Origin of the sequence: Xanthobacter versatilis (assembly GCF_043193975.1) — a bacterium.
GTDB classification, from domain to species: domain Bacteria; phylum Pseudomonadota; class Alphaproteobacteria; order Rhizobiales; family Xanthobacteraceae; genus Xanthobacter; species Xanthobacter autotrophicus_E.
The window spans coordinates 399741-455958 of record NZ_JBAFVB010000002.1; the positions used below are offsets into that span (position 1 = coordinate 399741).

General features: G+C 67.8%; 50 protein-coding genes and 3 tRNA genes (2 of these 53 only partly in view). 19 read left to right on the forward strand and 34 right to left on the reverse strand.

What is annotated here, in order from left to right:
• A protein-coding gene (gene secG, locus V5F66_RS05470; RefSeq protein ID WP_012116167.1) for a preprotein translocase subunit SecG crosses the window boundary here: on the reverse strand, positions 1 to 50 show its beginning. Its footprint begins 352 nt before the window's first position; the window shows 50 of its 402 coding nt (coding positions 1-50); it begins with the start codon at positions 48 to 50; its stop codon lies beyond the left edge, outside the window.
• 319 nt (positions 51 to 369) lie between these two features.
• Between secG and V5F66_RS05475 the strand changes: the two genes are divergently transcribed.
• Positions 370 to 1515 carry a M23 family metallopeptidase gene (locus tag V5F66_RS05475; RefSeq protein WP_394093421.1) on the forward strand — a complete coding sequence of 382 codons (1146 nt, stop codon included), beginning with the start codon at positions 370 to 372 and terminating at the stop codon, positions 1513 to 1515.
• Positions 1516 to 1554: 39 nt separating this feature from the next.
• Here the strand turns inward: V5F66_RS05475 and V5F66_RS05480 are convergent, their stop codons facing one another.
• Both V5F66_RS05480 and V5F66_RS05485 read right to left on the reverse strand, forming a co-directional pair.
• The gene (locus tag V5F66_RS05480; RefSeq protein WP_394093422.1) at positions 1555 to 3696 is read right to left on the reverse strand and encodes a sodium-translocating pyrophosphatase; all 2142 of its coding nucleotides are present in this window, start codon (positions 3694 to 3696) and stop codon (positions 1555 to 1557) included.
• Between the two features lie 111 nt (positions 3697 to 3807).
• A complete protein-coding gene (locus V5F66_RS05485; RefSeq protein ID WP_394051138.1) occupies positions 3808 to 7341 on the reverse strand; it encodes a YhdP family protein in 3534 nt (1177 codons plus the stop codon).
• A gap of 262 nt (positions 7342 to 7603) precedes the next feature.
• Between V5F66_RS05485 and V5F66_RS05490 the strand changes: the two genes are divergently transcribed.
• The gene (locus tag V5F66_RS05490; RefSeq protein WP_012116163.1) at positions 7604 to 8077 is read left to right on the forward strand and encodes a peroxiredoxin; all 474 of its coding nucleotides are present in this window, start codon (positions 7604 to 7606) and stop codon (positions 8075 to 8077) included.
• An 83-nt stretch (positions 8078 to 8160) separates the two neighbouring features.
• Here the strand turns inward: V5F66_RS05490 and V5F66_RS05495 are convergent, their stop codons facing one another.
• The 3 genes from V5F66_RS05495 to V5F66_RS05505 are packed head-to-tail and all read right to left on the reverse strand — an operon-like array spanning position 8161 to position 10903.
• Positions 8161 to 8937 (reverse strand): heme ABC transporter ATP-binding protein, encoded by a 777-nt coding sequence (locus tag V5F66_RS05495; RefSeq protein ID WP_012116162.1) that lies wholly within the window; start codon positions 8935 to 8937, stop codon positions 8161 to 8163.
• A gap of 11 nt (positions 8938 to 8948) precedes the next feature.
• The gene (locus tag V5F66_RS05500; protein WP_394093423.1) at positions 8949 to 10037 is read right to left on the reverse strand and encodes a FecCD family ABC transporter permease; all 1089 of its coding nucleotides are present in this window, start codon (positions 10035 to 10037) and stop codon (positions 8949 to 8951) included.
• On the reverse strand, positions 10034 to 10903 hold the full coding sequence (locus tag V5F66_RS05505; protein ID WP_394093424.1) for a heme/hemin ABC transporter substrate-binding protein: 870 nt from the start codon (positions 10901 to 10903) through the stop codon (positions 10034 to 10036). The genes V5F66_RS05500 and V5F66_RS05505 overlap by 4 nt, the downstream gene beginning before the upstream one ends.
• A 506-nt stretch (positions 10904 to 11409) precedes the next feature.
• Between V5F66_RS05505 and V5F66_RS05510 the strand changes: the two genes are divergently transcribed.
• The 6 genes from V5F66_RS05510 to V5F66_RS05535 all read left to right on the forward strand — a co-directional run bounded on the left by V5F66_RS05510 (position 11410) and on the right by V5F66_RS05535 (position 17833).
• A complete protein-coding gene (locus V5F66_RS05510) occupies positions 11410 to 13458 on the forward strand; it encodes a TonB-dependent hemoglobin/transferrin/lactoferrin family receptor (RefSeq protein WP_394093425.1) in 2049 nt (682 codons plus the stop codon).
• Positions 13459 to 13517: 59 nt separating this feature from the next.
• Positions 13518 to 13853: an antibiotic biosynthesis monooxygenase family protein gene (locus V5F66_RS05515; protein ID WP_012116158.1), complete on the forward strand. Its 336-nt coding sequence runs from the start codon at positions 13518 to 13520 to the stop codon at positions 13851 to 13853.
• A gap of 191 nt (positions 13854 to 14044) precedes the next feature.
• Positions 14045 to 15553: a carboxypeptidase M32 gene (locus tag V5F66_RS05520; protein WP_394093426.1), complete on the forward strand. Its 1509-nt coding sequence runs from the start codon at positions 14045 to 14047 to the stop codon at positions 15551 to 15553.
• A gap of 119 nt (positions 15554 to 15672) precedes the next feature.
• On the forward strand, positions 15673 to 16047 hold the full coding sequence (locus tag V5F66_RS05525; RefSeq protein ID WP_394002855.1) for a YciI family protein: 375 nt from the start codon (positions 15673 to 15675) through the stop codon (positions 16045 to 16047).
• Positions 16044 to 17303: an RNA polymerase sigma factor gene (locus V5F66_RS05530; protein WP_394093427.1), complete on the forward strand. Its 1260-nt coding sequence runs from the start codon at positions 16044 to 16046 to the stop codon at positions 17301 to 17303. The genes V5F66_RS05525 and V5F66_RS05530 overlap by 4 nt, the downstream gene beginning before the upstream one ends.
• A gap of 92 nt (positions 17304 to 17395) precedes the next feature.
• Positions 17396 to 17833, forward strand: a complete 438-nt coding sequence (locus V5F66_RS05535) for a VOC family protein (RefSeq protein WP_149574291.1) — start codon at positions 17396 to 17398, stop codon at positions 17831 to 17833.
• Between the two features lie 13 nt (positions 17834 to 17846).
• Here V5F66_RS05535 and V5F66_RS05540 read toward each other — a convergent pair whose 3' ends face one another.
• On the reverse strand, positions 17847 to 19814 hold the full coding sequence (locus V5F66_RS05540) for an ABCB family ABC transporter ATP-binding protein/permease (protein WP_394093428.1): 1968 nt from the start codon (positions 19812 to 19814) through the stop codon (positions 17847 to 17849).
• 6 nt (positions 19815 to 19820) lie between these two features.
• Positions 19821 to 20222 (reverse strand): ArsR/SmtB family transcription factor, encoded by a 402-nt coding sequence (locus V5F66_RS05545; RefSeq protein ID WP_394093429.1) that lies wholly within the window; start codon positions 20220 to 20222, stop codon positions 19821 to 19823.
• Between the two features lie 195 nt (positions 20223 to 20417).
• On the opposite strand from V5F66_RS05545, the gene V5F66_RS05550 reads away from it, so the two are divergent.
• Complete coding sequence (locus V5F66_RS05550; RefSeq protein ID WP_012116150.1) at positions 20418 to 21026, forward strand: LOG family protein; 609 nt, start codon at positions 20418 to 20420, stop codon at positions 21024 to 21026.
• A gap of 230 nt (positions 21027 to 21256) precedes the next feature.
• Here the strand turns inward: V5F66_RS05550 and V5F66_RS05555 are convergent.
• The 4 genes from V5F66_RS05555 to V5F66_RS05570 form a co-directional block, all read right to left on the reverse strand.
• A tRNA-Arg gene (locus tag V5F66_RS05555) sits at positions 21257 to 21333 on the reverse strand.
• 225 nt (positions 21334 to 21558) lie between these two features.
• On the reverse strand, positions 21559 to 21864 hold the full coding sequence (locus V5F66_RS05560; protein WP_012116149.1) for an ETC complex I subunit: 306 nt from the start codon (positions 21862 to 21864) through the stop codon (positions 21559 to 21561).
• Between the two features lie 123 nt (positions 21865 to 21987).
• Positions 21988 to 22293 (reverse strand): hypothetical protein, encoded by a 306-nt coding sequence (locus V5F66_RS05565; RefSeq protein ID WP_394093430.1) that lies wholly within the window; start codon positions 22291 to 22293, stop codon positions 21988 to 21990.
• Between the two features lie 150 nt (positions 22294 to 22443).
• Positions 22444 to 22520 (reverse strand) — tRNA-Pro (locus V5F66_RS05570).
• A 202-nt stretch (positions 22521 to 22722) separates the two neighbouring features.
• On the opposite strand from V5F66_RS05570, the gene V5F66_RS05575 reads away from it, so the two are divergent.
• Positions 22723 to 23007 carry a hypothetical protein gene (locus V5F66_RS05575; protein WP_012116147.1) on the forward strand — a complete coding sequence of 95 codons (285 nt, stop codon included), beginning with the start codon at positions 22723 to 22725 and terminating at the stop codon, positions 23005 to 23007.
• 63 nt (positions 23008 to 23070) lie between these two features.
• On the opposite strand, the gene V5F66_RS05580 is transcribed toward V5F66_RS05575, so the two are convergent.
• Positions 23071 to 23766, reverse strand: coding sequence for a transporter (locus tag V5F66_RS05580; protein ID WP_394051158.1), 696 nt, complete (start codon positions 23764 to 23766; stop codon positions 23071 to 23073).
• Positions 23767 to 24513: 747 nt separating this feature from the next.
• On the opposite strand from V5F66_RS05580, the gene V5F66_RS05585 reads away from it, so the two are divergent.
• From V5F66_RS05585 to V5F66_RS05595, 3 genes are all read left to right on the forward strand, one after another.
• Complete coding sequence (locus V5F66_RS05585; protein ID WP_012116145.1) at positions 24514 to 25350, forward strand: hypothetical protein; 837 nt, start codon at positions 24514 to 24516, stop codon at positions 25348 to 25350.
• A 100-nt stretch (positions 25351 to 25450) separates the two neighbouring features.
• Positions 25451 to 26077, forward strand: coding sequence for a chromate transporter (locus V5F66_RS05590; protein WP_012116144.1), 627 nt, complete (start codon positions 25451 to 25453; stop codon positions 26075 to 26077).
• Positions 26074 to 26607: a chromate transporter gene (locus tag V5F66_RS05595; RefSeq protein WP_394005516.1), complete on the forward strand. Its 534-nt coding sequence runs from the start codon at positions 26074 to 26076 to the stop codon at positions 26605 to 26607. Before V5F66_RS05590 ends, V5F66_RS05595 begins: the two co-directional genes overlap by 4 nt.
• A 31-nt stretch (positions 26608 to 26638) precedes the next feature.
• On the opposite strand, the gene V5F66_RS05600 is transcribed toward V5F66_RS05595, so the two are convergent.
• The 3 genes from V5F66_RS05600 to V5F66_RS05610 form a co-directional block, all read right to left on the reverse strand.
• Positions 26639 to 27097 carry a DUF192 domain-containing protein gene (locus V5F66_RS05600; RefSeq protein ID WP_049776029.1) on the reverse strand — a complete coding sequence of 153 codons (459 nt, stop codon included), beginning with the start codon at positions 27095 to 27097 and terminating at the stop codon, positions 26639 to 26641.
• 98 nt (positions 27098 to 27195) lie between these two features.
• Positions 27196 to 27774, reverse strand: a complete 579-nt coding sequence (locus V5F66_RS05605; protein WP_012116141.1) for a cold-shock protein — start codon at positions 27772 to 27774, stop codon at positions 27196 to 27198.
• A gap of 142 nt (positions 27775 to 27916) precedes the next feature.
• A complete protein-coding gene (locus V5F66_RS05610; protein WP_012116140.1) occupies positions 27917 to 28687 on the reverse strand; it encodes an SIR2 family NAD-dependent protein deacylase in 771 nt (256 codons plus the stop codon).
• 121 nt (positions 28688 to 28808) lie between these two features.
• Between V5F66_RS05610 and V5F66_RS05615 the strand changes: the two genes are divergently transcribed.
• The 4 genes from V5F66_RS05615 to V5F66_RS05630 all read left to right on the forward strand — a co-directional run bounded on the left by V5F66_RS05615 (position 28809) and on the right by V5F66_RS05630 (position 32081).
• Positions 28809 to 29231 (forward strand): VOC family protein, encoded by a 423-nt coding sequence (locus V5F66_RS05615; protein ID WP_012116139.1) that lies wholly within the window; start codon positions 28809 to 28811, stop codon positions 29229 to 29231.
• A 206-nt stretch (positions 29232 to 29437) separates the two neighbouring features.
• A tRNA-Glu gene (locus tag V5F66_RS05620) sits at positions 29438 to 29512 on the forward strand.
• Between the two features lie 259 nt (positions 29513 to 29771).
• On the forward strand, positions 29772 to 30299 hold the full coding sequence (locus V5F66_RS05625; protein WP_394002840.1) for a hypothetical protein: 528 nt from the start codon (positions 29772 to 29774) through the stop codon (positions 30297 to 30299).
• 171 nt (positions 30300 to 30470) lie between these two features.
• On the forward strand, positions 30471 to 32081 hold the full coding sequence (locus V5F66_RS05630) for a SulP family inorganic anion transporter (protein ID WP_394093431.1): 1611 nt from the start codon (positions 30471 to 30473) through the stop codon (positions 32079 to 32081).
• A gap of 3 nt (positions 32082 to 32084) precedes the next feature.
• Here the strand turns inward: V5F66_RS05630 and V5F66_RS05635 are convergent, their stop codons facing one another.
• The 7 genes from V5F66_RS05635 to V5F66_RS05665 all read right to left on the reverse strand — a co-directional run bounded on the left by V5F66_RS05635 (position 32085) and on the right by V5F66_RS05665 (position 44261).
• Entirely contained in the window at positions 32085 to 33497 is a 1413-nt protein-coding gene (locus tag V5F66_RS05635; RefSeq protein WP_012116136.1) for an efflux transporter outer membrane subunit, read from the reverse strand.
• The gene (locus V5F66_RS05640) at positions 33498 to 36773 is read right to left on the reverse strand and encodes an efflux RND transporter permease subunit (protein WP_394093432.1); all 3276 of its coding nucleotides are present in this window, start codon (positions 36771 to 36773) and stop codon (positions 33498 to 33500) included.
• Positions 36770 to 39877 carry a multidrug efflux RND transporter permease subunit gene (locus V5F66_RS05645; protein ID WP_394051166.1) on the reverse strand — a complete coding sequence of 1036 codons (3108 nt, stop codon included), beginning with the start codon at positions 39875 to 39877 and terminating at the stop codon, positions 36770 to 36772. Before V5F66_RS05645 ends, V5F66_RS05640 begins: the two co-directional genes overlap by 4 nt.
• Positions 39874 to 41088 (reverse strand): efflux RND transporter periplasmic adaptor subunit, encoded by a 1215-nt coding sequence (locus tag V5F66_RS05650; protein ID WP_394093433.1) that lies wholly within the window; start codon positions 41086 to 41088, stop codon positions 39874 to 39876. The genes V5F66_RS05645 and V5F66_RS05650 overlap by 4 nt, the downstream gene beginning before the upstream one ends.
• Before the next feature lie 306 nt (positions 41089 to 41394).
• Complete coding sequence (locus V5F66_RS05655; protein ID WP_394002828.1) at positions 41395 to 42174, reverse strand: queuosine precursor transporter; 780 nt, start codon at positions 42172 to 42174, stop codon at positions 41395 to 41397.
• A 132-nt stretch (positions 42175 to 42306) separates the two neighbouring features.
• Entirely contained in the window at positions 42307 to 43509 is a 1203-nt protein-coding gene (locus tag V5F66_RS05660) for a class I SAM-dependent RNA methyltransferase (RefSeq protein ID WP_394093565.1), read from the reverse strand.
• Positions 43510 to 43529: 20 nt separating this feature from the next.
• Positions 43530 to 44261, reverse strand: a complete 732-nt coding sequence (locus V5F66_RS05665) for a TlyA family RNA methyltransferase (protein WP_394093434.1) — start codon at positions 44259 to 44261, stop codon at positions 43530 to 43532.
• A 245-nt stretch (positions 44262 to 44506) separates the two neighbouring features.
• On the opposite strand from V5F66_RS05665, the gene V5F66_RS05670 reads away from it, so the two are divergent.
• Both V5F66_RS05670 and V5F66_RS05675 read left to right on the forward strand, forming a co-directional pair.
• A complete protein-coding gene (locus tag V5F66_RS05670) occupies positions 44507 to 45109 on the forward strand; it encodes a hypothetical protein (protein WP_394093435.1) in 603 nt (200 codons plus the stop codon).
• 208 nt (positions 45110 to 45317) lie between these two features.
• A complete protein-coding gene (locus V5F66_RS05675) occupies positions 45318 to 45788 on the forward strand; it encodes a hypothetical protein (protein WP_012116128.1) in 471 nt (156 codons plus the stop codon).
• Between the two features lie 37 nt (positions 45789 to 45825).
• Here the strand turns inward: V5F66_RS05675 and ureG are convergent, their stop codons facing one another.
• From ureG to urtB, 11 genes are all read right to left on the reverse strand, one after another.
• Positions 45826 to 46458, reverse strand: a complete 633-nt coding sequence (gene ureG, locus V5F66_RS05680; RefSeq protein WP_394005505.1) for an urease accessory protein UreG — start codon at positions 46456 to 46458, stop codon at positions 45826 to 45828.
• On the reverse strand, positions 46455 to 47273 hold the full coding sequence (locus V5F66_RS05685) for an urease accessory protein UreF (protein WP_394093436.1): 819 nt from the start codon (positions 47271 to 47273) through the stop codon (positions 46455 to 46457). Before V5F66_RS05685 ends, ureG begins: the two co-directional genes overlap by 4 nt.
• Positions 47227 to 48009 carry an urease accessory protein UreE gene (locus V5F66_RS05690; RefSeq protein ID WP_394093437.1) on the reverse strand — a complete coding sequence of 261 codons (783 nt, stop codon included), beginning with the start codon at positions 48007 to 48009 and terminating at the stop codon, positions 47227 to 47229. The genes V5F66_RS05685 and V5F66_RS05690 overlap by 47 nt, the downstream gene beginning before the upstream one ends.
• Before the next feature lie 64 nt (positions 48010 to 48073).
• A complete protein-coding gene (locus V5F66_RS05695; RefSeq protein WP_012116125.1) occupies positions 48074 to 48631 on the reverse strand; it encodes a Dps family protein in 558 nt (185 codons plus the stop codon).
• 96 nt (positions 48632 to 48727) lie between these two features.
• The gene (gene ureC / locus V5F66_RS05700) at positions 48728 to 50440 is read right to left on the reverse strand and encodes an urease subunit alpha (RefSeq protein WP_394093438.1); all 1713 of its coding nucleotides are present in this window, start codon (positions 50438 to 50440) and stop codon (positions 48728 to 48730) included.
• A 93-nt stretch (positions 50441 to 50533) separates the two neighbouring features.
• On the reverse strand, positions 50534 to 51154 hold the full coding sequence (locus V5F66_RS05705) for an urease subunit gamma (RefSeq protein WP_012116123.1): 621 nt from the start codon (positions 51152 to 51154) through the stop codon (positions 50534 to 50536).
• 22 nt (positions 51155 to 51176) lie between these two features.
• Positions 51177 to 52046 (reverse strand): urease accessory protein UreD, encoded by an 870-nt coding sequence (locus V5F66_RS05710; RefSeq protein ID WP_394093566.1) that lies wholly within the window; start codon positions 52044 to 52046, stop codon positions 51177 to 51179.
• Positions 52015 to 52710: an urea ABC transporter ATP-binding subunit UrtE gene (gene urtE, locus V5F66_RS05715; protein WP_012116121.1), complete on the reverse strand. Its 696-nt coding sequence runs from the start codon at positions 52708 to 52710 to the stop codon at positions 52015 to 52017. Before urtE ends, V5F66_RS05710 begins: the two co-directional genes overlap by 32 nt.
• Before the next feature lie 4 nt (positions 52711 to 52714).
• Positions 52715 to 53461: an urea ABC transporter ATP-binding protein UrtD gene (gene urtD / locus V5F66_RS05720; protein WP_041577571.1), complete on the reverse strand. Its 747-nt coding sequence runs from the start codon at positions 53459 to 53461 to the stop codon at positions 52715 to 52717.
• A 119-nt stretch (positions 53462 to 53580) separates the two neighbouring features.
• Positions 53581 to 54657: an urea ABC transporter permease subunit UrtC gene (gene urtC, locus V5F66_RS05725; RefSeq protein WP_049776180.1), complete on the reverse strand. Its 1077-nt coding sequence runs from the start codon at positions 54655 to 54657 to the stop codon at positions 53581 to 53583.
• Positions 54658 to 54704: 47 nt separating this feature from the next.
• Positions 54705 to 56218, reverse strand: partial view of an urea ABC transporter permease subunit UrtB gene (gene urtB, locus V5F66_RS05730; RefSeq protein ID WP_394005500.1) — the 3' portion only. The gene runs 124 nt beyond the window's last position; only the last 1514 of its 1638 coding nucleotides appear in the window; its start codon lies beyond the right edge, outside the window — the gene reads right to left on this strand; it ends in the stop codon at positions 54705 to 54707.

A 56218-nucleotide genomic window follows, 5' to 3' on the forward strand; every position in this document is an offset into this window, starting at 1 on the left:
ATGAGCGCGAGCACCACCATGAGGTGAATGACAATGAGAACCGTCTGCATGGAATCCATCATGTTCGCGCCACGGCCATAGCCCGGCGCGTCAGTTGCCGGTCTGTTACACGATCGGGCGCCGGGAGGGAAGAGCGGCGCCACACCGCGCTGCCTGCCCGGCGCGCATGGCAGGCCGGCGCGACGCCCCATCCGCCGGTTTCCCACCCCTGTGTCCCGCACTGGCGGTATCAGGCCGCAGATTGAACATGAGGTCGGCTTGAACGAGGCTGTGCGCCGTCTTCCTCTTCGTGCCGTCTCCTGATCCGGGGGTCCCGTCTTGCACCGACTTCTTGTCGCTCTGGCCGCGCTTTGTGCGGCGTCTCCCGCTGTGGCGCAGTCCCTGAAGATGGATGAGGTCTACAGTTCCATCGCGGCCCAGCCCATCACCGCGCCGAATCCGGTGTTGGGCGCCGATGGCCGGGTTCACCTCGCCTATGAGCTTTATGTCACCAATCCCAGCAAGCTGTTCGTCACCCTCGACAAGCTGGAAGCGGTGGACAGCGCTGGGCAGGTCCTCGCCAGCCTGGAAGGCGCGGGCCTGCGCGCGCTGCAGACGGTCTATGCCCGCGCCGACGGAGCCATCGCGCCCGGCGGCATCGCGGCGGTGTTCCTCGACGTGCCGTTTGCCCGCGACGCCAAGCTCCCCGAGCGTGTGCTGGCGCGCATCACGGCGACCCGCCAGGAGGCTGGCGCCGACGGCAAGCCGGCCCCCATGCCAGCGAATGGGCCCCTGCCGGGCACCTTCAGCTTCACCGGAGCGGAAACCGCCATCGGCCGCCCGGCGGTGGTGATCGCGCCGCCGCTGCGCGGCAAGGGCTGGGTAGCGATCAACGGCTGCTGCGATGCCCTCACCTCCCATCGCGGGGCGATCATGGCGGTGAACGGGCGGCTGCGGGTGCCGGAGCGCTTCGCCATCGACTTCGTCCAGCTCGACGCCAGCGACCGCCTCTTCACCGGCGACGTGCACAAGCTGGAAAGCTACGCGTTTTACGGCGCACCGGTGCATTCGGTGGCCGACGGCGTGGTGGTGAACCTTTATGACGCCACTGACGCCCAGGTACCCGGCGGCGACGCCAAGGGCATCACCCCGGAGAACATCGGCGGCAACATGCTTGTGATCGACATGGGCGGCGGCAACTTTGCCTTCTACGCCCACATGCAGCGCGGCAGCCTGAAGGTGAAGCTGGGCGACAAGGTGCGGACGGGCGATGTGATCGGCCTGCTCGGCAACACCGGCAACACCAACGCCCCGCACCTGCATTTCCACGTGATGGACGGCCCCTCGCCGCTGGATGCCAACGGCCTGCCCTATGCCTTCACGCGCTTCGAGGGCCAGGGCGTGGCCAACCCGGCCGGCGCGGACTTCTTTGAAAAGCCGGTTCCGGCCGATATCGACCGCAGCCGCCTCGCCGGCCCCAGGCAGGACGCGCTGCCCCTGAACAACGAGGTGGTGGATTTCGGCGACGGGAAATAGGGGTGCCGGCGGGCAGGTCTGGCCCGCCGGCGTCTTCCCTCAATGCCCCAGCACCGCCAGCAGCAGCAGCGCCACGATGTTGGTGATCTTGATCATGGGGTTCACGGCGGGGCCCGCCGTGTCCTTGTAGGGGTCACCCACGGTGTCACCGGTCACCGAGGCCTTGTGGGCCTCCGAGCCCTTCATGTGGCGCACGCCGTCCTTGTCCACGAAACCGTCCTCGAACGACTTCTTGGCATTGTCCCAAGCGCCGCCGCCCGAGGTCATGGAGATGGCGACGAAGAGGCCGGTCACGATCACGCCCAGCAGCATGGCGCCCACCGCCGAGAAGGCGGCGGATTTCCCCGCCGCGCCGCCGCCCGCCACGAAATAGATGACGAAGTAGCAGACGATGGGCGACAGCACCGGCAGCAGGGAGGGGATGATCATCTCCTTGATGGCCGCCTTGGTCAGCATGTCCACGGCGCGGGAATAATCCGGCTTCTCGGTGCCGGCCATGATGCCCGGCTTCTCGCGGAACTGCCGGCGCACCTCCTCCACGATGGCGCCAGCGGCCCGGCCCACCGCCGTCATGCCCATGGCGGCGAACAGGAACGGCAGCAGGCCGCCAAACAGCAGGCCCACCACCACATAGGGGTTCTCAAGCGAGAAGTTGGGGGTCACGCCATAGAAGTAGGTGCCCTGCCCCGCCTGGGCGATGAAGTACTTCAGGTCCTGGCTGTAGGCGGCGAACAGCACCAGCGCGCCGAGGCCCGCGGAGCCGATGGCGTAGCCCTTGGTGACAGCCTTGGTGGTGTTGCCTACCGCGTCCAGCGCGTCGGTGGACTGGCGCACCTCCTTGGGCAGGCCGGCCATCTCGGCGATGCCGCCGGCGTTGTCCGTGACCGGGCCGAAGGCATCCAGCGCCACGATCATGCCGGCCAGCGCCAGCATGGTGGTGGCGGCGATGGCGATGCCGAACAGGCCGGCGAGCCCGTAGGCGAACAGGATGCCGGCGATGATGACCAGCGTCGGCAGTGCCGTGGATTCCAACGAGACGGCAAGGCCCTGGATGATGTTGGTGCCGTGCCCGGTCACCGAGGCCTGGGCGATGGACACCACCGGGCGATAGCCGGTGCCGGTGTAATATTCGGTGATCACCACGATGGCGCCGGTCACCGCGAGGCCCACGAGGCCGCACAGGAACAGGCTGGTGCCGGAGAAGTTCGCCCCCGCGATGGGGCCGAAGCCGGGCAAAAGCCAAGTCACCGCCGCCAGTGCGATGATGGAGAAGCCCGCCGTCGCCATCAGGCCCTTGTAGAGCGCTCCCATGATCGAGGAATTGGCCCCGAGCCGCACGAAGAAGGTGCCGGCGATGGAGGTGATGATGCACGCCCCGCCGATGGCCAGCGGATAGACCATCATGGTGGCGAGCGACGCCGGCGCGGCAGCGAAGAAGATGGCGGCGAGCACCATGGTGGCCACCACGGTCACCGCATAGGTCTCGAACAGGTCGGCGGCCATGCCGGCGCAGTCGCCGACATTGTCGCCCACGTTGTCGGCGATGGTGGCCGGGTTGCGCGGGTCATCCTCCGGAATTCCGGCTTCCACCTTGCCCACGAGATCGCCGCCCACGTCTGCGCCCTTGGTGAAGATGCCACCGCCGAGACGGGCAAAGATGGAGATGAGCGAGGCGCCGAAGCCCAGCGCCACCAGCGCATCCACCACCGTGCGGCTGTTGCCGGCAAAGCCGAGGATCTGGGTGAGCACGAGGAAATAGACCGTGACCCCGAGGAGGGCGAGGCCCGCCACCAGCAGGCCGGTGACCGCCCCGGCCTTGAACGCGAGATCGAGGCCGCCGGCCAGCGACAGGGTCGCCGCCTGCGCGGTGCGCACGTTGGCGCGGACCGACACGTTCATGCCGATGAAGCCGGCCAGCGCCGACAGGATCGCACCGACGGCGAAGCCCACCGCCACCAGCCAGCCGAGGAACACCCCCACGAGAACGAAGATGACGACGCCCACCACGCCGATGGTGGTGTATTGGCGCTTCAGATAGGCCTGCGCCCCTTCCGCGATGGCGGCTGCGATTTCCTGCATCCGCGCGGTACCGGGATCCGCGGCCATGAGTTCGCGGATGGCCCATACGCCGTACGCCACGGCCAGCAGGCCGCAGGCGATGATCAACACCAGTGCCAGCATCACTCCCACCCTTTTTCGTTTCCTGCCTGTATTCTTTTATGGGGCGAGTGTGAGCGGTGCCGTGCGCCACGGCAAGGGGCGTCCGGGCAAACTGTCGCAGTGTCCGGAACGTCAGCGGGTGGGGGGGGCGTCGCTGGAATCGCGGAATTCGAAGATCTTGCGCAGGAAGCCCGGCGCCACCGCCGAGATAGGGTTGATGCGCAGGGTGGGCCCGCCGCTGAGGGGGCCGACGATCTCGAAGGTCACGCCCACCAGGCCCTCGTTAGGTCCGCCGCCGAGCAACAGGCCGATGACCGGCAGCTTGGAGAAGATGTTGTTGAGGGCGTAGGCCGGCACGAATGTGCCGCGCACGGAGATACGGTCGGCAGCGAAGTCCAGCGTGCCGTCGAAGGTGGCGCCAACCGACGAGCCCCAGATGGCGCCTTCCTTGAACACGATCTTGCCAGTGGTGCGGGAGAATTGGGCCTGCGCCTTCTGGAAGGCGGCGGTGCCGTCCTCGATCTTGCCGGACGAATCGCGCGCCGCGCTGGAGAGCTGCTGGAGGCCCGGCTCGCCCTTGATGGCGAAGTCGCGCACATGGATCACGCCTTCCTGGGGCGTGTTGTCGCTGCGCGGCGGGTCCACCACAAGCCAGGCCTCGCCGCCCTGCACCTTGGGATAGATGTCGAGGAAGCGCAGCATGGCGCCGGCGTCGGATGTGGTGACCAGCAACGCCTTCTGCCGGCCCTGCCAGTTGCGCATCTCGCCCGCCACCGTGCCATCGCGGCCGGCCTTGGCGGTGAGCGTGAAATCGCGTGTCTCCACGCCCCGGCGCGAGACCGAGAGCTCGAACTGGCGCAATACCTCGCCATTGTTGCCGGTGAGGGCGCCGATGCGCGCCTCCACGTCCACGTCCGGCATCTTCTGGGCGCGCCGCTGGCCGGTGGGGGCGGACACGAGGCTCTTCATGATGCCCCGGGCGTCCATGACATCCCCGGTGATGCGGACCTTCAGCACATCTCCCGCCCGCTCGGCCTTGGCGGAGGCCTTGTCGCCATCGGACAGCTGGAAGGTAGGGAAGTTGGCGCCGACCAGGTCGCCACTGTCGGACAGCTCCATGGAGCCCTTCAGCAGCGTGCCCGAGCCGTCGATGACCATGTCGTCGAGGCGGACGCTGTTGCCCTTGTCGTTGAGGGCGAACTTCGCCTTCAACGGCTTGCCCGCCGGCTTGCTGAGGCCGGGGATGAGGTCGGCGATGCGCGCATTGACGAGATCGGCCTCGATGGTCGCCCGCGTGTCCTTGTTGTTCGTCGTGCCGATGAGGCGCACCCCCACCGTCCCCGACACGCCGGGCAGGTCCACGCCCAGCTTGCCGCGGGCGGCATCGTCCAGGCTCGCGCTGACCCGGATGTCGGCATCGGCCACGTCCTTGCGTTTCTCATATTCGAACGCCATCGGCGCGCCGGCGATCTTGCCGTCGCCGCGCAGCACCACGCCGGCCGGGGAGGCGAAGGCCTTCACGGTCGCGCTTTCGAGCCTGAGGCCACGGAACACCTTGTCCACGCCGAAATCGGTCAGGGTGGCTTCGAGCGAATAGTCGAAGTCCTCCGGCCGCGGCACCTTGCGGAAGGTGATGTTCACCTGCAACAGGGCCGAGAACTTGCCCCGCGTGGTGGAGGGATCGAAGGCGGTGCCGGTGGGCCCCTTCAGCGGCTCCATGCCCAGCACCTCGATGGCGCCGTCGGCCGGGCCGTCGAACTTCACCTTGATCTGGGAGGTGGGCTCGCGGGGGAAATAGTCTGGCATCAGCATCACGCCGTCGCTCACCGCGATCTTGCGGTTCTGCGGCGTCACCGCGGTGCCCTCCGGCAGGGTGATGCGCACCGAGCGACCGGTGACGAGGATGGCAAGGCTCGCATTGGTAATGGGCGGCAGGCCCTTCACCGGCCGGAGCCAGACGCCCTTGCCGTTGATGGTGAAGCGCACCCCGTCGTCCGGCAGCGGCACCTGCTTCTGGCCGATCAGGTCGAGGGGCAGCTTGACCGCCACGGTGATGCCGTCGGCCGTGCCGCCGGAGACGTTCTCGATGGCGAACTGCCGCGCCGGCGGGGCGATGTTCACCGGCCAGAAGCGCTTGATGGTGGCCACCGGCATGGGCGAGGCGGTACCGTCGAACTTCAGGTAGGGCACGTCCACGCCAAAGTCGAACAAAGCGGTGAAGGTGAAGCTGCCCACGGCCGAGCCGAGGAAACCAGTATCGACGATGATCCGCCGGCTGGGCGGATCAAACCGGCCGGCCACCTCAACCTTGTCGACCACCAGGGCGGGCTCGGGCATCTCCTTGCCGGCGAGCAGCACCTGCTTCGGCCCCATCTGGAACGGCCAGGGCGCGCCCAGGGTCGCCGGCACCTTGATCTCGCCCGCCAGCGAGATGATGTTTTCGGTCTTCACCGCCTCGATGGGCGCGACCACGATGACCCGGCGGGCCACGTCGAGGGTGAGGCCGATGCGGGCGTGATCGATGACAAAGCGTTCTTCCGGGTCCTCGCCGTTGCCCAGCGCGCCGGCGCCGAAGTCGAGGCTCGCCTCACCGGCCTTCACCTCGCCCTCCACGGACAGGCGCGCGGTGAAGGACGCGTTTAGCGGCGTGTCCATGTAGAAGCGGCGCTGGTCCTGGATGAAGGCCTGCAGCAGGTCGCGGGTGGAGAGGTTGCGGATCGCAAGCTCGATGGTCCGCTCGCCGTCCTGCGCCGGGCCGATGCGCGCCGTGGCGGTGGCGATGCCCTGCGGCGACTGGATGGTGAAGGTGAGCTGGGCGCCGCCGGCCTGCGGCCGGGCAAGGCGCACGCTGATGTGCTGGAAGACGATGCGCCGGCCGGCGCTCTCGTTCTCCACGACGAGGGTGCCGTCCTTGAGGCCCACGTCTGCCAGAGCGCCGCCGTCGAAGCCGGCCGATTCCAGTTCATTGATCCAGCGGGCCAGGGCCACAGGCTTCAGCGGGTCGGTATCGAGGGCGCTGGAGCCGGCCGAAGCGGCAGCGGGGTCGGTAGCGGCCGGCTGTGGGGTCGCGGCGGGTGCGCCAGCCCCGGCGAGCGCGGGTGCGACTGGAGCAGGCTGCGATGGCGTACGGGCGGCCGTCGAAATCGGCGCCGAGATCGCCTTTGCCCCCTTGCCGGTGGCAACCGCCAGATGGCCGGAGGAGGCGATGCGCACGGTCATCTCCGCGCCGACGAGGTCGATGCGGCGCGCCTTGGGCATCAGGGAGAGCAGCGAACCTTCCAGCTCCACCTCGGCGCTGGGGGCACTGGCCACCAGCTGGCCGTCGGGACCGGTGACGCGGATGTCGTGCACCACCACAACGGTGGCGCCGCTTCGCACGGTCTCCATGGTGGTGGAGCCAATGGCCACCTTGTGCCCGCCGCCGATGCGCTCTTCCAGCGCCCGCTCGATATAGGGGGTCGCAAGGTTGGCTGTGACGAAGCCATTGGCAATGAGCACATAGAGGGTGAGCGCAGCCAGGCCGCCGAGGGCGATGAGCAGCAGGCACACCATGGTGAACACGCGCGCCGCGCGGCTGCGCGGCGTCAGCGCCCCCATGATGCCGTGGAAGCGGGAGCGCCGCGGCTGACGCCGCACCGGCTCCGGCTTGCGCACCCTATCCTCCATGCCCTTTCGACCCTTCCACGCTTCTTTCGTCTTCCGACACACCCATCATGGACGGCGTACGCAGGCTCTTCCCCCGCGCGCGGCGATTCGTCCATGACCGGCCGATTGACCCTAACCTGCCCGTGCCTCGTAAAGATGAGGTGGATCAATCCTTGCAGGTTACCATGTGCGCCGGGAAGGCGGCCAAGTTGTGGGTCGCCAGAGCCACGAGAACGTGCCGCTCACCCCCGTAATGGCGCTGAACACGTCGAAAGGAAGGCGGATGTCGCAGTTTCCCGAAGCCGGAGCCAAGGCGCCGGCGTTCTCGCTCGCCCGCGATGGCGGTGGCACGGTGGCGCTCAAGGACTTCAAAGGCCGCAAGCTGGTGCTCTATTTCTACCCCAAGGCCAACACCACCGGCTGCACCAAGGAAGCCATCGCCTTCAACGGCCTGAAAGCCGCCTTCGCCGCAGCCGACACCGACATTCTCGGCGTCTCGGCCGATGCGGTGAGCGCGCAGGACAAGTTCAAGGCCAAGTACGACCTCGCCTTTCCGTTGGGCTCGGACCCGGACAAGGCGATGCTGGAAGCCTACGGCGTCTGGGTCGAAAAGAGCATGTACGGCCGCAAGTACATGGGCATCGAGCGGGCGACCCTGCTGATCGGCCGCGACGGCAAGGTGGCCCGCACCTGGCCAAAGGTGAAAGTGGCCGGGCACGCCGAAGAGGTACTCAAGGCGGCGCAGGAGCTGGGCTGAGGCCAGTCCACGATGGTGGTCGATGCCTGATCGGCCGCCATCGCCCCGTGCCATCCCCCGCGCGTCCGGGGAACACTCCTCCCCTACCCCGCCCAATTCACGTTCTGCGGCAGCACGAACGGCCCCGGCGGCGCAATGCCGACTCGCACGCGCACCCCGAACGCCGCCTCCAGGACCTCCTCGCGGATCACCTCGCCTGCCGGCCCCGCCGCCCGGATGCGGCCCTGCGCCAAGACAACGATCTCGTCCGCCACCATGGCTGCGAGATTGAGGTCATGCAGCACCGCAAGCACGCCGCCGCCTTTGTCCGCATGGGCGCGGGCCAGGCGCAGCACGGTGAGTTGGTGGGCAAGGTCGAGACTCGCCGTGGGTTCGTCCAGGAAGAGGTAGGACGGGGCATCCGCCCGCGTCAGCTCCAGCTGGGCGAGAATGCGCGCCAGTTGCACCCGCTGTCGCTCGCCGCCTGAAAGGCTGTCGTAGCGCCGCTGGGCGAAGCCCGGCAGGTCGACCTCACCGAGCAGGCGGGCGATACGCGCGCCGTCCCGCCCGTCCGGCGCCATCAGGCCGGCGGCGATGACTTCTCCCGCGGTGAACGGAAACGCCACCTCCGCCGCCTGCGGCAGCACCGCCCGGCGCCGGGCCAGATCCAGCGGCGACAGGCGAGTGATGGCCACGCCATCCAGCGTCACACGGCCGGACGACAGCCGGTGCTCGCCGGACATGGCCTTCAGCAGGGTGGATTTTCCCGCCCCGTTCGGCCCCACCAGCACGGTCACGCGCCCCGGCTGGATGGCAAGGCTGGCACCGTGCACCAGCAGGCGTCCGCCAGCCGCAACGCTCACGCTCTCGGCCTGATACATGTTCATCCCCATCATCCGACGAACGCACGCCGGCGCAGCAGCAGCCACAGGAAGAAGGGCGCGCCCACCAGAGCGGTCACGACGCCCAGCGGCAGCTCGGCCGGTGCGGCGATCATCCGCGCCAGGATGTCGGCACCGAGCAGCACCGCGACGCCCAGCAACGCCGACGCCGGCAGCAGCACCCGATGGGACGGCCCCACCACCAGCCGCGCCAGATGCGGCACCACCAGCCCGATGAAGCCCACCACGCCCGCCGCCGCCACCGAGGCCCCGACACCGGCGGCCACCGCGATCACCGCGCCCCGCTTCAGCCGCTCCACCGACACGCCGGCGTGGAACGCCTCCGCCTCCCCCAGCGCCAGCGCGTCGAGCCCCCGGGCGAGGAAGACGGACGCCGCCAGCAGGCCCAGCACGAACGGCGCCGCCAGCGCCGCCTTCAGCCAGGTGGCGCCGCCGAGGCTGCCGAGGGTCCAGAACAGGAATTCGCGGGTCTGCTGCTCGGAGGCAAGGAACACCATCACCCCGGTTCCGGCACTGGCCAGCGCGCCGAGGGCGAGCCCGGCGAAGAGCAAAGTCGCCACCTGCGTGCGCCCGTCCTTCGCGGCGAGGTGGGCGATGACGAGGGTGGTGCCGAGCCCGCCGGCGAACGCCGCCAGCGGCAGGCCCAGCGCCTGGAGGGGCGTGGGCAGCAGCATCGCCAGCGGCGCGCCGAACACCACGAAGGCCACCGCCGCCAGCGCCGCGCCGGGGGCGACGCCCACGAGGCCGGGATCGGCCAGCGGATTGCGGAACACGCCCTGCATCACCGCCCCGGCCACCGCCGTGCCCGCCCCCGTCAGCGCGCCCAGCACGGCGCGGGGAAAGCGCACGTCGATCACCACGATGCGCTCGCGGAGGGCGATGGTGGGGGCGGCATCGCCCGTCAGTGCCGCCCACAGGATGGTCAGCACCCGCCCCGGCGCTATGGTGAAGGGGCCGATGGCCAGCGCCCCGATCAAGGCCACGCCGGCCAGCAGCGCGAACAGGATCAGCCCGGCCCTCACCGGACGGCCGGATGCGATTTCCGCCGGAGCGGCCATGGTGACGTGGTCCACGCTCATTGATCCTTCTCCGCACTCCACGGACGGGCCGGCAGTTCCGGCAGGCGCGCGCCCGGATGGAGCGCGGCGGCAAGATCCCGCGCCGCCCGTGGCGCACGCGGGCCGAAGCCAAGGAGATAGGAGCCGGGCATGTCCACAAGCCGGCGCTCGCGCGCGGCCGGCGTGCCGGCGAAGGCCGGCAGGGAGAACACGGTGGCGGCGTCCAGCACCTGCCCGCCGCCCTGCATCACCACCACGGCGTCGGGCTCGGCCGACATGGCCGCCTCGTCCAGCGCCGGCTTGAAGCCCTTGATGGCGGCCATGGCGTTGGTCACTCCAGCCAGGCGGAAGATGGCGTCGGCGCTCGTGTCAGCCCCGCCCACCACCGCCGCCCCGCCAGACGCCGAGAGCACGAACACCGCGCGGGGCCGGCCCGGCATGGCCTTCACCATGTCCTCCAGCGCCGCAAAATCCGCCGCCACCTCGGCGGCGAGAACACGCCCTTTCTCCTCCTCCCCCACCGCCTGCGACACGGCGGCGATCTTCGCGAGGACGCCGGCCTTGTCATGGGCCTCAGGAATGAGCACCACAGGCACCGAGGCCTGCTCCAGCACATCAAGGGTGGAGCGCGGCCCCGCGCCCACGGCTGCGAGAATCAGGCTCGGCCCGGTGGACAGCACGCCCTCCGGCGAGAGCGCGCGGGAATAGCCCACATCTGGCTTGCGCCGCGCGGCCGCGGGGTAGCGGCTCGTCTGGTCCACCGCTACCACGCGGTCGCCGAGACCGAGGGCGAACAGGATCTCCGTCACCGCCCCGCCGATGGAGACGATGCGGGATGTATCAGCCGCACCCCGCCCCCGGATCTCAGCCGCAGCAACGCCCGGCATGGCGCTGAGGAGGGTGAGCGAAGCACCAAGAATAGCGTCAAGCGCACGGAGTCTAAATGGCCTATTCATTGAATTAGAAAACTTCCATTTTATGCCACTCACGCATATATTGCACTGCATATTTCGACAGTTTTGATTTTTTCAAAGTTCAATCAGATCTCCATGCGTTGTTTATCTGCCACAATCAGTGACGTTATTTCTATTGATTGGCAACAAACATGTAAAAATCTTGACGCCACCATGCCCGAACGGTAGCTCAGGAGGGACAGGCGGGGATGCCCGCAGCGCGCCACGTCCCGGAATGCGGACGGTAGCCAGCCCGATCACGCACCGATTTCGGAGAGACGATCATGGCGCTCAGGCCGCAGACAGCGGGCGTTTGTATGTGGTCCAGCAGGCTTCTGCGTTCAGGCGTCGCCGCCTGCGCGTTGCTCGCCGGCATGGCGGGTGCGGCGTTCGCCCAGAGCGCGGCACCCGCGACGGCTCAGGCCGAGACAGAGGGCGAGATGTCCCTCGACACCATCACGGTGGCTGCCAGCCTCACGCCGGAGCGCACCATCGACGCCCTCGCCGCCATCAGCGTGGTGCGCCCGGAAGACCTTGAGCGGCTCATGCCGTCGCGCACGCAGGACGTGTTCTTCGGCATGCCCGGCACCACGGTGATCCAGAACGGCAACTCGCCCCAGGCCTCCATCAACATCCGCGGCATGCAGGATTACGGGCGCGTGGCGGTGTTCGTGGACGGGGCGCGGCAGAACTTCACCCAGCTCGGCCATGGCACCGGCGCCGGCTCCTTCTTCCTGGAGCCGGGCCTTTTGGCCGACGTGGATGTGGTGCGCGGCCCGGTCTCCAACATCTATGGCTCGGGCGCCATCGGCGGCGTGGTCACCATGCGTACCAAGGACGCCGACGACATCATCAAGAAGGGCCAGACCTGGGGCGTGGAATCCCTCGAAGAGTTCGGCTCCAACGGCCCCATGGGCTTTGGCTCCCTGTTCGCCGCAGCGCGTGTGGGCCAGAACGTGGACCTGTTCCTCGGCGGCACCTATCGCACCCAGAGCGACTACAAGGACGGCAACGGCGACGTGGTGCCCGGCACCGGCTACGACACCTGGACCGGCATCGCCAAGGCCACCTTCCGCCCGGCGGACTTTCACGAAGTGAAGTTCACCGGCCTCAACTACAATGCCGATTACACCACCTACAATGCGGCGCTGGTGAACGGTGCCATTCCTTCCACCGCCACCCAGTACGGCTCCACCGTGCTGAACCAGACCGCCACCGCGAGCTGGAACTACACCAATCCCAACGACAACGTGTTCGACTGGCGCAGCACCCTCTACTGGAACCGGGTGAAGCAGGACCAGATCAAGGTGGCCGGAACCGCAAGCTCGGTGACGGGCGCCGTTGGCAATCCGCGCTATTTCACCATCGACACCGTGGGCTTCGACGCCAACAACACGTCGCGCTTCGTCTGGAACGACATCCGCAACGCCATCACCATCGGCGGCGACTATTTCCACGACGACGTGAACAACGTGGACAATTACGGCTTCGGCGACGGCTACAACCCGTCGGGCGAGCGCGGCGTGGGCGGGGCCTTCGTGCAGTGGAAGGCCAATTATTCCAGCTGGCTGGAAGCGCAGGCGGCGGTGCGCTACGACACCTACAGCCTCAACGGCGACGGCGTCTCCACTGATGGCCAGCGCTTCTCGCCGAAGTTCACGCTGGGCATCACGCCCTGGAACTGGCTGACCTTCTACGGCACCTATGCGGAAGGCTACCGCGCCCCGGCCGTGACCGAGACACTGGTGAACGGCGCGCACCCGCCGAACATCCCCCTCGTCTTCTGCCCGGACGGCAGCTATGGCGTGTTCTGCTTCGTGCCCAATCCTTATCTCCAGCCGGAGGTGGGCAAGAACAAGGAGCTCGGCCTCAACGTCCGTTTCGACGATATCTTCGTGAACGGCGACAAGTTCCGTGCCAAGGCCAACATCTACCGCAACGACGTGGACGACTACATCGAGCTGGTCGGCGATCAGATGACGCGCTACGGCACCTATGCCAACTACCAGTACCAGAACATCGCCCAGGCCCGCCTCCAGGGCTTCGAACTGGAGAGCAATTACGACGCGGGGGCGTGGTTTGCCGGCTTCAACGTCACCGTGTCGGACGGCGAGAACACAGAAACCGGCGGGCCGCTGTCCAACACCATGCCCAACAACGTGGCCGGCACGCTCGGCGCCCGCTTCCTCGACAAGAAGCTCACCGTGTCTGTGCGCTGGCAGTGGGTGGCCGCCGTGACCGAGGCCGACATGCCGGCCGACGCGCCCTACGAGCCGACCCCGAGCTTCAACCTCGTGAACGCCTATGTGGGCTACCAGCCCAGCGAGAACGTGCTCGCCTCGCTCTCCGTTGAGAACCTGCTCAACGAGCAGTACACTCAATACCAACAGTTCCTGCCCAGCGCCGGTCTCACCGTGAAGGGCGGGCTGCGCATCCGGTTCGGGGCAGACACCATCGCCGCTGCGACCCCGTCTCCCCTCTACAAGTAGCCACGCCAACCCGGCGCAGCCATTCACCCCGTCCTTTTTGACACGTCGGAGTATGACAAATGTTCATTGCCACCAACAGGTTCAAGGTGAAGCACGGCTCGGAAGCGGAGTTCGAGCGCGTCTGGCGCGAGCGCGACACCTACATCGCCGCCGTTCCGGGCTTCGTCGCCTTCGACCTGTGCCGCGGCCCGGAGAAGGAGGAGTACACCCTCTACATCTCCCACACGGTGTGGGCGACCAAGGCGGATTTCGAAGCCTGGACCAAGTCCGAGGCTTTCCGCCTCGCCCATCGTGATGCAGGATCTTCGTCCAATCGCGTGAACTATATCGGCGGTCCGGAGTTTGAAGGGTATGAGTCCGTCCTTTCGTTGACCCCCGGCGAGAAGGCGGCTTGAGCATCCTTCGACGTTTCGACCCCTGAGTACCTCCACCCGGCCGGGCCCCGCCCGCGCCGGGTTTCTTTTTGCCTCGCCCGGGGCGGGCTGCGGGCGGCTGGCGTCGGGGGCTTTTCTTGGCGGGCGCGGTTCTCTACCGTCGCGCCATCGCTTTCGAACACGGCCATCCGGCCATCGGGATTTTCACGACCATGAGCGCATATTCCGAGCTTTCCGCCCATTTCACCCGCACCGCCGCCCTCGGCAATGGCATCGGCATCCTGCAGTGGGACAGCGACACCATGATGCCCAAGGGTGCCGCCGAAACCCGCGCCGAGAGTCTCGCGCTGCTGCGGGTGCTCCATCACGGAATGGTGACCGACCCGCGCATCGGCGACTGGCTCGCCGGCGCCTCTGGCGAGGACCTCGGCCCGTGGGAACAAGCGAACGTACGCGAGATCGAGCGGCAATACACCGTGCAGACCGCCCTGCCCGCCGATCTCGTGGACGCCGCGAGCCGGGCTTCGTCCAAGTGCGAGATGGCCTGGCGCAAGGCCCGCGCCGAGGCGGATTTCCCAGCGCTCCTGCCCTATCTGGAAGAGGTGCTGCGCCTGCAGCGGGAGATGGGACAGGCCAAGGGCGAGAAGCTCGGCCTCTCCACCTATGACGCGCTGTTGAACGACTACGAGCCGGGTGGCCGCTCCGCGCGCATCGACGCCTTGTTCGACGATCTCGCCCAGTTTCTGCCCGCCTTCACAGAGCAGGTGCTGGAGGTGCAGTCCCGCCGCCCGGCGACGCCGCCCTTGTCCGGCCCGTTCGCGGTGGAGGCCCAGCGCGCGTTGGGCGTCGAGATGATGAGGACGGTGGGCTTCGATTTCGACCGTGGCCGCCTCGATGTCTCCACCCACCCCTTCTGCGGCGGCGCCGACAACGACGTGCGCATCACCACGCGCTACGACGAGGCCAATTTCTCCAAGGCCCTGATGGGGGTGCTGCACGAAACCGGCCACGCCCTCTACGAGCAGGGCCGCCCGCGCGACTACATCTTCCAGCCGGTGGGACAGGCCCGCTCCATGAGCGTGCACGAGAGCCAGTCCCTGCTGATGGAGATGCAGGCCTGCCGCAGCCGCGAATTCCTCACCTTCGCCGCCCCCCGCATGCGCGCCACCTTCAACGGCGCCGGCCCCGCCTGGGAGGCCGAGGCCCTGTGGCAATCCTATACGCGGGTGGAGCGCGGCTTCATCCGCGTGGATGCGGACGAGGTGACTTATCCCGCCCACGTCATCCTGCGCTACCGGCTGGAAAAGGCGCTGATCGGCGACGAGATGAAGCTGTCCGACCTGCCCGGCGCCTGGGCCGAGGGCATGAAGACCCTGCTGGGCGTGGTGCCGCCGGACGACCGGCTCGGCTGCCTGCAGGATATCCATTGGCCGAGCGGCGGCTGGGGCTATTTCCCCACCTATACCCTCGGTGCCATGACGGCGGCGCAGCTGTTCGACGCCGCCTGCAAGGCCGACCCGTCCATCCTGCCCGGCATCACCCGCGGCGATTTCGCGCCGCTGCTCGCGTGGCTCCGCACCAACGTCCACAGCCAGGGATCGCTGCTGGAGACGGACGCTCTGCTGACCCGCGCCACCGGCCGGCCCCTCGACGCCTCGGTGTTCAAGGCCCACTTGGTGCGGCGCTATGGCGGTGAGATGGAGCAGCACCAGGCGGCGTGAGATCTTCCGTGGAAGGGCCGCCCAACCCCTTCCCCGGCAAAGCTTCGCGATTTTTGCATCCGCCTGTCGGCCATGGGCATACTCCCGCGTCCTAGGACAAGACCACGGGAGCCTTGCCCATGATGTACGCCATCCTCTGCTACCATGAAGAAGACGTGGTCTGCGCCTGGAGCAAGGCGGAGGACGACGCCGTCATGGCGAAGCTCGCGGTGGTGCAGGAGCGCCTCATCAAGGCGGGCAAGATGGGCGCCTCGCTGCGCCTGCTGCCCACCACCGCCGCCACCACCCTGCGCAAGAGCGAGGAGCCGCCCCTCGTCATCGACGGGCCGTTCGCCGAGACCAAGGAGCAGTTGCTCGGCTTCTATCTGGTGGACGCAGCCGACCTTGACGACGCGCTCGCCATCGCCCGCGACCTCGCCGCCGCCAATCCCGGCGGCGCCTATGAGATCCGGCCGGTGGGCATGTTCTTTCCGGACCAGCGAGTGGCGCCGTGACCACCTCGGCGCTCGGCGATGCGGCATGGATCAACACCGCGCTCACCGCCGCGCGGCCCCAGGCGGTGGCGGCCCTGCTGCGCTATTTCCGTGATCTCGACACCGCGGAGGAGGCCTTTCAGGAAGCCTGCCTGCGCGCGCTGAAAACCTGGCCGGTGAACGGCCCGCCACGCGACCCGGCTGCGTGGCTGATTCTGGTGGGCCGCAATGCCGCCCTCGACGGGGTGCGCAAACGGGCGCGCCATAATCCCCTGCCCCCGGACGAGCAATTGTCCGACCTCGATGATGCCGAAGCCGGCCTCGCCGAGCGCCTGGACAATTCCCACTATCGCGACGACGTGCTGCGCCTGCTGTTCATCTGCTGCCATCCCGAGCTGCCAGTGACCCAACAGATCGCGCTGGCCCTGCGCATCGTCTCCGGCCTGTCGGTGAAGCAGATCGCCCGCGCCTTCCTCGTCAGTGAGGCGGCCATGGAGCAGCGCATCACGCGGGCGAAGGGCCGCATCGCCAAAGCCGACGTGCCGTTCGAGGCGCCGGGACCGGTGGAGCGGGCGGAGCGGCTCGGCACCGTGGCGGCCATGGTCTATCTCGTGTTCAACGAAGGCTATTCGGCCGGTCCTGACCCGGATCGCGCCGCCCTGTGCGACGACGCCATCCGTCTCGCCCGGCTGCTGCTGCGCCTGTTCCCCACCGAGCCAGAGATCATGGGGCTCAACGCCCTCCTCCTGCTCCAGCACGCCCGCGCCGCCGCGCGCTTCGACGCGGACGGGCGCGTGATCCTGCTGGACGCGCAGGACCGCACCCGATGGGATCGCACCCGCATCACCGAAGGCCTCGCCCTGATCGACAAGGCCATGCGCCACCGCCGGCCCGGCGCCTATCAGGTGCAGGCGGCCATCGCCGCCCTCCATGCCCGCGCGCCCCGGCCGGAGGAGACGGACTGGGCGCAGATCGACGCGCTCTATGCGACGCTGGAATATCTCCAGCCCTCCCCCGTGGTCACCCTCAACCGCGCCGTGGCGGTGAACAAGGTGAGGGGCGCCGCGGCGGCCCTTGCCATGATCGAGCCGTTAGCGCCGCAGCTCTCGGGTTATTTCCACTATTTCGGCGCCCGTGGCGCCTTCCTGCTGGAGCTGGGCCGGAGGGTGGAGGCGCGGGAAGCCTTCGACCGTGCGATCGCCCTCGCCAACACACCCGCCGAGGCCGACCACATCCGCACCCATCTCGACCGGCTGATGGCCGAGGCCGGGACCTAAAAAAGTTCGCGGCCGGCTGTCGGGATGCCGGCCCGGGGGACGTTCTTGCAGCACGGGCGCCCCCTTTCCGGGGCTCCAGCAGGAGGAAAACCATGTCCGATACCGCCGAGACGACCACTCCCACGGCCGATTTCAGCGCCATGCCCCCGGTAAAGGGCGGCGTCACGGCCTACCTGACGGTGGACGGCGCCATGAAGGCAGTCGAGTTCTACAAGAGCGCCCTTGGCGCGGAACTCGCCTTCGCCATCCCTCCGGATGACAGCGGCCGCACCATGCACGTGCACCTCTACATCAACGGCAGCTCGGTGATGCTGGCCGATCCCTATCCCGAATATTGCGCCGGCCCGGTGGAGAAGCTGGGCGGCTTCAATCTCAGCCTGCACGTCACCGACACGGACGCGGCGTTCGAGCGGGCCGTGGCGGCGGGGGCGAGCGCGATGATGCCACCCTCCGACATGTTCTGGGGCGCCCGCTATGCGCAGGTGCGCGATCCCTTCGGCGTCGTCTGGGCCTTCAACCAGCCGCACTGATCTCGCGTCTGGCTCAGCTGACCGCGCTCACCTGCTCCTCGCTGATGCCTTCCTCGTCCGGATGGGGTTCGCCGGCCCCGGCCTCGCCGAGATCGGCCGCCTGCGCCCGGGCGAGCGCCATGGCCGCGTCGTCCGCCTCGCGCTGGCGGTTCCACAGGGCGGCGTAGAGTCCGCCGCGAGCCAGCAGTTCCGCATGGCAACCGCGCTCGGCCACGCGCCCCTCCGCGAGAACCAGAATCTCGTCCGCTGCCACCACGGTGGAGAGCCGGTGGGCGATGACCAGGGTGGTCCGCCCCTCCGAGACCCGCTCAAGGGCGTCCTGGATGTCCTTCTCCGTGTGGCTGTCGAGGGCGGAGGTCGCCTCATCCAGCACCAGTATGGGCGGCGCCTTCAGGATGGTGCGGGCGATGGCGACGCGTTGCTTCTCCCCGCCCGACAGCTTCAGCCCGCGCTCGCCCACTTCGGTCCGGTAGCCCTTGGGGGTGGCGCGGATGAATCCGTCGATCTGGGCAAGGCGCGCCGCCTCCTCCACCTCCGCCTCGGAGGCGTCGGGGCGGCCGTAGCGGATGTTGTAGGCGATGGTGTCGTTGAACAGCACCGTGTCCTGCGGCACCATGCCGATGGCGGCGCGCAGGCTTTCCTGCCGCACCGCGCGGATATCCTGCCCGTCGATGGTGATGCGGCCGGACGAGATGTCGTAGAAGCGGAACAGCAGGCGCGACAGCGTCGACTTTCCCGCCCCCGACGGCCCGACGATGGCCACCGTGCGTCCCGCAGGCACCTCGAAGGTGACGCCCTTCAGGATCTCCCGGCCGGCGTCGTAGGCAAAGCGCACATTCTCGAACCGCACCGTGCCGCCGGACACCACGAGGTCCTGCGCCGCCGGCTGGTCCTTCACCTCGGGCGCAACCGCCAGCACGGCGAACATCGCCTCGATGTCCACGATGGCCTGCTTGATCTCGCGATAGATGAAGCCGAGGAAGTTCAGCGGAATGTAGAACTGCACCATCATGGCATTGATCATGACGAAGGAGCCCACCGTCTGTCGTCCTGCGCGGATATCTAGCACGCACATGACCATCACCACCGCAAGGCCGATGGAGAAGATGACCGCCTGCCCCGCGTTCAGCCAGGCAAGCGAGGTATAGGTGTTCACCGTCGCCTTCTCGTAGCGCGCCATGGAGCGGTCGTAGCGCTGGGTCTCCCAGCGCTCGGCGCCGAAATACTTCACCGTCTCGTAGTTGAGCAGGCTGTCCACCGCCTTGGTGTTGGCGTCGGTGTCGCTCTCGTTCATCTCCTTGCGGATGGAGAGCCGCCACTCGCTGGCGAAATAGGTGAAGAAGCCATAGAGCAGCACCGTCACCGCCACTACCGCCGCATAGCGCCAGTCGAAGGCGAAGAACAGCACGCCGATGACCATGGCCAGCTCGACGATGGTGGGCGCCAGTTGCAACACCAGCATGCGCACGATGGTCTCGATGCCCGAGCGCGCCCGCTCCAGCACGCGGGTGAGCCCGCCGGTCTTGCGCTCCAGGTGGAAGCGCAGGGACAAGGCATGCATGTGCTCGAAGGTCTCGAGCGCCAGCCGCCGCACCGCGTTCAGCGCCACCTTGGCGAAGATGCCGTCGCGCAGCTGGGTGACCCCGGCCATCAGGATGCGCCCGAGGCCGTAGGCGAGCGTGAGCGCCACCGGCGTGCCCACCACCAGGGCCCAGAAGGCCGGCGTGGGGGCGCCGCTGGTGCTGCCCGAGGACACCTCGGCGGTGAGCGCATCCGTCGCCCATTTGAACAGGAACGGCACTGCCAGGGTCGCGCCCTTGGACGCGAACAGCAGCACGAAGGTGATGACCACGCGCGCCCGCAGGTCCGTGCGGCCCACGGGCCACAGATAGGGCCAGAGGCCGCGGATGGTGTCGAGCAGGGCGTCGGCGGAAACGACCGGCCGGCGCGGGCCGGTGGCGGGAGGAGGCGTCTTGGACATGATGGCCTATCGGTCTTCGGTGCGGCCCGCGGGCGGCGCGCCGCAGTCCCCGGGCGGCAACAGCGCCGAGAACAGAGCGTCGATCTCACCCTTGAGCGCGGAAATGGCATCCCGGTCGAGGCAGTAGGCGGTGCGCTGGCCCTCGATCCGGCTCCGGAGCAAGCCTGAGTCCGTGAGGACCTTCAGATGTTGCGAGACGGTGGACTGCGCAAGGGGCAGGCCCCGGACGATCTCGCCGCACACGCAGCGGTCCTGGCCGGCGAGCGTTTCCAGCACCCGCAGGCGCACGGGATGGGCCAGCGCCCGCAGGCGCTCGGCGAGGGCCGCACGGTTCTCGACCGGGCGTTCGGAGCCCGCCTGCGGCGGGTCCGCGGCGTCTGGCCCGCCGGGGTGGGGAAAGGGCGTCATATTCATCGTCTATCGGCGATAGCCGATGAATGAGGCGACTTCAAGCGCTGTCCGCTGCGGCCGGCGCATGCGCTACGCTGTCGTCATGCCCGCGTCGCAGCGACAAGCTAGAGCCCCGCTCCGACCGACCCATTCCCTCACGCCCCTGACCGTTCGTCACGTCCCACACGGCGTCGAGTTTGCTAAAGTGCGTCCATGGCTAGAATCGAAAGTGTGTGCGTCTATTGCGGCTCCGCATCCGGCTCGGATCCGCTGTTCGCCGAGGAAGCGCGCCGGTTCGGACAGATCCTCGCGGCCGAAGGGGTGCGCCTCGTCTATGGCGGCGGCGGCATCGGGCTGATGGGCGAGGTCGCGAGCGCCACTGCGCTGGCGGGCGGGGCGGTCACTGGCATCATCCCGCGCTTCCTCATGAACCGGGAGCGCGCCTTCGCCCATGAGGCGGAGATGATCGTGGTGGAGGACATGCACGCCCGCAAGCGGCTCATGTTCGAGCGGGCGGACGCCTTCGTGGCCCTGCCCGGCGGGGTCGGCACCCTGGAGGAGCTGGTGGAACAGCTGACCTGGGCGCAGCTGGGCCGTCACCGCAAGCCCATCCTCATCGCCAATACGTCAGGCTTCTGGGATCCGTTCCTGAGCCTGATCGAGCATATGCGGTCCACGGCCTTCATCCGCGACACGACGCCGGTGGAGATCCTGTCCGCCGACCGGGTGGAAGACATCCTGCCGCGGCTACGGGAAGCGGCGGCCGCCGTGCCCGAGCGCGCGCTTCACGCGGCGGACGGCGAACTGGCCGACCGCATGTGAGACAGCGTCCTGCCCCCGGCAGCGCTTCAGCTGCCCGGCTGGTCGAGCGCGGCGATGGCGACCATGAGAACCGAGCCGATCAACACGATCGTGACGACGTTCTGCATGTCCTTCCCCTCTTGCTGCAATGCGGCACGAGGGGATTAGAACAAAGAGCCGATTTTGGTGCAATGCACAAAAAGCCCAACAAGTGTCCGGCTTCGGGATGCGCGCGTTGCAATGGAAGGGATTGGCGACCCCGGCAGGGCTCGAACCTGCGACCTAGTGCTTAGAAGGCACTCGCTCTATCCAGCTGAGCTACGGGGCCGGCGTTTCGCAGTTGAGAGCGTTTTCCGGCCGAAAGGATACCGGTTCGCGCGATGACGATGCGTCGTCCCGGCTCTTTAGCGCGCACCTGCGCCGAGGTGAAGGCGCAAAAGTCCCGGCCATGCAGGGCCCTGCCATGAACGGCCTGGCAGATGCCTCCTTGCCGTTCGCGCACGGTCGATCCAAACGTCGACCGTCCTAAGTCAGCCGGCCAGAGCCACGCCCCTCAGTGGGTCCACTGGCCCACGCGGGTGAAGGCGAAATTGTCCGAATAGGCCATGCGCCGGCGGCCAGTCTCGTGGGGCTCGAACACCTGGAAGGGGATGCCGCGCTTCTGCGCATAGGCCACCGCCTCTTCCTTGGTCTCGAACTTCAGGCGAATCTGGCTGCGCATGTCCGCCGAGGAGGTGTAGCCCATGAGCGGCTCCACCATGCGCGCGTGCTCCGGCTCATATTCGAGCACCCAGAACCGGGTCTTCCCCACGCCCGACTGCATGGCGTTGCGCGACGGCTTGTAGATGCGTGCGACCATGATGCTGAACCCGTCATCCGGGGTCGCGCGCCCCTCGCCCGCGACCCATCCCGTCTATAGTTAAGCCGCGCGGCACTGACAACCGAGCGGCACATGTGAAGTGCGCCGCCGGTTGTGAGGACCTCAGCGCATCACGAGGCAGGTCGCCGCCGCCTTGGCCGATTCGGCGGCCGTGGCGTGGGCGATCTTGCCGGACAGCACGAGACCCCGCGTCTGCTCCGTCACCACGGCGCGGCCGTCAGCGCCGGGAACCAGCAGCGGCGCGCTCGACGCATAGATGGCCTTGGCGTCCGGCGGCAGCTTGGTGGCGCACCTGTCGGCCGCAGCCTTATCCGCGAGGGCCGCCGTGCCGGACAGGAGCGTGCCCAAAAGGCCCGCCGCGACGACACCGCCGAATCCAAAAGCCCTGGCAGTCTTCATGATCGTCATACACGCCACTCCCTCGCAGCCGCCCATGCTGGGCGGGGCTGGGAGCTTTGAGCCGCAGATGGGCGCGGAATGCAAGCCGGACATTGAGGAGAGGATTTCCGGGGGACGGCGGGAGCCCCGAGGGCGGCGCGCGGAAGCTGATCGGAGATATGGTCGGAGCAGCAGGATTTGAACCTGCGACCCTCTGCTCCCAAAGCAGATGCGCTACCAGGCTGCGCTATGCTCCGACGGCGCTGGCGCCTGCGTTGTTCGTATCGTCTCGGGACGGACGACGCAAGGTTGCCCCGGCAGGCGCGCGACCGCCGCGGCACGACCGCTTGATTTCCGCGGCCGGCGCGCCGAAAGCTGGGGCGATGCCGGCGCCTCCCCTTTTCGGGGTGTGCCGACAGATTTGAATGGATGTTTTTGCTCTTCGACGGGGATTTTCAGATGGCGTCCGATGCCGAGCTGTCCGAGTGGCTGAGCTCGATGATCAAGGCGCTGGGCACCGCCCAGGCCCACACCATGGTGCAGCATTTCATTCTGCGGGACATCGTGATCCAGCTCGCTGGCCAGCAGGAGCGGCCGGAGGCTTTCGTCGCCTCCATGTTCGAGCGGGTGAGCATGCTGGTGGACCAGTGCGAGCTCGCCGGCAAGCCGGAGATCGAGGCGGAGATGCGCTGGTACTCCGAATCCTTCTTCACCACCGCCGGCAAGGCGGTGGGCCAGCCGTAAGCTGAGTCAGGCTCTCGGAAAAGCGAACCCGGCCGGACGGGTAGCGGGCCGGCCGGGTCGTGCTCACTTGTGGAGCATGGCGGTCTGAGTCGGGGGGGGATTCCACAGCGGAATGATGACACGACCCCACACCCGGGTGTCGTTGCCGCCGTAGTTCTGCTCCCAGACATCGGTGGTCAGGTAAGCCTGCATGATCACCGGCCCGAAGTCGTAGCCGACAAGACCACCCACCGCGAACTGGCTCTGCTTCTGGTAGAAGGCGGTCGGATTGTTGAGATCCGTCGAGTAATAGGCCACCGGCCCGATCTCGAATTTGCCGAACTTCTTGGTGGCGGTGAGGTCCACGTTCAGGAAGTTCGGATTGATGGTGTCGGTCACGCCCTGCGCCTGGATGCCCCAGATGGCGTTGGCGGTGAGGTTCCAGCCGTCGGCGGTATAGCTCACGGCGAAGCGCTGGTTGAAGGAGGTGGAATCAAACGCCACCCCGGTATTCACCCCCAGATAAAATCCGGCCAGGTAGCTGAAGCCAAAGCCGTTCCCAAGATCCCAGGCAATCTGTGCGGCAAAGAAGGGATTGTAGAAACCGGACGTGGACGGCCCGTTGTCGACGTTCACCTCAGCCAGCGGCATGGCGGTGAGCAACTGGATACGCCCGCCGAACATGAATACCGGCGTCGCCCAGGCCAGAACCGGGATGGTCACGCCCACGCAGGTGGATTCCGGCGATGTATTGCGGCAGCCCCAATCGGCCGTATTCACGAAATATGCGCCCTCCGGCAGCGGGGCGCCGGCGGCGAGACCAACCGTTTCACCGGGCTGGGTAACGGATCCCGCATGCGCGGGTGCCAGTGCGGCAATCGACAACAGGGCTGCCGTCGCCATTCTTGCGAATGTCGTCATGATTTTCCTCCGAAAGGCGTGAGCCCTTCTCCGGGTCCCACCGGAGGGCTCTTCGCGGGCGCTTCCTCAGGCGCATTTGCGCCGGACTGTTATGGTCCGAAGGAGGTTCGAGCCCCCTTGCGGCTGCTGCAGCGGACGGCCCGCGATCCGGCGGACGCGCCTTTGCTTCTGCTCCCCGGTTGACGCCCGGGGGGCACGCGCTTGCGATGGGGAATGCTGCGGCAGCGTGTCACGACCTTGGCGGCGCGGGATTCCCCCCCGCTCAATGCCGCCCGAGACCTTCGAGGATATCCGGCCATCCCGGCGCCGGGTCCTTGAAGCCGAAGCAGGGACCTACATAGCTCACAATTTGGGCATCGGCCACAGGGTTCACGTTCCCGAGAGCATCATGCCGGCTAAAAGCAGAGCACTGTTGCGCAGCCGTCACAGTGACGGAGGGACAGAGCAAAACCATACCATGCGCCATCTGGTGACAGCCTTCCGGGGGAGTGGACTTCTCCCGCGACCAGACGGAAGCTGGCGTCGCCGGCTCCAGATTCCCTCCGCGCACGGGCCGGGATCGCTCATTTCGCCCGTTTTTTCACCAACCTACGCGGCACGGTTCCCATGCAGGACATCCACTATCGGGAATACAAAATTCTCCTGCGGCCCGAACAGTTCTACGCACCGAAAAGGTTCGAGGACTATTGGAACGAGGTGAAGGGCGTCGCGAAGAAGCATGGCGTTGGCGTAAAGACCAACGACGATGCCTTTCAACGCATGGTGCGTGAAGTTCTGTTTTACGACACGCCCAATTATGACCTGTACCGAAACTCGTTCATCCTGCGCAAGCGTACCTTTTACGACGACGGCTGGCCGCGCCCGGAGCACGAGCTTGCCGTAAAATACCGCAGCCCCGACCGGGAGATTTGCACCGCCGTGGACATGGTGCCGCGAATCGTCGGCGAGGTGGAAGTAAAGTTCAAGGAGGAGATCCTGCCGCTCAAGGACGGGCTTGGCGGCATGCGCTCGCTTTACTCCCACAATTGCATTGTGATCTCGCCGGGGGTCGTTCTCAATCAGGGGTTGAGGGATATTACCACCGTATTCCCGGCCATGGCCGCGGTGGACGTGGACGGCGACACCAAGATCGATCTCGTGAACAACATCGCGGTCGAAGAGATACAGGTGGACCCCGGCCACTTCGATTTCGGCCACGGCTTCGAGGCCAAGGCCACCATCGCCATCTGGCGCAACCGCGCCTCGGAAACCTCGCTGGTGGGCGAGTTCGCCTTCCAGGCCAAGTTCCAGCACTACGACGAGGTGCACCAGAAGGCGAAGCGGCTGTCCGAGGACTTCTTCCGCGACGTGCAGACGCTGGCGCCCGAATGGGTCCAGCTCGGCACCACCAAGACCGCGATGGTCTATGGCATCGGCGCGAAGCAGGTCGCGCACAGCGAGTGAATCGGGCAGGGGCGCCTGCGCCGCCCCTGCCCTTCCTGTCCTTCCCCGCCTGCCCCCAAAGATCTGACCCCAAGATCTGACCCATCGAGCCGGAGCCGCCATGAGCGCAACTGAGCCATCCGTCTCACCCGAAGCCACGCCATCCGTGGCTCCCGGCACTGCGCCGGTCTCCATCTTCGAGATCTTCCTGACCTTCCTCGTCATCGGCGCCACCAGCTTCGGCGGTGGCGTGGTGGCCTATCTGCGCAACGCCCTCGTGGTCTCCAAAGGCTGGCTCGACGATGAGCAGTTCATGACCGCGCTCGAAATCTCCCAGGCCCTGCCCGGCCTCAACGCCACCAACATGAGCGTTATCGTCGGCGACCGGCTGCGTGGCCCCGTCGGCGCCATTGCCGGCTTCCTGGGCATGACCCTGCCGGGGGGGCTGCTGGTGTTCGCGCTCGGCGTGTTCTACGCCTCCAATCACGGCAACCCGGCCATGCACAGCGTGCTCGCCGGCATCGGCGCGTCGTCGGTGGGGCTGCTCGCCGCCGTGACCCTGCAAATCGGCCACAAGCAGCTGGAGCATTTCACCGAGATCGCCCTGGTGGTGATCACTGTGGTGATGGTCAGCTTCCTCCACATCTCCCTGCTGGCGGTGCTGCTCACGGTGCTGCCGCTGGCCCTGTTCATCTATCGGCCGCGCAACGACGACCGTCCCAAGATCACCGAGGAGGAGGCACAATGAGCCAGTCCAATGCGGACCTGAGCCTGCTCGGCGTCTTCTCCCTCCTGTCCCTGCTGGCCATCGGCGGCGGCACGGCGGTGCTGCCGGAGATGAAGTCGCTCACAGTGGACGCCCACCAGTGGATCACCGACGGGCAGTTCCGCGACATCTACGCTCTCGGCCAGGTGGCGCCGGGGCCCAACATGCTGATGGTGATCGTCATCGGCTATCACGTGGCCGGCACGCCGGGGGCGCTCATCGCCTTCACCGGCTTCTTCCTGCCGGCCTCCACCCTCGCCCTGGGCGCGTCCCGCCTGTGGAACCACTTCGAGGGATCGCCGTGGCGACTGGCGCTGCAGAATGCGCTGGCGCCCATCGTGGTGGGCCTCATGGCGGCTGGCATGATCGCCATCGCCCGCACCGCCATTACCGGCACCGAGACCACGCTTTTGGCGGTGGCGGTGTTCGGCCTCGTCTATTTCGGGCCGAAGATCAACCCGGCGCTCCTCATCCTCGCCGGCGGGGCGGTGGGCTACCTGACGCTATCGTAGGGCCGAAGCCCCGCTGGTCGCTCCAGATGCACTACTTGCCGGAGAAGACCGGGTGCGCCACCCGGTCGCCGGCCTTGATGCCAAGCTTGCGGGCCTGGCCGCCCGCGATCTCCAGCACCGCCCGCACCGGCTCACCGGAGGAGATGGTCTCGGTGGACAAGGGGGTGGTCATGGCGGCGATGCGGGCGATGCTGCCGTCCGCCCGGATGAACAGCATGTCGAGGGGGATGTAGGTGTTCTTCATCCACATGTAGACGGGCTGGTCCACCTTGAAGTCGAACAGCATGCCCGCCCGCTCGCCCAGCGACTTGCGATACATGAGGCCGGTGGTGCGCTGCTCGTCGGTGCGCGCCACCTCCACCTCGAATGTGACGACGCCCTTGGAGGAGGCAATCTCCAGCGCCTCGAGGCTGTCGGCCTGCACCGCCGGGGCTGGCCCCGCCAGCGCCGGCGCGACGGGGGAAAGGGCCAGCGCAAGGCCGAGAATCATTCCAGCAGGGATGGTTCTGCCGCGACCAGCGCGGCCCAAAATTCCGCGACCCGTCGGCACGTAGGACGCGCCGGTCTTCACGATGTCAAATGGCATGATCAGGTGTTCCCGCTGGGTCCGGTATCGGCCTTCACTTCGGCGGCCATGAGGCCCTTGTCGCCGTCGCCGTAGCGCACCATCACCGTCTGGCCGGGCCGAAGTTCGGTGAGGCCGTGGCGGCGCAGCGTCTCCATATGGACGAAGATGTCCGGCGTGCCGTCCCCCTGGGTGAGGAAGCCGAAGCCGCGCAGCCGGTTGAACCATTTCACCGTGGCCGGCTCGAAACCGCTCCTGGGTTCCACCACCGTGCGGGTGCGCGGCTGCGGCGGAGCAGTATGCACCGCGGTCGAGAGGTCGAGGGAGAGCACCCGGAAGGCCTGCCGCCCCTTGGCCCGCTGGACCGCCTCGCAGACCACGCGGGCGCCTTCCATGGCGGTCTGGAAGCCGTCGCGCCGCAGGCAGGTGACATGGACCAGCACATCGGGGCCGCCGTCGTCCGGGACGATGAAGCCGTAGCCCTTGGAGGCATCGAACCATTTGATGGAGCCGGTAACCTCGACGAGCCCGGCGGGCTCCTCAAGTCCGTCCTCCGACGAGCCGGCGGTCCGTGGCCCCAGCCCCAGTGCGTCAGACCCCATGACCACCCCGACCTTACACGCGGCCGCGCACGCTTTGCCGCGCCGGTTTCAGGATAGCAACTCGCCGGGGCTTCGCCCACCCTCTTCGCACCCTCTCTTCGCGCCAGGCCTTGGTGGAAGACCTCGGCGAGAGCCTGCGGCATCATGCATCCTGTGCAAAGGGTTCCAACAGGTCGCCGATCTCGGTGCGCACCACAAGATCGGCCAATTCGTCGAAATCCGTGGGCTCGCGGTTGAGGATCACCAGCCGTGCACCCTTCTTCTTGGCCTTCAGCGGGAATCCCGCCGCCGGGAACACCACCAGCGACGAGCCGATGACAATGAACAGATCGCACTTGCGGGTCAGTTCATCCGCCCGCGCCATCTCCGTCTCGGGCATGGCCTGCCCGAAGGAGATGGTGGCTGCCTTGATGGGTCCCCCGCATTCGGGGCAATCGGGGGCTGATCCGCCGGAGGCATCGAATCGCGCCTTGACCCAATCCAGCTCATAGCGCGCGCCGCAGTCGAGGCAGGTGGCGTAGGTGCCGTTGCCGTGCAGTTCGATCAGCGCCGCGTCGGGCACGCCGGAGGCCTGATGCAGGCCGTCGATATTCTGGGTGATGATGCCCTTGAGCCGCCCGTGTCCGTGCAGCCGGGCAAGGGCCCTGTGGCCGCGGCCAGGGCGGGCGGAGGCAAAGGCCTCCTCCATGGCGAACTTGCGCCGCCACGCCTCGTTCCGCGCCGCCTTGTGGGACACGAAGACATCGAACGGGATCGGCTTGTTCTGGGTCCACAGCCCGCCGGGGGAGCGGAAATCGGGAATGCCGCATTCCGTCGAAAGGCCGGCGCCGGTAAAGGCGACGGCGCAGGACGCCTCATCGAGAAGTTCGGCGAGACGCGCCTGGGCGCCCTTGAGATCGGTGTCAAAGATCATACGTCAGCAGCGCCGGCCCACCGGCGCCCTCCACTTGCCCAAACGGCGCCGGCTACGCCGGCCGGCGCGGACCCTATCCCTATCCGGAGCGCCGCGCTCCCTCTGAACGACGAGAACGCCAATGCGCTTTCTGCACACCATGGTCCGCGTGACCGACATCGACCAGTCGCTGGATTTCTATTGCAACAAGCTGGGGCTGAAGGAGGTCCGCCGCAAGGAGGTGCCGCAGGGACGCTACACCCTCGTCTTCCTCGCCGCCCCCGGCCAGGCCGATGTGGCCGAGATCGAGCTGACCTACAACTGGGATCCCGAGCCCTATGGCGAGGGCCGCAATTTCGGCCATCTCGCCTTCGAGGTGGAGGACATCTACGCCACCTGCGAGCGCCTGATGGCGGGCGGCGTCACCATCAACCGGCCGCCGCGCGACGGCTACATGGCCTTCGTCCGCTCGCCCGACAACGTGTCGGTGGAGCTGCTGCAGAAAGGCGGCCCCAAAGCTCCGGCCGAGCCCTGGGCCTCCATGGCCAACACCGGCAAGTGGTGAGCTGAAGGGCGGAACCGAGCTCCGGCGCCGCTTGGCGGACAGGCCGCCCTTCTGTTTGGGCAGCCTCCTTTCGGCAAGCTTGCACATGGCCAGAGGAGACCGCCGCAAGCCGGCTTTGGAAATCTCCCATGCGACCCTTGCGGACGCATGGGGCTCCCCCTATAACGACGCGCACTTCGGCTCGCTTACCCGGACCGAAGCGGCGCGCGCCCTTCGTCTATCGGTTAGGACGCCACCCTTTCACGGTGGAGAGAGGGGTTCGACTCCCCTAGGGCGCGCCAGAATACCTTTCCAGGTCATTCGTCCTGAAATCCAAACTCGGTGTTAGCGGCGCCCGCCGAGCAGATTTCACGCTGGACTTTCACGCCCGATCCAGAAAAACGCGGCGATGCTGAAGAGGCTGGTCACACCTGCGCACCATCGAATGGTATAATTTAAACTTAAGCTATAGATGACTTTCGCACGCTACGACAACACACTGGATTTGTTGCGTGCTGGCTGAAAATATATCCCGTCTCCGAAAACCTATTGGAGGACGCAATGGGATCTGTTTTTACCTCTTCGTACGCAAGCGCAGCAGTGTTCGTCTTTGTGCTGCTTGGCGGTCCCGCGCACGCGGAAACGCCCGAGATCATGATGGCCATGTGCCGCAGCAAGGCTCATGAGGCACTCAAGGTCCGGATGCCCGAAATCGACACCAAATACGAAGGCCAGCGAACGGACGGCAGCCACGCGGTCAACGGCACCGCGTTCACCCCTTCCGGTGAGCGAACCTTTCAGTGCTCGTTCAACAAGGCCGGCAGCAAGATCACGAACTTCGTCGTCAACAAGACGGCTGCTCCGGCACAAAGCCAGGGCGCAACGCCGTCCAGGGATGAGCAGGCGTGCCTTCAGGCCGTCAGCACCACGACCAATAATGGAGACGTGGCAACGCTTCGGGTCGAGACGTCCGAGGCGAACACCACGGTCATCGTTGGCGTCGGCCCGAAACGGGCGCCCTGGAAGTGCCTGGCCTCCAAGGGCGTGGTTGCCGAAGTCATGTCGATCACGGACGAAGGACGCCTCTGACAGCGACTAGCGAAAGCCGCAAGCCGGATCCCGTATGACCCGTTTTCGCGCGGACTCTCCTGAAACCGATCCCCGGCGTACGCAGCCCGCTCTCGACGCGCTATGGTGGCCGACAGGATGGATGGGCGATCGGCGCACCGCAAGATCCGCCGCACGTCGACAGGTGAGGCTATGTCATCGATCCCAGGGCCACGGGCCGGCGATTTCATCGCCGGCCTCTGCCTCGCCGGCCTTTTGCTGCCGGAAGCGGTGGCCTATGCGAGCATTGCCGGCCTGCCGCCGCAGCACGGCATCTTCGCCGCCGTCGCCGGATGCTTCGTCTATGGATTGGCGGGGCGCAGCCGGTTCGCCATCGTCTCTCCGACCTCATCGTCCGCCGCGATCCTGGCCGCCACGCTGGCGACCCTGCCGGACGAGGGCGCGGTCAAGCTCGCCGCGACCACGGTGGTGGTGGCGCTGGTCGGCGGCTTCCTGCTGCTGGCGGCCGTGGCGCGGCTCGGAAACTTCACCGGGTTCGTTTCGCGGCCAGTGCTGCGCGGGTTCGCGTTCGGGCTGGCGGTGACCATCATCGCCCGCCAGTTGCCACATCTGGTGGGCGTGGAAGCGGCATCGACGGACATTTTCCATCTCGTCCCACAGCTCGTGCTGGAGCTGCCGCAATGGAACCCGTTCGCCGTGGCGGCCGGCGGCACGGCGCTGGCGGTGCTGCTGGCGCTCCGGCGGTTCCCGGCCATCCCCGGCGCCTTCGTCGTCCTTGCCGGCGGCGTGGCCGCCTCCACCGTGTTCGGGCTGGAGGCGCACGGGGTCTCCGTGGTCGGCACCATCGACATCGTGCCGGCGTGGCCCTCCTGGCCGAGCCTCGGCTGGGCGGATTATTCCCAGCTCGCCCGCTTCGCCCTGCCGCTCGTTCTGATCCTCTTCGCCGAATCCTGGGGCACGATCCGGGCGCTGTCGCTGCGCCATGGCGAGGCGGTCGACGCGGATCGGGAGCTGGCCGCCATCGGCCTTGCCAACATGGCCAGCGCGCTGGCCCAGGGCATGCCCGTGGGCGCCGGATTCTCGGCCGGCAACGCCAGCGAGGCCGCCGGAGCCGCCACCCGCGCCACCGCCTTCGTCACCGCGCTGGGCCTCGCGATCCTCGTGATCTTCGGCGGGAGTTTCGTGGCGCGCCTGCCCGAGCCGGTGCTGGCGGCGGTGGTGATCGCGGCCCTCGTCCATGCGCTGGATCCAGCGCCGCTCGCGCGCCTGTGGACGCTGGGGCGCGACCAGTATGTGGCCGTCGCCGCGGCCGTGGCGGTGCTGGCGCTCGGTGTCCTGAACGGGATGCTGGTGGCCATCGCCCTGTCCCTCACCGCCGTGGTGCAGCGGCTGGCGGCGCCGCAGGTGGCACAGCTGGGGCGGCTCGGCACGACGCACGATTATGTCGATCTTGCCCGCCATCCCGATGCCGTCGCCCCGCAGGGCATCGCCATCTGGCGGCCGGCGCAGCCGCTGTTCTTCGCCAATGCCGACCGGATCATGGGCATCATCGCCGCCAGCTCCCGCGCCGAGCCGGGCCTTCATGCGGTGGTGGTGAGCCTCGAGGAAAGCTTTGATCTGGACAGCACGGCCCTCGACGCCCTGGTGGAGTTCGATGCCGTCATGCGCCAGGCTGGGCTGCGCCTGCAGCTCGCCCGCGCCCATGATCGTGTCCGCGATCTGCTGGCGGCCGCCGGCGCCCGCGATCTGGTGGCGCGCTGCAGCTACAGCGTGGACGATGCGGTGGCCGCGGTGCAGCCATAACCCTCAGGGACCCCACCCGCCACCCAGCGCCTGGAACAGGCTGGTGGCGGCCAGCAGCCGCGACAGCCGCGCCTGCGCCAGGCCATTCTCGGCTGTGAAGTAGGTCTGCTGCGCCTGAAGCACGGCGACGAGGGTGGTGGTGCCGCCCGCCAGCTGGGATTCGGCCACGCGGAACGCGGTGCGTGAGCTTTCCACCACGTCGGCCTGCAGCTTCACCTGCTTGTTGGTCTGGTCCAGCGCCACCAAGGCCTTCTCCACATCGGCGAAGGCCGACAGGATGGCCTTGCGATAGACCTGCAGGTCCTGCACCTGCACGCCCTTGGCCTGGTCGAGCTGGCTCTGCAGCAGGTAGCCGTCGAAAATGGGCTGGGTCAGCCCCGCAACCAGAGTGTAGTACCACGCGCCGGGCGCGAACAGGGCCTGGAGCGCCGCGCTCTGCACTCCGCCGGTACCGGTCAGCTGGATCTGCGGCAGCATGGCCGCCCGCGCCGCCTCCACATTATAGCCCCCTGCCTGGAGCTGGGCCTCGGCGAGGGCAATATCGGGCCGGCGGGTGAGGAGGTCAGACGGTAATCCCGGCGTGATGCGCGGCACGGTGATCTGCGACAGGCTCCCCTGCGGCGGGGTGAGCGCGACGGGCGTGCGCGCCAGCAGCACGGCCAGCGCCGCCCAGTTCTGGCGCAGGGTGATCTCGATGGGCGGGATCGAGGCCCGCACCTGCGCCACCAGCGCCTCCTGCTGCGACACGTCGAGCTGCGAGACGGTGCCGCCGGCGAACTGCCGCTTCACGATGTCGAGGATGCGGGTTGCGGCGGCCAGGCTGTTCTGCGCGATGCGCAGCTGGTCGCGGGCGCCGAGGATCTGGAAATAGGTGTTGGCCACCGCCACCTGGGTGGACAGTGTCACCACGTCGCGATTGAAGCGGGCCGCCGCCGCATTCTCTTCCGCCGCCAGCAGGCCGGAGCGGTTCTTTCCCCAGAAGTCCACCATGTAGCCGGCGGACAGGCCGAGAATATACTGGCCGCTGGTGTTACCCGGATTGCCGCTGCTGCCGCTGGACCGGATCTGCGCGGCAGAGCCCGCGAAGGTGAGGTTGGGGTAGAGCGGCGCCCCCGATATACCCACCTGGGCGTCGGCCTGCACGATTTCAGCGGTGGCGACCGCGATGTCGAGGTTGTCGACGTTGGCTTCCGCCACGAAGCGGGTGAGGTCGCTGGAGCGAAAGCTCCGCCACCATTCGGGCGGCGGGAGATGGGCGTTGGGGTTGGCCGGCGCTTCCACATAATGGGTGGGGGTGGCGATCCCCACGTCCGGCGCCGGCTCCTGCGGCAGGCAGCCGGCGAGCAGCAGCGCGAGGGCGCCGGCGGCCAGAAGCGCCCCACGCGGGCGCCGCCCAAATGTGCTGAAAAACCTCATCTATGCGGCCGGCTCTGGCGGCGGCCGCAGGCGGGCACGCCGGTCCGTGTGGAGGCGCCCCCGGCGCAGACGGTCGATGTAGAGATAGACCACCGGCGTCGTATAGAGCGTGAGAAGCTGGCTGAACAGCAGGCCGCCGACCACGGCCACGCCCAGCGGACGGCGCAGCTCGCTGCCTTCCCCAAAGCCAACCATCAGCGGAATGGCGCCGAACAGGGCGGCCATGGTGGTCATCATGATAGGTCGGAAGCGCAGCAGGCAGGCGTGGAAGATGGCCTCGCGCGGCGCCATGCCGCCGTTGCGCTCGGCATCGAGGGCCACGTCGATCATCATGATGGCGTTCTTCTTCACGATGCCGATGAGCAGGATCACGCCGATCAGCGCCATAACGTTGAACTCGCCCCCGAAGGCCATCAGCGCCAGCAGCGCTCCCACCCCGGCCGACGGCAGGGTGGACAGGATCGTCAGAGGGTGGGCGAAACTCTCGTAGAGCATGCCGAGCACCAGATAGACCGCCACCAGTGCTGCGAGGATGAGCAGCGGCTGGCTGGACAGGGATTGCTGGAAAGCGCGGGCCGTGCCCTGGAAGCTGCCGTGGATCGAGGCCGGAAGGCCGATCTGCGCCTTGGCCGCATCGACCGCCACCACCGCGTCGCTGAGCGCCGCGCCGGGCGCCAGGTTGAAGGACAAGGTGGCCGCGACGAACAGCCCCTGGTGGTTCACCGCCAGCGGCGTGGAGCCGGTGCCGAACCGCGCCACGCTCGACAGCGGGATCATGGGCGCGGCGCTGGTGCTCACCGCCGAGCCGGTGGAGGCGGAGGCGCGCCCGGTGGCGCCGATGGCGTTGGTCAGCGCATTGCGGGCGGCGCTGGCAGCAGTGCTGGCGGTCGCCGATGATCCCGCGGCGGAGAAGGTGCCCGCCACGGCGCCGGTGCCCTGCGAACCGCCCACCGCACCACCGGACGTGCTGATGAAGACGTCGTCCAGCACCTCGGGATGCTGGGAGAAGCGCGGCGCCACCTCCATCACCACGTGATACTGGTTGCGCGCCACGTAGATGGTGGACACCTGCCGCTGGCCGAACGCGTCATAGAGCGTGTTGTCGATCTGCCCCACCGAGATGCCCAGCCGGGCGGCGGTGTCGCGGTCGATGACGATCTCGGTCTGGATGCCGCGGGACTGCTGGTCGCTGTTGGCCTGGGTGACGCGCGGGTCGCGCTGCAGGGCGGCCAATAGCTTGGGCACCCATTCGGCGAGTTCCTGGAAGCTGTCGCCCTCCAGGGTGTACTGGAACTGGGCGTTGGCCGGCCGTCCACCCACCTGGATGTCCTGCGCTGCCTGGAGGAACAGGTTGGCGCCGGGCACCACCGCCAGCGCGCGGCGCAGCCGGGTGATCACCTCGTCCGCCGAAACGCCCCGCTGTGCCAGGGGTTTCAGCGCGGCGAAGACGAAGCCGGAATTGCCCTGCCCGCCCCCGGTGAAGCCGACCACCGAGTCCACCGCCGGGTCGGCCCGCACAATGTCGATGAAGCTCTTGAGCTTCCCCGACATGGCCTGGAACGAGATGGACTGGTCGGCCTGGATCATGCCGGTGATGCGGCCAGTGTCCTGCTGCGGCAGAAAGCCCTTGGGGATGATGATGTAGAGATGGACCGTCAGCGCCAGCGTGGCGAAAAAGACGGCAAGCAGGATGCGCGGCCGATCCAGGCAGAAGGCAAGCGAGCGCCGGTAGGCGGAGAGCGCCGCCTCGAACACCCACTCGCTGGCGCGGAACAGGCGGCCGTGCTGTCGGCCCTCCTCGTTGCGCAGCAGCAGGGCGCACATCATCGGCGTGGTGGTGAGCGACACGAAAAGCGACACGAGGATGGTCGCGGTGATGGTCAGGGCGAACTCGCGGAAGATCTTCCCGATCAGCCCGCCCATGAGCAGGATGGGGATGAAGACGGCGATGAGCGACACGCTCATGGCCACCACGGTGAAGCTCACCTCCCCTGCCCCCTTCAGGGCCGCATCCACGCCCGAGAGCCCGGCGGCGCGATGGCGCGCGATGTTCTCCAGCACCACGATGGCATCGTCCACCACAAAGCCGGTGGCGATGGTCAGCGCCATCAGCGACAGGTTGTTGATGCTGAAGCCGCACAGGTACATCACCGCGAGCGTCCCCACGAGGGAGACCGGCACCGCCACGATGGGCACCAGTGCGGCGCGCCAGTCGCGCAGGAAGGCGAACACCACCACGATCACCAGCACCACGGAGATGGCGAGGGTGAGCGTCACATCCGCCAGCGAGGCGCGGATGGTAGCGGAGCGGTCCATCACCACGTTGAGGTCGATGGCCGGCGAGATGGAGGCGCCAAGCGAAGGCAGCAGCGCCCGCACCCGGTCCACCGTGGCGATGATGTTGGCGTTGGGCGAGCGGAACAGGATGAGCAGGGTCGCCGGCTTGCCGTTGGCGAGGCCCGCGGAGCGGATGTTCTCGATGGAATCCACCGTCTCGCCGATGTCCGACAGGCGCACCGGCGCGTCGGCGCGATAGGCGACGATGAGGTTTCGGTAGTCCTCGGCCTTCAGGGCCTGATCGTTGGCGTAGATCTGGAACCGCAGGTTGTCGCCGTCGATAGCGCCCTTGGGGGCATGGGCGTTGGCGGAGGCCAGCGCCGCGCGCACGTCCTCCAGCCCGATGCCGTATTTGTAGAGCGCGTTCGGGTTCAGCTCCACCCGCACAGCCGGCAGCGACCCGCCGCCCACCGTCACGTCGCCGACGCCATCCACCTGGAACAACTTCTGCGCCAGCACCGTGCTCGCCGCATCGTAGATCTGGCCGCGCGGCAGCGTGTCGGAGGTGAGCGAGAGGATCATAATGGGCGCGTCGGCCGGGTTGGCCTTGCGGTAGGTAGGGTTGGACCGCAGGCTCGACGGAAGGTCGGCGCGGGCCGCGTTGATGGCCGCCTGCACATCGCGGGCGGCGCCGTTGATGTCGCGGGACAGGCCGAACTGCAGGGTGATGCGGGCCGTCCCATTGGTGCTCGACGAGGTCATCTCGCTCACGTCGGCGATGGTGCCCAGATGGCGCTCCAGCGGGCTTGCCACCGTGTCGGCCACCACCTGAGGGCTGGCGCCGGGCAGGTTCGCCGTCACCGAGATCACCGGAAAGTCCACCGCCGGCAACGGCCCCACCGGCAGCAGGGGATAGGCGACGAGGCCGGCGGCGAACACCCAGAAGGTGATCAGCGTCGTCGCCACCGGCCGGCGGATGAACGGCGCGGACAGGCTCATGGCGCAACCCCCGGCTGCGCGGCGGAAAGTCCGTCCGGCTCGGGCGCCTTGGCGCGGCGCCGGTCGAACCACAGATAGATCACCGGCGTGGTGAACAGGGTCAGAAGCTGGCTCAGCAGCAGGCCGCCGACGATGGAGACGCCCAGCGGATGGCGCAGCTCAGATCCCACCCCGGTGCCCACCATCAACGGCAGGGCGCCGAGGATGGCGGCGAGCGTCGTCATCAGGATCGGTCGGAAACGCAGCAGGCAGGCGGCGCGGATGGCGGCCTCCGCCGTCATGCCCTCGCGGCGCTGCGCATCAAGGGCGAAGTCGATCATCATGATCGCGTTCTTCTTGACGATACCGATGAGCAGGATGAGCCCGATGATGGCGATGATGGTCAGCTCCTCCCCGGCCATCATCAGGGCGATCAGCGCGCCGATGCCGGCGGACGGCAGGGTGGAGAGGATGGTCAGCGGGTGGACGAAGCTCTCGTAGAGCACGCCGAGCACGATGTAGACGGTGACCAGCGCCGCCAGCACCAGCAGCAACTGGTTCGCGAGCGAGGCCTCGAACGCCCGGGCCGCCCCCTGGAAGCTCGCCACGATGCTCGCCGGCATCCCCATCTCTTCGGTCGTCTTGCGGATGGCGGCGATGGCCTCGCCGAGGGAGGCGCCCGGCGCGAGGTTGAAGGAGATGGTGGTGGCCGGGAACTGGCCCAGATGGGAAACCAGAAGCGGGGCCGTCTCCACATGGGTGGTGGTGAGCACGGACAGCGGCACCTGCGTGCCCGAAGCGGACGGCAAATAAAGCGAGGACAGCGCCTCCAGCGAGGTCTTCAGCGTCGGGTCCGCCTCCAGGATCACCCGCTGCTGGCTCGACGTGGTGAAGATGGTGGAGACGATGCGCTGGCCGAAGGCGTCATAGAGCGCATTGTCGATGGTGGCGGGGGTGATGCCGAAGCGGGCGGCACGGTCGCGGTCGATGTCGAGCCGCACCGACAGGCCAGTCTGCGACAGGTCGCTCGCCACGTCGGCGAGCTGGGGCAGGCTGGCGAGCCGGGCCAGCAGCTTGGGCGTCCATTCCGCCAGTTCCGCCCCGTTGGCATCCTGCAGCACGAATTGATACTGGGTCCGGCTGACGCCGCCATCGATGGTGAGGTCCTGCACCGGCTGGAGGAACAGCTCCATGCCCGGCACCACTGCCGCGGCATGCTTCAGCCGGGCGATGACGGTCTCTACCGAGGCCGAGCGCGCCTCGTGCGGCTTCAGGTTGATGAGCATGCGGCCAATGTTCGGCGTGGTATTGGCGCCGTCCACGCCGATGAAGGAGGACAGGCTCTCCACATCGCGATCGGCGAGGACGATGCGGGCGACCTCCCGTTGCAGGTCCCCCATCCGTGCGAACGAGACCGACTGGGAGGCCTGCGTCATGGCCTGGATCACGCCGGTGTCCTGCTGGGGAAAGAACCCCTTGGGAATGATCACATAGAGATAGCCGGTGAGGACCACCGTGCCGAAGAAGACCGCCAGGGTCAGGCCCTGCCGCGCCAGCACCACATCCAGCGCCCGGGCATAGGCGCGGATGATGCCGTCGAAGAAGGTGCGGCTCGCCCGCTGGAAGCGGTTCTCATGAGCCTCGGCATAAGGCCGCAGCAGCTTGGCGCAGGCCATGGGCACGAGGGTGAGCGACACCACCCCCGACACCAGGATGGTGGTGGAGAGGGTGACCGCGAACTCGCGGAACAGCCGCCCCACCACATCACTCATGAACAAGAGCGGGATCATCACCGCGATCAGCGAAACGGTGAGGGAGATGATGGTGAAGCCGATCTGCTCCGATCCCTTCAGCGCCGCCTGAAGCGGGCTTTCGCCCTCCTCGATGTAGCGGGTGATGTTCTCGATCACCACGATGGCGTCGTCCACCACGAAGCCGGTGGCGATGGTCAGCGCCATCAGGGTCAGGTTGTTGAGGCTGTAGCCGAACAGGTACATCACCCCCAGCGTGCCCACCAGCGAAAGCGGCACCGACAGGCTGGGGATCAAGGTCGCCCGCGCGCTGCGCAGGAAGGCGAAGATGACGAGGATCACCAGCATGACGGCCAGCGCCAGCTCGTAGCCCACGTCGCGCACCGAGGCGCGGATGGTGGTGGTGCGGTCGGTCAGCACCGCCACGTCGATCTCGGCGGGAAGCGCGGCCTGCAGCTGCGGCAGCAGCGCCTTCACCCGGTCCACCACATTGATCACATTAGCGCCGGGCTGGCGCTGGATGTTCAGGATGATGGCCGGGGCATCGTTCATCCAGCCGGCGAGCTTGTCGTTCTCCACCCCGTCCACCACAGTCGCGACCTCGCGCAGCCGCACCGCCGCGCCGTTGCGATAGGCGACGATGACATCCTCGTACTGCGCGGCGCTCTGGAGCTGGTCGTTGGCATTGATGGTGGAGGCGCGCGTTGGCCCGTCAAAGCCGCCCTTGGGCGTGTTCACGTTGGCGTTGGCGAGGGTGGAGCGCAGGTCGTCGAGGTTCAGACCGTGGGCGGCGAGGCGGCGCGGATCGGCCCGGACCCGCACCGCCGGCCGCTGGCCTCCGCTGATGCTGACGAGCCCGACGCCGGGCAGCTGCGAAATCTTCTGCGCCAGCCTTGTGTCGGCCAGCGCCTGGATCTCCCGCAGGTTCATGGTCTTCGAGGTGAGGGCGAGGGTCAGCACCGGGGCGTCGGCGGGATTGACCTTGGCATAGATGGGCGGGGCCGGAAGGTCGGAAGGCAGGAGATTTCCCGCCGCGTTCAGCGCCGCCTGCACCTGCTGCTCGGCCACATCCAGCGGCACGGCAAGGTTGAACTGGAGCGTGATCATGGAGGCGCCGGCCGAGCTGGTGGAGGCCATCTGCGCGAGGTTGGGGATCTGGCCCAGTTGCACTTCCAGCGGCGCGGTCACCGACGAGGTCATCACGTCGGGGCTGGCGCCGGGATAGAAGGTCTGCACCTGGATGGTGGGGTAATCCACCTGCGGCAGGGCGGACACCGGCAGGAACAACAGCGCGATGGCACCCGAGAGCAGGATCGCCACCATCGCCAGCGTGGTGGCCACCGGCCGCAGGATGAACGGACGCGACGGGTTCATTGCGCTGCCGCACGGTCCGGCTGGCGGCCCTGATGCGCCCCAGGTTGGCCACCCGGCCGCGCCGGCGGGGCACCGGCGGCGGGCGGCGATCGAGCCGCTCCCGGGCGCACCGTCACATGGGCCCCGTCGCGCAACCGGTCGGCCCCCTCCACCACGATCTGGTCGCCGGGCGCGAGGCCGGAGAGGATCTCCACCTTCTCGCCCGTGGTGACGCCGAGGGTGATGGGCCGCACCGACACCGTCTGTTCCGCATTGAGCAGATAGGCGAAAGTCCCCGGCACGCCACGCTGAATCCCGGATGTCGGGGCGATGGCGACGCCCGAATGGGTGTCCACATCCAGCGTCACGTTGACGAACTGGTTCGGGTAGAGCCGCTGGTCCTCGTTGGGGAAGCTGGCGCGCAGCTTGATGGTGCCGGTGGTCTGGTCGATCTGGCTGTCGAAGGTTTCCAGCACCCCTTCGGCGATCCGGTTCTGGCCGGTGCGGTCGAAGGCATGCACCGCGAGTTTCGCGCCGGCCTTGAGGCGCCGGGAAATCTCCGCCAGTCGATCCTCCGGTACGGAAAACACCACGCTGATGGGCTGGAGCTGGGTCAGCACGGTGATGCCGCTGGTGTCGCCGGGTGTGACGTAATTGCCCTGGTCCACGAGGCGCAATCCGGCCCGCCCGTCCACCGGGGCGCGGATCTGCGTGAAATCGAGGTTGATGGCGGCGGTCTGGAGCTGCGCCTTGTCCGCCTCGATGGTCGCCGTGTACTGCGCCACGAGCGCCTTCTGGGTGTCGAGGGTCTGGCGCGGCACCGCGTTCTGCGCCGATAGGCCCTGGTAGCGCTGGAGATCCACCTTGGCGCCTTCCAGCAGGGCCTGGTCGCGGTCCACCTGGGCCTTGGCCTGGTCAAGGGTGGCCTGGAACGGCCGCGGATCGATCTGGGCGATGAGGTCGCCGCGCTTGACGCTCTGGCCTTCCTTGAAATTCACGCTCAGCAGCTGCCCGCTGACCTGCGGCCGCACCGTCACGGTGGACGTGGAGGTCACCGTGCCTAGCGCCTGGACGGTGACCGTGATGTCACCGCGCTCCACCGTTCCTACGGAAACGCTGGCCTGCGGCGGCGGCATCCGCCCCCCCGGACCTGCCGGAGCGGAGCCCGGCCCGCGCCAATACAGGGCGCCGAGGCCACCAATGGCCGCCAGCGCAACGACGGTGAGAATCACCGTTGAACGCCAGCTGCGACGTACGGCTGCCGGAGGCGATTCGGCACGGCCGGATACTTGTTTGTCCATTGAGCCGGCGTCTCCCGACAGAACCTTCCCGCTCCTGAACCGGCAGCATGCCGGCCCACCGGACCCCTCCCCGCCATTCGCCCCTGTTGAAAATGCGGCAAGGATCGACCCGAGCGACGGCATCGTTACCGGCGCCTGTGGCTGAAATAAAGCCTGCGCCGCCCGATCCGGAGCTGTTCGTCCGGTGCAACCGTTCGCTGTGCCGCCGCCGCTTGCCTCGGACGCAGCCGCAGCCGCTCACACCTTGGTGCGGAACGGCGTGAAGTCCGTGCCCACGTCATACACGTCGATGCCTTCGCGGCGCTTCATGAAGCCGACGATTCTGTAGGTCACCGGGGTCAGGATCGCCTCCCAGCCCACCTTCATCAGGTAGTTGGAGATCATTACCATCACCACCAGATGGGTCTCCCACACCCCGAGGAAGGCGAGCGGGTAGAAGATGAGGCTGTCCACCGCCTGCCCTACCACCGTCGAGCCTATGGTGCGGGTCCACAGGTGCCGGCCGCCGGTGAGGATCTTCATCCACGCCAGCACGTAGGCGTTGGCAAATTCGCCGCACCAGAAGGCGAGGATGGAGGCGGCAAAGATGCGCGGGGTCTGGCCGAACACGGTTGCCAGGGCCTCCTGCGCCGGCCAGCCGGGGGCCGGCGGCATGGCGACGACCGCCGCCGCCATGGCCGCCGCATAGACCGAGGCGAAGAAGCCCACCCACACCACGCGCCGCGCCCGGGCATAGCCGTAGACCTCGGTGAGCACGTCGCCGAGCACATAGGACAGGGGAAAGAACAGCACCGCCGAGCCGAAGACGACCGGCCCGATCCACGGCACCTGAACCACCGAAACCTTGGCGGCGCCGATGAGGTTGGAGCAGATGAGGATGACCGAAAAGGCCACCATGCAGTAATCGTAATAGCGCAGCCGCGCCCCTTCCAGGGAACGCGCTTCCACGGCGCGGATGCCGGCGGGCTCGTCCACGCCGGCCACGGCAATGAGCGACTTGTCCAATTGAGGTTTCACGGGGCAGCCTCGAAAACGGTCGGGCCGGCCCGCAGGGGCGATCAAGCCTCGGCGGGTGCGGCGCCATGCTGCACCGCATTAAACCGCAGAACCTGTACCGCGCCTAGCTTTCGCAGCGGCAGAACCGGCCGCTCAGCCGCGCTCGAAGGTGGCAACCAGCTCCACGTGGGGCGAATAGCGGAACTGGTCCACGGGCGTCACCGCGCCGAGGCGGAAGCCGCCCGCGACCAAGAGGCGCGCATCCCGCGCGAAGGTGGCCACGTTGCAGGAGACATAGACCACGCGAGCGAGCTTCGCCTGCGCCAGCTCCCGGGCCTGCGCCTCTGCGCCCTGGCGGGGCGGATCGATCACCACCGCGTCAAAGGCCGCCAGTTCGGCCGCCATGAGCGGACGGCGGAACAGGTCCCGCGCCTCGCCGTCCACGGCCTTCAGGCCGGAGGTGGTGCGCGACGCCTTCGTCAGCGCCGCGAGCGCGCCGGCATGGCTCTCAGCCGCGAACACCCGGGCATGCTCGGCAAGCCGCAGCGCGAAGGTGCCGGCGCCTGCGAACAGGTCAGCCACCTTGCGGGCGCCCTGGGTGGCGGCGAGCACGGCGTCTGCCAGCACGCGCTCGCCCTCGGCGGTGGCCTGGAGGAAGGCGGCGGGCGGCAGTTCCACTTTGGCCCGGCCCATGGACAGGATCGGCGCCACGCGCTGGAGCACCAGTTCCCCATGGCGGGTGAGGCGGGCAAGGCCGAAGCGCTCGGCCAGCACCGCCACCTCGGCGAGCAGCGACGGCGGCAGCGGGCCGGAGCCGCGCACATCCATGTCGAGCCCGGTGTCGGTGGCCACCACCTGCAGATCCAGCGGCTTCTTCAGCGGCGCAAGGGCCGCCGCCACCGCCCGCGCGGCCGGCAAGGCCAGATCGAGGCTGGGCGCCAGCACCGGGCAGGCTTCGAGCGCCACCATGGCGTGGGACTTGCGCTCGGCGAACCCCACCACCGTGCGCGCGCCATATTGGCGGGCATGGAAGATGACCCGCCGCCGGCCGGCCCCGTGGGCATCCACCAGCGGGCGAACCTCCGCCTCGATGTTCTCCCGCGCCAGCGCTTCCACCACGAGGGCGCGCTTCCAGGCGAAATAGGGCTCCAGCTGCCAGTGCTGGAGCAGGCAGCCCCCACAGGTTCCAAAATGGGGACAGAACGGCTCCGCCCGCTCGGGGCTCGGCGCCAGGATGGCCTCGACCGCAAGGCGATCCTTGTCGACGTGCCCCCTCACCCGCTCGCCAGCCAGCGTGAAGGGGGCAAACAGCGGGCCGTCGGGACCCTGGGCGAGGCCATCGCCCTGGGCGCCCATGCGGCTAATCAGAAATTCCGTCACAACCCACCACTTTCACGGACTGCACCCACCAGAAACTCGCGATTGCCGTCGCCGCCCTCGATAGGGGACGCAATGCGGCCGAGGAGACGCCAGCCCAAGGCCGCGATCTCCCCTTCCACACGGGTGCAGCACGCCTCATGCACGGCGGCATCGCGCACCACGCCTTTGCGGACGTTGGCGCGGCCCGCCTCGAACTGCGGCTTCACCAGCGCCACCAGATGCGCCTCTTTCCCGGCAAAGGCGAGCGCCGCGGGCAAAACCAACGCGAGCGAGATGAAGCTCACGTCCACCACCACGAGGTCGACCGGCTCGGGCACGGCATCGCGGCTGAGGGCGCGGATGTCGGTGCCCTCCATCAGGTGCACGTCCGGCCGGGCGGCGAGGCGGGGGTGGAACTGGTCGCGCCCCACATCCACCGCATAGACCTTCCGCGCCCCCCGGCGCAGCAGCACCTCGGTGAAGCCGCCGGTGGAAGCGCCCACGTCCAGCGCCACCTTGCCGGCCGGATCGATGCCGAAGGCGTCGAGCCCCGCCGTGAGCTTGAGAGCACCCCGGGACACAAAGTCGTGAACGTCCGCCGCCTCGATCCGCGCATCGGACGCCACCTCGGCGGAGGGCTTTGCCACCACGACGCCATCCACCCGCACCAGGCCCGCCGCCAGCGCCGCCTGCGCACGGGCGCGGCTTTCGAACAGGCCGCGCTCCACCAGCAGACGGTCGATACGCATCCGCGCCGCCGCACCGGACGAAGACGCCGGGACGGGATTGGATTGCGGATCGGATTGCGTCTTCACCATTTTCACCGTGCGGCGTCTTACCCGAGGTCGCGGGCCGCCGGAGGCCGTGATATGCGATGGCTCCGGGGGACGCAAACACCTGTCTTTTCGGAATCATCGGCAACCGGCGGCCGTTCGGCCTCAGGAGTGACGGGTTTCCTATGGACGCGGCAGCGGCAGGGCGAGGGCTCGGATTCATGAGCGCAGTAAAGGGCGCGTGGCCTGTTTCGGCGGGAGCAGCGGCGCTGACGGTGATGCTGGCGGCCCTGTTGGCGGCCTTGGCGCTTACACCAGTCGCGGCGGCGCCGACGGCGAAGGAAAAGGCAAGAGCGGAGGCGAAAGCCAAGGCGGATGCCAAGAAGGCCGACGCGAAGAATAACGAAGCCAAACCCGACCCGCGCGTATGGGTGCTGGCCAAAGCCGACGACACCTATGTCCTACGCTACGGCACGCCACGTGCCACCGATCCGGTGTTCGCGGTGGCATGCCAGCCCGGTGCGCAGCTCATCCAGTTCACGGTCGAAGCCGCCTCGGGCAAGGTCAAGGCCGGGGATGGCGTCGCGCTGACTCTCGCGGTGGGGAAGCGGCGGCTGGAGCTGGCCGCCTCCGCCTTCCGGGGGCCGACCGAGGGTCGGGTGGTGGTGGAAGCGGCCGTCGCGCTGGATGGCCGGGTGCTGGACCTGCTCAACGAGGGCGAGACGCTGATCGTGCGGATGCCCGGTGCCAGCGAGAGCTACCCCCTCGCCGGCGCCAAGGCCAAGCTGGGCGATTTCCGCAGAGGCTGCCTGACCGGGCGGTAACAGAATGCAACTGACGCTGACCGGAGCCCGCTCTCCGGCCTGCCGGCCGCACGCCGAAATGTCAGGATTTCCGTTATAATCTAGAGACTTGATGGGGTGGATTTACCGAACCGGAAGGTTGCGCCCTCATAACCCCATGGTGCAGCACGCCCATCTTCCTCTTTGGCGCGCAGCGGGTATGATCCGCGCCGCAATGAGGACCCCCGCCATGCTCCGTCCCGCTCTCGCTGTCGCAACTCTTCTCGCCCTCGCCGCGCCCGCCGCCGCGCAGCAGAAGATGATCTGGCATATGCAGGAGTACGATGACAGTGCCGCCCTTGTCTTCGGCGTGCCGGAGACGGAAGAGGTGACCATCTTCTTCCTGTGCAAGCCTGGCACCCCGGGCCTCACGGTGCAGTCCGTCATTGGCTCGAAGGGGCTGGAGAAGGACGCCGACACCCGGCTCATTCTCACCGCCGGCAGCATAAAGAAGAGCTTCGCCGGAAAGGGCATCCCCAACGAGGAAAGCGGCTCCGTGGACGTGGAGGCGCCGGCCCAGCTCGCCGACCTCAAGGCCCTCGCCAAGGCCGGCGGCACCCTGACCATCGAGGTCAAGGGCGCCAAGCGCGGCGTTTCGCTCTCCGGCATCGCCCCGGTGGCCGCCAAGTTCGAGGCAGCCTGCGCCAAGCCCAAGAGCTGAACGCCCAAGAGCTGGGAACGAGCTGGGCGGGCGGCCCTCAGGCCGCCGCCACCAGCCCTCCGGCCTGCTCGATGAAGCGGGCCACCACCTCCACCCCCACGCCGTTGCGGATCGAGGCGAAGACATAAGGCCGACCGGCCCGCATGCGGATGGTGTCCGCCTCCATGATGGAGAGGTCGGCGCCGACCATGGGGGCCAGATCGGTCTTGTTCACCACCAGCAGGTCGGAGCGGGTGATGCCCGGCCCGCCCTTACGCGGGATCTTCTCCCCGCCCGCCACGTCGATGACGTAGATGGTGATGTCCGCCAGCTCCGGCGAGAAGGTCGCGGCAAGGTTGTCGCCGCCGGATTCGATCAGCACCAGATCAAGGTTCGGGAAGCGGGCGTTCATGTCCGCTACCGCGCGCAGGTTGATGGACGCATCCTCGCGGATGGCCGTGTGCGGGCAGCCGCCGGTCTCCACCCCCAGGATCCGCTCGGGCTCCAGCGCGCCAGCGACCGTGAGCAGGCGCGCATCCTCCTTGGTGTAGATGTCGTTGGTGATGGCGCAGATGTCGTAGCGCTGTCGGAAGGTCTTGCAGAGCGCTTCCATCAGCGCCGTCTTGCCCGAACCGACCGGGCCGCCGATGCCCACGCGCAGCGGGGCGCCTTTGGTGTTTCCGGAACTCATGAGCGGAAGAGCCTCGTGTACTGGGTTTCGTGGCGGAAGCTGCCGAGATCGGCGCGGAAGGTGGCGCTGCCGAGATCATCCAGCGTGAGGGTGGGGATTTCCAGCGCCAGCGCGCGCACGCCCGGCGCGAGCCGCGCCACCACGCGGGTGCCGGCGGTCTGGCCGATGGGGGCAAGGCGCACGGCGGCGGACACGAGGTTCTGAACCGTTGCCAGCAGGAAGGCTTCCAGCGTCGGTGCCAGCGGCAGGCCGTGGACGCCGGCGGCGAGCCCGACGGCGACGGGATAGGCCACCTCACCCACCAGCGCCGCTGCTGCCGCATCAAGGCCCGGCGCGAGCCAGGCCGCGCGCACCGCATCGAGGAACGAGCGGCCCTGCTGGCACGTCTCCAGCCGCAGCTCGGCAGATGGGGCGAGCGCGACGGCGAGCGCATTCACCTCCGCCAGCGCCGTCTCATCCCCGACCGCGGCGGCCCGATGGGCATGGGCGGCGAGGATAGCGTCGGACCGCCCGAACCCCAGGGCCAGCAGATCGCCGAGGAAGGTGCCAAGGCTCTCCTCGTCCCGGATATCGCCGGCCTCCACCGCCCATTCCAGGGTGTGGGAATAGGCATAGGCGCCCACCGGGAAGGAGGGGGTGAGCCACGCGAACAAAGGCAGAAGGCTGACGGGTGCGTCGGCCTCCGAACCGGCTCCCGCCGCCTCATCCGTCCCCGCCCGCCCCTGCACGCTGGAGGATGCGGGCGAAGACGGATCGTCCGAACCGCTCTCAGCCATGCTTGTGGCCGGAATGGCCATGGTCGTGAGCATGATCATGACCGCAGTCCTGGCCGTGAACGTGGCCGGGCGCGTCATGAGCGGCGTGGGCATGGCCATGATGATCATGGTTGTGATCGTGGCCGCAGCCGGGACCATGGACATGGCCCGGCTCTCCGTGGGCGGCGTGGGATCTGCCGTGCGGGTCGGCGCCATGGGAATGATCGTGATGGGCATGATCATCATGGGCGTGATCGTGCCCGCAGCCCGGCCCGTGCACGTGCGCTTCGGCGTGCCCGTGCTCATGATGGCCGTGATCATGGTGGCCATGATCCTCATGCCCGTGGCCGCCATGGGCCTCGGCGGCCTCATAGGCGCCCTTCTCGGGGCGGAACGGGCGCGTCACCTTGGCGACGCCGGCGCCGAGGCCACGCACCATCTCGGTGAGCACGTGGTCGTCCACGAAATAGACCGCGCTCTCGGTGATCTCAGTGGGCACGTGGCGGTTGCCCAGGTGCCACGCCACTTTCATCAGGCGCAGCGGATTGGCGGTGGTGACCTCCACCAGGTCCTCGGGCGCGGCCTTGATGCGGATGAGGCGGCCGTCCTCCAGCTTCACGGCGTCGCCGTCGTCCAGCACCGTCGCCTTGTCGAGATCGAGCAGGAAGGCGGTGCCGCCGTCCGCCGTCAGGGCGAAGCGGCGACGATGGCGGGCGTGGTGGTCGAGGGTGATCTCGTCGGCCACCTTCTCCGCGCGGACGGCGGGACGGCGGACGACGACGGTGGCGCGGATCATGACTTCACTCCGGAACCGCCCCCGAACGCCGCCCGCCCCCATGTCGGGAGCGGACCTTGTGCGCTCAGGTGGCGCTGTCCTGCCGATTCTGGTTGGTCTCGAACAGGAACCACAGGCGCTTTTCGGCCTCGTCCACATATTCTTCCAGCAGGCTGGCGGTGGCAATGTCGTCCGCCTCATCGCAGATGCCGTGGGCCTCGCGCATGGATGCGATGGCTGCCTTGTTGTCGGCGATCAGCTCCGCGAACATGTCCTGCGGCGCCACATAGGCCGCCTCGTTCTCCTTCAGAGCGCTGAGCTTCAGGATCTCGGCATAGGAATGCACCGTCTGGCAGCCGATCTTGCGCACGCGCTCGGCCAACGGATCGACCGTGGCGTAGATGGCGGCGGCCTGCTCGTCCAGCAGCAGGTGATAGTCGCGGAAATGTTTGCCGCTGACGTGCCAGTGGAAATTCTTGGTCTTCAGATACAGCACGAATGTGTCCGCCAGCACGCGATTGATGGCGTCCGCCACCTTCTGCGCCTTGGCACTGTCGAGATCGGTGGGGGTGGCGAGGGCCGCTGTCTTGGCTACGGTGGAAACCTTGGCCGACTTCTTGGACAATGTACGCACATTCGACATGGGGTGGCTCCTCAATCAAAAAGAGTTGCAACACCCGCTAGAAGCTACCAGCCATGGCATAGGTTCCGCCGCGCGCGAATTCTTTCTCGCCTCTCGTCAGAACAGGAAATAGCGCTGGGCCATGGGCAGCACCTCGGCCGGCTCGCACACCAGCAGCTCGCCGTCGGCGCGCACGTCGTAGGTTTCCGGGTCCACCTCGATCACCGGGGTGGCGTCATTGTTGATCATGCTCTTCTTGGAGATGCCGGAGCGCGTGTTCTCCACTGCCACCAGTTCCTTCTGGATACCGAGGCGGGAGGCGAGCCCGTCCTCGATCGCCGATTTCGAGACGAAGGTGAGCGAGGTGTGGGTCAGCGCCCGCCCGTAGGCGCCGAACATGGGCCGATAATGCACCGGCTGCGGTGTGGGAATGGAGGCGTTGGGATCGCCCATCTGCGCCATGGCGATGGCGCCGCCCTTGATGACCAGATCCGGCTTCACCCCGAAGAAGGCCGGCGTCCACAGCACAAGGTCGGCGAGCTTGCCGGCCTCCACCGAGCCGATATGGCGCGACATGCCGTGGGCGATGGCGGGGTTGATGGTGTATTTGGCGATGTAGCGCCGCGCCCGCAGGTTGTCGCTGTCGCGCTCGCCAGGCAGCTTGCCGCGCTGACGCTTCATCTTGTCCGCTGTCTGCCAGGTGCGGATGATCACCTCGCCCACCCGGCCCATGGCCTGACTGTCCGAGCTCATCATGGAGAGCGCGCCGAGGTCGTGGAGGATGTCCTCCGCCGCGATGGTCTCCTTGCGGATGCGGCTTTCGGCGAAGGCGAGGTCCTCGGCGATCTCCGGGTCGAGGTGGTGGCACACCATGAGCATGTCCAGATGCTCGTCGATGGTGTTGCGGGTATAGGGCCGGGTCGGATTGGTGGAGGAGGGCAGCACGTTCGCCAGCCCCGCCACCTTGATGATGTCCGGCGCATGCCCGCCGCCCGCCCCTTCAGTGTGGAAGGCGTGGATGGTGCGGCCCTTGAAGGCGGCGATGGTGTCCTCCACGAAGCCGCTCTCGTTGAGCGTGTCGGTGTGGATCATCACCTGCACGTCCAGCGCATCCGCCACCGAGAGGCAGCAATCGATGGCTGAGGGCGTGGTGCCCCAGTCCTCGTGGAGCTTCAGGGCGCAGGCGCCGGCCAGCACCATCTCTTCCAGCGCGGCGGGCAGCGAGGCGTTGCCCTTGCCGGCGAAGGCGAGGTTCATGGGGAAGGAATCGGCCGCCTCGATCATGCGGGCGATGTGCCACGGCCCCGGCGTGCAGGTGGTGGCGAAGGTGCCGGTGGCAGGTCCCGTGCCGCCGCCCAGCATGGTGGTGACGCCCGAGGCCAGCGCCTCCTCGATCTGCTGCGGGCAGATGAAATGGATATGGCTGTCGAAGCCGCCGGCGGTGAGGATCTTGCCCTCCCCCGCGATCACCTCGGTGCCGGGGCCGATGATGATGTCCACGCCGTTCTGCACATCGGGATTGCCGGCCTTGCCGAGGCGCACGATGCGGCCGTTCTTCAGGCCCACGTCGGCCTTCACCACGCCCCAGTGGTCCAGCACCACCGCATTGGTGATGACGGTGTCCACCGCGCCGTCGGCATTGGCCACCTGCGACTGGCCCATGCCGTCACGGATGACCTTGCCGCCGCCGAACTTCACCTCCTCGCCATGGATAGTGAAATCCTTCTCGATCTCGATGAAGAGCTGCGTATCGGCAAGCCGCACCTTGTCGCCCACGGTGGGGCCGAACATGTGGGCATAGGCGGCGCGGGGCATCTTGGAGGAGGACATGGGGCAATCGCCTTCAGGAAATCATACCGGCAGAAACGGGCGGGCGGAAACGAGCGGGCGGAGCCGGAAACGGGCGCTCACACCTTCGCGCGCTTACAACTTGCCCTGCACCGCGCCACGGAAGCCGAACACCTCGCGCTTGCCGCCGAACGGCACCAGCGTCACCTCCCGCGAGGCGCCGGGCTCGAAGCGCACCGCCGTGCCGGGGGCAATGTCGAGGCGCATGCCGCGGGCCTGCTCCCGCTCGAAGGCCAGCGCCGGGTTGGTCTCGTAGAAATGGTAGTGGCTGCCCACCTGGATCGGCCGGTCGCCGGTGTTGGACACCGTGAGGCGCACCCGCTCGGCGCCTTCGTTGAAGTGGATGTCGCCCTCTTGCGGCACCAGCTCGCCGGGCACCGTTTGGGAGGGCGCGCCGCGAATGGGGTGGTGCACTGTGACCAGCTTGGTGCCGTCCGGGAAGGTGGCTTCCACCTGGATGTCGTGGATCATCTCGGAGATGCCGTCCATCACCTGGTCGGCGGTGATGACGCGGGCGCCCAGCTCCATCAGCTCGGCGACGGTCCTGCCGTCGCGGGCGCCTTCCACCACGAAGTCGGTGATGAGGGCAACGGCTTCCGGATGGTTCAGCTTCACGCCCCGGGCGAGGCGCTTGCGGGCCACCTCGGCGGCCATGGCGATGAAGAGCTTGTCCTTCTCGCGCGGCGTCAGCAGCACGGCAATCTCCTTGAAGCGAACGTCAGGTGGCCCATACGCGGGGCAGCGGGGCGTTTCTGAACGCCATGAGAAACGAGGTCGCATCCCGACGCAACGTTTCGATGTCAGGAGCGAGCAGACGCACGCACAGAAGCCCGTTCCACGCGCTGGCGCCAGCTTCGCAGCGGGCACCGTCGAGCAGCGCGCGGGCCTCCTCCAGCCGGGCCTCGGCATCGGGCGCCACATAAAGCAGCGTCGCCAGCGCCCGATTCCCGCCGGCCACCGCCGGCCGGGCGAGAAGCGCGCCCATCGGGCCGGCGAGACGCAAGGCGTCGGCGAAAATGAGGGCGCCGTCGCGGCGGAGGCGCCAGTGATCCTCCAGATGCCCCTCCCCCATGGCGTCGCCGTGGGCAAGGCGACCCAGCATCAGCGCCTCGAAGGAAAGGAAGGAGGCGGTGGCGGACAGGTCGATCTCGTAGCGGCGCCTGAGGCGGGCGCGGTCGAACAGGATGGTTTCCTGCGGCAGCCAGTCGAGCCGCGCGCCGGCTTCCGCCGCAAGCCGCACCTGGATGTCCGCGCACAGCCCGTCCGAGCGATAGACTTTCTCGGCGGCAGGAGTCGCCACCGTCAGATGGGCGCCCGGCCCCGCCTTGACCTCGATGGAGAAGACATCACCACAGGCCACCCCACCGGCGGTGTTGACGATGACTGCTTCCAGCCCCGGCCCGCCGCGCGGCAGACGGGCGCGCAAGGCGCCGCCCTCGGCGAGGTCGGTCAGGCGCGTCACGCCGCCGAAAGCCGACGCGGCGATACGCACCCGCCCTTCGCTGCGCTGGCGCAGCGCGCGTTCCCGGGCGGATGCGACGGATGGATCAGCCGGATCAGATCGCCATGAGGCGGCGGACGTCGTCACCATCGAGCCCGCTCCTGTCCCCGCTCGCCACCACCTCGCCGCGATCCATCAGGATGAAGCTGTCGGCAAGGTCGCGGGCGAACTCGAAATACTGCTCCACCAGTACGATGGCCATGTCGCCCTTGTCACGCAGGTAGGAAATTGCGCGCCCGATATCCTTGATGATCGAGGGCTGGATGCCCTCCGTCGGCTCGTCCAGCACCAGCAGGCGCGGGCGGGTGACCAGCGCGCGACCGATGGCGAGCTGTTGCTGCTGCCCGCCGGAAAGATCGCCGCCGCGCCGGCGCAGCATGGAATTGAGCACCGGGAACAGCTCGAACACCTCATCCGGCACGTATTTGTCCTTGCGGGCGAGGCGAGCGAATCCGGTTTCCAGATTCTCCTTCACGGACAGCAGTGGGAACACCTCCCGACCCTGCGGCACGAAGCCGATGCCGAGCCCGGCGCGATCCGGCGTCGGCATCCGCGAAATCTCCTTGCCGTCCAGCATGATGGAGCCGCCGGCGATGGGCCGCTGCCCGACGATGGCGCGCAGCAGCGAGGTCTTGCCGACGCCGTTGCGGCCGAGCACGCAGGTGACCTTGCCCGCATGGGCTTCCACCGACACCTTCTTCAGGGTGTGGGCGGCGCCGTAATAGAGGTCGAGGTTCTCAACCTTCAGCATGCCCTCACCTCCCCAGATACACTTCGATGACCCGCTCGTCCGCGCTCACCTGGTCGAGCGGGCCTTCGGCGAGCACGGAGCCTTCGTGCAGCACGGTGACCTTCACGTCGAGATCGCGCACGAACTGCATGTCGTGCTCCACCACCACCACGGATCGCGTCTTGGCGATCTCGCGCAGCAGCACCGCCGTGTCCGCCGTTTCCTGGTCGGTCATGCCGGCGGCGGGCTCGTCCACCAGCAGCAGGCGCGGCTCCTGCGCCAGCAGCATGCCGATCTCCAGCCATTGCTTCTGGCCGTGGGAGAGATCGCCGGCGCGGCGGAAGCGGGCGTCCTTCAGGCGCACCCGTTCCAGCAATTCGTCGATGCGCTCGCGCTCATGGGGCGTGCGCCGCCAGTAGATATTGGAGAAGGGCCGCCGGTCCTCCTTCAAGGCGAGGAGGATGTTGTCCTCCACCGAATGCATGTCGAACACGGTGGGCGTCTGGAACTTGCGGCCGATGCCGAGCTGGGCGATGGCGGCCTCATCCAGGCTGGTGAGGTCGTGGGTGCCGGCGAAATAGGCCACGCCCTGGTTCGGCCGCGTCTTGCCGGTGATCACGTCCATCATGGTGGTCTTGCCGGCGCCGTTGGGCCCGATGATGGCCCGCATCTCCGCTTCCCCGATGACGAGGGAAAGGGCGTTCAGCGCGCGGAAGCCGTCGAAGGAGACGGTGATGTTGTCGAGATAGAGCAATGCCGGCGTCATGGACATCCGGTCGGCATCGGGGCGATCCTGCGCGATCTCCCGCATCTCCGCTTCCAGCGCCAGGGCGCCGTGGGACTTCACCACATAGGGGTCGGAGGACTGGGTCTGAAAGCTGCTCATGGCGCTCACTCCGCCGGCTCGGGGGTGGGCGTCGCAGCGGGCCGCCGCGCCTTCCAGCGTTCGGAAATGCTGGAGGCAAGGCCCAGCACGCCCCGGGGCAGGAACAGGGTGACCAGCACGAACAGCGCGCCCAGCGCAAACAGCCAGGCCTCCGGCAGCACGCCGGTGAACCAGGTCTTGCCCGCATTCACGATGACCGCGCCCAGCGCCGCCCCCACCAGCGTGCCGCGCCCGCCCACCGCCACCCAGATCACCATCTCGATGGACTGGGCCGGGGCGAACTCGGACGGGTTGATGATGCCCACCTGCGGCACGTAGAGCGCACCGGCGACACCCGCCAGCATGGCGGATAGCACCCAGGCGAGAAGCTTGTAGTTCTGCACCCGGTAGCCGAGGAAGCGCGTACGGCTTTCCGCGTCGCGCACCGCCACCAGCACCTTGCCGTACTTTGAGGTGACCAGCGCCCGGCAGATCAGATAGCCCGCAGCCAACGCCACCGCCGACGCCACGAACAAGGTGAGCCGCGTCGACGGCGCCGATATGGGAAAGCCCAGGATATCCTTGAAATCGGTGAGGCCGTTATTGCCGCCGAAGCCCATGTCGTTGCGAAAGAACGCAAGCATGAGCGCGAACGTCATGGCCTGGGTGATGATGGAGAGGTACACGCCCGTCACCCTCGAGCGGAAGGCGAACCAGCCGAACACGAAGGCCAACGCCCCCGGCACCAGAACGACCATCAGCATGGCGAAGGGGAACATGTCGAAGCCATGCCAGAACCACGGCAGTTCCTTGTAGTTCAGGAACACCATGAAATCGGGCAGCACCGGATTGCCGTAGACGCCGCGCGGGCCGATCTGGCGCATCAGGTACATGCCCATGGCATAGCCGCCCAGCGCGAAGAAGGCGCCGTGGCCTAGCGAGAGCACGCCGCAATAGCCCCACACCAGATCCACCGCCACGGCGAGCAGGGCATAGGTGAGGTACTTGCCGAGCAGCGGGATCATGTAATCCGGCACATGCAGCGGATGGCCGGCCGGGAGCAGCAGGTTGGAGGCGGGCACCAGCACCGCCACAGCCAGCATGACGAGAAGGAAGATGCCGCCGGTGCGGTCGATGATGCCGGACTGTTTCACGATTCCACCGCCCGGCCCTTGAGCGCGAACAGGCCGCGCGGGCGCTTCTGGATGAACAGGATGATGAAGACGAGCAGCAGGATCTTGCCCAGCACCGCGCCGGCGAAGGGCTCCAGCAGCTTGTTGGCGATGCCCAGCGTGAAGGCGCCCACCAGGGTGCCCCAGAGGTTCCCCACCCCGCCGAACACCACCACCATGAAGCTGTCGATGATGTAGCCCTGGCCGAGGTTGGGGCTCACATTGTCGATCTGCGACAGCGCCACGCCGGCGATGCCGGCGATGCCGGAGCCGAGGCCGAAGGTGAGCGCGTCGATGCGCCCGGTGCGGATGCCCATGGCTGCCGCCATGCGCCGGTTCTGCGTCACCGCCCGCACATAGAGGCCGAGCGGCGTGCGCTTGAGCACCAGCAGCAGCGCGAAGAACACCAGCAGGGCGAAGACGATGATCCACAGGCGGTTGTAGGTGATGGAGAGCTGCCCCACCTGGAACGCGCCCGACATCCAGGATGGTGCCCCCACCTCCTGGTTGGTGGGGCCAAACACGGACCGCACCGCCTGCTGGAGGATGAGCGAGACACCCCAGGTGGCGAGCAGGGTTTCCAGCGGCCGGCCGTAGAGGAAGCGGATCACCGTGCGCTCGATGAGGATGCCCACGAGGCCGGTGAACAGGAAGGCCAGCGGCAGGGCGATGGCCAGCGACCAGTCGAACAGGCCGGGCGCCGAATGGCGGATGAAGTCCTGCACCACGAAGGTGGTGTAGGCACCCAGCATCACCATCTCGCCGTGGGCCATGTTGATGACGCCCATGACACCGAAGGTGATGGCCAGCCCGATGGCCGCCAAAAGCAGCACCGAGCCCAGCGACAGGCCGTACCAGACATTCTGCGCCACGGCCCAGAACTTGAGATTCTGCTCCACCTTCGCGATGCCGGCCTCGGCCGCGGCCTTGAGGCTGGCGGGGGCGTCCGCCGGCAGGCTGCGCAGCAGGCTGATGGCCTCCTGGTCGCCGCGGGCGGTGATCTTCTGGATGGCGAGGAGCCGCACCGCCTCGGGCACCTCGGACTTGCCGACGAGGATGGCGGCGCGGGCCTGCTCCAGCGCATCCTTCACGCTTCCCACCGTCTCCTTGGCGATGGCGGCCTCCACCGTCGCCAGCGCAGCGGCATCGCGCGACTTGAAGACGGCGGCGGCAGCCTCGGCGCGGCGGACCGGATCAGGATTGAGCAGCGAGAGCGCGCCGGAAGCCGCATCGATGGCGCGGCGCACCCGGTTGTTGGCGCGCACCACGGAGAGGTTGGTCGGCGCATTGGCGACGATGGTGCCGGTGGCGGCATCGGCCATGCCGGCGGGGGTGCGGATATAGACCGCCTTGGTGGCCGGATCGAACATCAGCCGGCCGGCGCCGAGCGCCTCCACCACGGCGGCGGCCTGGGCGCTGCCGGTGGCCGAAAGCTCAACCAGCGCGTCGGTCGTATCCGAATAGCTGTCGTTCGCGAATTTCGCGACGATGG

Excerpts from the sequence above, each read along its gene's own strand:
- V5F66_RS05520 (WP_394093426.1), top strand. The coding sequence starts at position 14,045 with ATGAGCGCATATTCCGAGCTTTCCGCCCATTTCACCCGCACCGCCGCC.
- V5F66_RS05660 (WP_394093565.1), bottom strand. The coding sequence starts at position 43,509 with ATGGGCGCCCAGGGCGATGGCCTCGCCCAGGGTCCCGACGGCCCGCTG.
- V5F66_RS05540 (WP_394093428.1), bottom strand. The coding sequence starts at position 19,814 with ATGTCCAAGACGCCTCCTCCCGCCACCGGCCCGCGCCGGCCGGTCGTT.
- ureC (WP_394093438.1), bottom strand. The coding sequence starts at position 50,440 with ATGTCCTCCTCCAAGATGCCCCGCGCCGCCTATGCCCACATGTTCGGC.
- V5F66_RS05630 (WP_394093431.1), top strand. The coding sequence starts at position 30,471 with ATGTCATCGATCCCAGGGCCACGGGCCGGCGATTTCATCGCCGGCCTC.
- V5F66_RS05625 (WP_394002840.1), top strand. The coding sequence starts at position 29,772 with ATGGGATCTGTTTTTACCTCTTCGTACGCAAGCGCAGCAGTGTTCGTC.
- V5F66_RS05685 (WP_394093436.1), bottom strand. The coding sequence starts at position 47,273 with ATGATCATGCTCACGACCATGGCCATTCCGGCCACAAGCATGGCTGAG.
- V5F66_RS05490 (WP_012116163.1), top strand. The coding sequence starts at position 7,604 with ATGTCGCAGTTTCCCGAAGCCGGAGCCAAGGCGCCGGCGTTCTCGCTC.
- V5F66_RS05610 (WP_012116140.1), bottom strand. The coding sequence starts at position 28,687 with ATGATCTTTGACACCGATCTCAAGGGCGCCCAGGCGCGTCTCGCCGAA.
- V5F66_RS05595 (WP_394005516.1), top strand. The coding sequence starts at position 26,074 with ATGAGCCAGTCCAATGCGGACCTGAGCCTGCTCGGCGTCTTCTCCCTC.
- V5F66_RS05635 (WP_012116136.1), bottom strand. The coding sequence starts at position 33,497 with ATGAGGTTTTTCAGCACATTTGGGCGGCGCCCGCGTGGGGCGCTTCTG.
- V5F66_RS05590 (WP_012116144.1), top strand. The coding sequence starts at position 25,451 with ATGAGCGCAACTGAGCCATCCGTCTCACCCGAAGCCACGCCATCCGTG.
- V5F66_RS05510 (WP_394093425.1), top strand. The coding sequence starts at position 11,410 with ATGTCCCTCGACACCATCACGGTGGCTGCCAGCCTCACGCCGGAGCGC.
- urtE (WP_012116121.1), bottom strand. The coding sequence starts at position 52,710 with ATGCTGAAGGTTGAGAACCTCGACCTCTATTACGGCGCCGCCCACACC.
- V5F66_RS05535 (WP_149574291.1), top strand. The coding sequence starts at position 17,396 with ATGTCCGATACCGCCGAGACGACCACTCCCACGGCCGATTTCAGCGCC.
- V5F66_RS05565 (WP_394093430.1), bottom strand. The coding sequence starts at position 22,293 with ATGACGATCATGAAGACTGCCAGGGCTTTTGGATTCGGCGGTGTCGTC.
- V5F66_RS05495 (WP_012116162.1), bottom strand. The coding sequence starts at position 8,937 with ATGTATCAGGCCGAGAGCGTGAGCGTTGCGGCTGGCGGACGCCTGCTG.
- V5F66_RS05600 (WP_049776029.1), bottom strand. The coding sequence starts at position 27,097 with ATGATTCTCGGCCTTGCGCTGGCCCTTTCCCCCGTCGCGCCGGCGCTG.
- V5F66_RS05525 (WP_394002855.1), top strand. The coding sequence starts at position 15,673 with ATGATGTACGCCATCCTCTGCTACCATGAAGAAGACGTGGTCTGCGCC.
- urtD (WP_041577571.1), bottom strand. The coding sequence starts at position 53,461 with ATGTCCATGACGCCGGCATTGCTCTATCTCGACAACATCACCGTCTCC.
- V5F66_RS05505 (WP_394093424.1), bottom strand. The coding sequence starts at position 10,903 with ATGCCGGGCGTTGCTGCGGCTGAGATCCGGGGGCGGGGTGCGGCTGAT.
- V5F66_RS05640 (WP_394093432.1), bottom strand. The coding sequence starts at position 36,773 with ATGAGCCTGTCCGCGCCGTTCATCCGCCGGCCGGTGGCGACGACGCTG.
- V5F66_RS05670 (WP_394093435.1), top strand. The coding sequence starts at position 44,507 with ATGAGCGCAGTAAAGGGCGCGTGGCCTGTTTCGGCGGGAGCAGCGGCG.
- V5F66_RS05515 (WP_012116158.1), top strand. The coding sequence starts at position 13,518 with ATGTTCATTGCCACCAACAGGTTCAAGGTGAAGCACGGCTCGGAAGCG.
- V5F66_RS05695 (WP_012116125.1), bottom strand. The coding sequence starts at position 48,631 with ATGTCGAATGTGCGTACATTGTCCAAGAAGTCGGCCAAGGTTTCCACC.
- V5F66_RS05480 (WP_394093422.1), bottom strand. The coding sequence starts at position 3,696 with ATGCTGGCACTGGTGTTGATCATCGCCTGCGGCCTGCTGGCCGTGGCG.
- V5F66_RS05575 (WP_012116147.1), top strand. The coding sequence starts at position 22,723 with ATGGCGTCCGATGCCGAGCTGTCCGAGTGGCTGAGCTCGATGATCAAG.
- V5F66_RS05485 (WP_394051138.1), bottom strand. The coding sequence starts at position 7,341 with ATGGAGGATAGGGTGCGCAAGCCGGAGCCGGTGCGGCGTCAGCCGCGG.
- V5F66_RS05585 (WP_012116145.1), top strand. The coding sequence starts at position 24,514 with ATGCAGGACATCCACTATCGGGAATACAAAATTCTCCTGCGGCCCGAA.
- ureG (WP_394005505.1), bottom strand. The coding sequence starts at position 46,458 with ATGAGTTCCGGAAACACCAAAGGCGCCCCGCTGCGCGTGGGCATCGGC.
- V5F66_RS05690 (WP_394093437.1), bottom strand. The coding sequence starts at position 48,009 with ATGATCCGCGCCACCGTCGTCGTCCGCCGTCCCGCCGTCCGCGCGGAG.
- V5F66_RS05550 (WP_012116150.1), top strand. The coding sequence starts at position 20,418 with ATGGCTAGAATCGAAAGTGTGTGCGTCTATTGCGGCTCCGCATCCGGC.
- urtC (WP_049776180.1), bottom strand. The coding sequence starts at position 54,657 with ATGCTGGCTGTGGCGGTGCTGGTGCCCGCCTCCAACCTGCTGCTCCCG.
- V5F66_RS05605 (WP_012116141.1), bottom strand. The coding sequence starts at position 27,774 with ATGGGGTCTGACGCACTGGGGCTGGGGCCACGGACCGCCGGCTCGTCG.
- V5F66_RS05665 (WP_394093434.1), bottom strand. The coding sequence starts at position 44,261 with ATGCGTATCGACCGTCTGCTGGTGGAGCGCGGCCTGTTCGAAAGCCGC.
- V5F66_RS05675 (WP_012116128.1), top strand. The coding sequence starts at position 45,318 with ATGCTCCGTCCCGCTCTCGCTGTCGCAACTCTTCTCGCCCTCGCCGCG.
- V5F66_RS05560 (WP_012116149.1), bottom strand. The coding sequence starts at position 21,864 with ATGGTCGCACGCATCTACAAGCCGTCGCGCAACGCCATGCAGTCGGGC.
- V5F66_RS05645 (WP_394051166.1), bottom strand. The coding sequence starts at position 39,877 with ATGAACCCGTCGCGTCCGTTCATCCTGCGGCCGGTGGCCACCACGCTG.
- V5F66_RS05500 (WP_394093423.1), bottom strand. The coding sequence starts at position 10,037 with ATGAGCGTGGACCACGTCACCATGGCCGCTCCGGCGGAAATCGCATCC.
- V5F66_RS05615 (WP_012116139.1), top strand. The coding sequence starts at position 28,809 with ATGCGCTTTCTGCACACCATGGTCCGCGTGACCGACATCGACCAGTCG.
- V5F66_RS05545 (WP_394093429.1), bottom strand. The coding sequence starts at position 20,222 with ATGACGCCCTTTCCCCACCCCGGCGGGCCAGACGCCGCGGACCCGCCG.